At 67.9% G+C, this 55,365-nt stretch carries 52 protein-coding genes, 1 tRNA gene and 2 pseudogenes (2 of these 55 cut by a window edge); 26 read left to right on the top strand and 29 right to left on the bottom strand.

Translation table 11 applies throughout. From position 1 onward, the window contains the following. Nucleotides 1–448, top strand: partial view of a methyl-accepting chemotaxis protein gene (locus tag WG898_RS20290; RefSeq protein ID WP_444718976.1) — the 3' portion only. The gene continues 938 nt to the left of window position 1, outside the view; 448 of the gene's 1,386 nt are visible here — the last part of the coding sequence; its start codon lies beyond the left edge, outside the window; the stop codon is at nt 446–448. Between the two features lie 81 nt (nt 449–529). Then, nucleotides 530–859 carry a cupin domain-containing protein gene (locus WG898_RS20285; RefSeq protein ID WP_339604587.1) on the top strand — a complete coding sequence of 110 codons (330 nt, stop codon included), beginning with the start codon at nt 530–532 and terminating at the stop codon, nt 857–859. A 10-nt stretch (nt 860–869) separates the two neighbouring features. On the opposite strand, the gene acnA is transcribed toward WG898_RS20285, so the two are convergent. After that, complete coding sequence (gene acnA, locus WG898_RS20280; RefSeq protein WP_339604586.1) at nt 870–3,620, bottom strand: aconitate hydratase AcnA; 2,751 nt, start codon at nt 3,618–3,620, stop codon at nt 870–872. 259 nt (nt 3,621–3,879) lie between these two features. Here acnA and WG898_RS20275 point away from each other — a divergent pair. Next, nucleotides 3,880–4,017, top strand: a pseudogene (locus WG898_RS20275) (2-aminoethylphosphonate--pyruvate transaminase); the annotation flags it as partial. A gap of 17 nt (nt 4,018–4,034) precedes the next feature. Here WG898_RS20275 and WG898_RS20270 read toward each other — a convergent pair. Further along, on the bottom strand, nt 4,035–5,522 hold the full coding sequence (locus tag WG898_RS20270; RefSeq protein ID WP_339604585.1) for a carboxypeptidase M32: 1,488 nt from the start codon (nt 5,520–5,522) through the stop codon (nt 4,035–4,037). Between the two features lie 363 nt (nt 5,523–5,885). Continuing rightward, nucleotides 5,886–6,497, bottom strand: a complete 612-nt coding sequence (locus tag WG898_RS20265) for a DUF4337 domain-containing protein (RefSeq protein ID WP_339604584.1) — start codon at nt 6,495–6,497, stop codon at nt 5,886–5,888. Nucleotides 6,498–6,553: 56 nt separating this feature from the next. Between WG898_RS20265 and WG898_RS20260 the strand changes: the two genes are divergently transcribed. Both WG898_RS20260 and WG898_RS20255 read left to right on the top strand, forming a co-directional pair. Then, entirely contained in the window at nt 6,554–7,219 is a 666-nt protein-coding gene (locus WG898_RS20260) for a response regulator transcription factor (RefSeq protein WP_339604583.1), read from the top strand. Beyond that, entirely contained in the window at nt 7,216–8,679 is a 1,464-nt protein-coding gene (locus tag WG898_RS20255; RefSeq protein WP_339604582.1) for a sensor histidine kinase, read from the top strand. The genes WG898_RS20260 and WG898_RS20255 overlap by 4 nt, the downstream gene beginning before the upstream one ends. Here WG898_RS20255 and WG898_RS20250 read toward each other — a convergent pair. Further along, nucleotides 8,661–9,569 carry a VirK/YbjX family protein gene (locus tag WG898_RS20250; RefSeq protein WP_339604581.1) on the bottom strand — a complete coding sequence of 303 codons (909 nt, stop codon included), beginning with the start codon at nt 9,567–9,569 and terminating at the stop codon, nt 8,661–8,663. The two genes, WG898_RS20255 and WG898_RS20250, sit on opposite strands and share 19 nt — an antisense overlap. A gap of 261 nt (nt 9,570–9,830) precedes the next feature. On the opposite strand from WG898_RS20250, the gene WG898_RS20245 reads away from it, so the two are divergent. Continuing rightward, a complete protein-coding gene (locus tag WG898_RS20245; protein ID WP_339604580.1) occupies nt 9,831–10,451 on the top strand; it encodes a glutathione S-transferase family protein in 621 nt (206 codons plus the stop codon). 304 nt (nt 10,452–10,755) lie between these two features. Here WG898_RS20245 and WG898_RS20240 read toward each other — a convergent pair whose 3' ends face one another. The 3 genes from WG898_RS20240 to WG898_RS20230 form a co-directional block, all read right to left on the bottom strand. Then, nucleotides 10,756–10,953, bottom strand: coding sequence for a hypothetical protein (locus WG898_RS20240; RefSeq protein WP_339604579.1), 198 nt, complete (start codon nt 10,951–10,953; stop codon nt 10,756–10,758). Between the two features lie 627 nt (nt 10,954–11,580). Beyond that, nucleotides 11,581–13,572: an alkyl/aryl-sulfatase gene (locus tag WG898_RS20235; protein ID WP_339604578.1), complete on the bottom strand. Its 1,992-nt coding sequence runs from the start codon at nt 13,570–13,572 to the stop codon at nt 11,581–11,583. A gap of 19 nt (nt 13,573–13,591) precedes the next feature. After that, the gene (locus tag WG898_RS20230) at nt 13,592–15,232 is read right to left on the bottom strand and encodes a GMC family oxidoreductase (RefSeq protein WP_339604577.1); all 1,641 of its coding nucleotides are present in this window, start codon (nt 15,230–15,232) and stop codon (nt 13,592–13,594) included. Between the two features lie 97 nt (nt 15,233–15,329). Here WG898_RS20230 and WG898_RS20225 point away from each other — a divergent pair, with 97 nt between their 5' ends. Further along, nucleotides 15,330–16,238, top strand: a complete 909-nt coding sequence (locus WG898_RS20225) for a LysR family transcriptional regulator (protein ID WP_339604576.1) — start codon at nt 15,330–15,332, stop codon at nt 16,236–16,238. 78 nt (nt 16,239–16,316) lie between these two features. After that, on the top strand, nt 16,317–16,526 hold the full coding sequence (locus WG898_RS20220; protein WP_339604575.1) for a hypothetical protein: 210 nt from the start codon (nt 16,317–16,319) through the stop codon (nt 16,524–16,526). A 111-nt stretch (nt 16,527–16,637) separates the two neighbouring features. Here the strand turns inward: WG898_RS20220 and WG898_RS20215 are convergent. Further along, nucleotides 16,638–16,713: transfer RNA gene (locus WG898_RS20215), tRNA-Ala, on the bottom strand. A 98-nt stretch (nt 16,714–16,811) separates the two neighbouring features. Between WG898_RS20215 and WG898_RS20210 the strand changes: the two genes are divergently transcribed. The 4 genes from WG898_RS20210 (at nt 16,812) to WG898_RS20195 (ending at nt 20,241) form a co-directional block, all read left to right on the top strand. Further along, nucleotides 16,812–17,681, top strand: a complete 870-nt coding sequence (locus tag WG898_RS20210; RefSeq protein ID WP_339604574.1) for an alpha/beta hydrolase — start codon at nt 16,812–16,814, stop codon at nt 17,679–17,681. A gap of 137 nt (nt 17,682–17,818) precedes the next feature. Beyond that, entirely contained in the window at nt 17,819–18,241 is a 423-nt protein-coding gene (locus WG898_RS20205) for a rubrerythrin family protein (protein ID WP_285232596.1), read from the top strand. 64 nt (nt 18,242–18,305) lie between these two features. Further along, nucleotides 18,306–19,658, top strand: coding sequence for a (Fe-S)-binding protein (locus WG898_RS20200; protein WP_339604573.1), 1,353 nt, complete (start codon nt 18,306–18,308; stop codon nt 19,656–19,658). Nucleotides 19,659–19,662: 4 nt separating this feature from the next. Continuing rightward, the gene (locus WG898_RS20195; RefSeq protein ID WP_339604572.1) at nt 19,663–20,241 is read left to right on the top strand and encodes a DUF3501 family protein; all 579 of its coding nucleotides are present in this window, start codon (nt 19,663–19,665) and stop codon (nt 20,239–20,241) included. Here the strand turns inward: WG898_RS20195 and WG898_RS20190 are convergent. The 4 genes from WG898_RS20190 to WG898_RS20175 all read right to left on the bottom strand — a co-directional run bounded on the left by WG898_RS20190 (nt 20,234) and on the right by WG898_RS20175 (nt 22,723). Further along, nucleotides 20,234–20,866 carry a YitT family protein gene (locus WG898_RS20190; protein ID WP_339604571.1) on the bottom strand — a complete coding sequence of 211 codons (633 nt, stop codon included), beginning with the start codon at nt 20,864–20,866 and terminating at the stop codon, nt 20,234–20,236. The genes WG898_RS20195 and WG898_RS20190 overlap by 8 nt on opposite strands. After that, nucleotides 20,863–21,081: a DUF2788 domain-containing protein gene (locus WG898_RS20185; protein WP_339604570.1), complete on the bottom strand. Its 219-nt coding sequence runs from the start codon at nt 21,079–21,081 to the stop codon at nt 20,863–20,865. Before WG898_RS20185 ends, WG898_RS20190 begins: the two co-directional genes overlap by 4 nt. 15 nt (nt 21,082–21,096) lie before the next feature. Further along, nucleotides 21,097–21,894 carry a DUF2189 domain-containing protein gene (locus WG898_RS20180; RefSeq protein WP_444718980.1) on the bottom strand — a complete coding sequence of 266 codons (798 nt, stop codon included), beginning with the start codon at nt 21,892–21,894 and terminating at the stop codon, nt 21,097–21,099. Nucleotides 21,895–21,967: 73 nt separating this feature from the next. Further along, complete coding sequence (locus WG898_RS20175) at nt 21,968–22,723, bottom strand: C40 family peptidase (protein ID WP_339604568.1); 756 nt, start codon at nt 22,721–22,723, stop codon at nt 21,968–21,970. 243 nt (nt 22,724–22,966) lie between these two features. Between WG898_RS20175 and WG898_RS20170 the strand changes: the two genes are divergently transcribed. Together WG898_RS20170 and WG898_RS20165 are read left to right on the top strand one after the other, a co-directional pair. Further along, nucleotides 22,967–24,880 carry a propionate--CoA ligase gene (locus tag WG898_RS20170; protein WP_339604567.1) on the top strand — a complete coding sequence of 638 codons (1,914 nt, stop codon included), beginning with the start codon at nt 22,967–22,969 and terminating at the stop codon, nt 24,878–24,880. A 122-nt stretch (nt 24,881–25,002) separates the two neighbouring features. After that, a complete protein-coding gene (locus WG898_RS20165) occupies nt 25,003–26,988 on the top strand; it encodes a M3 family metallopeptidase (protein ID WP_339604566.1) in 1,986 nt (661 codons plus the stop codon). A 4-nt stretch (nt 26,989–26,992) separates the two neighbouring features. Here WG898_RS20165 and WG898_RS20160 read toward each other — a convergent pair whose 3' ends face one another. The 4 genes from WG898_RS20160 to WG898_RS20145 all read right to left on the bottom strand — a co-directional run bounded on the left by WG898_RS20160 (nt 26,993) and on the right by WG898_RS20145 (nt 30,794). Next, nucleotides 26,993–27,838: an HAD family hydrolase gene (locus WG898_RS20160; RefSeq protein ID WP_339604565.1), complete on the bottom strand. Its 846-nt coding sequence runs from the start codon at nt 27,836–27,838 to the stop codon at nt 26,993–26,995. Beyond that, nucleotides 27,835–29,544, bottom strand: a complete 1,710-nt coding sequence (locus WG898_RS20155; RefSeq protein WP_339604564.1) for a PhoH family protein — start codon at nt 29,542–29,544, stop codon at nt 27,835–27,837. The genes WG898_RS20160 and WG898_RS20155 overlap by 4 nt, the downstream gene beginning before the upstream one ends. A 282-nt stretch (nt 29,545–29,826) precedes the next feature. After that, a complete protein-coding gene (locus WG898_RS20150) occupies nt 29,827–30,306 on the bottom strand; it encodes a peroxiredoxin (protein WP_339604563.1) in 480 nt (159 codons plus the stop codon). A gap of 107 nt (nt 30,307–30,413) precedes the next feature. Next, complete coding sequence (locus tag WG898_RS20145) at nt 30,414–30,794, bottom strand: Mth938-like domain-containing protein (RefSeq protein WP_339604562.1); 381 nt, start codon at nt 30,792–30,794, stop codon at nt 30,414–30,416. Between the two features lie 145 nt (nt 30,795–30,939). Between WG898_RS20145 and WG898_RS20140 the strand changes: the two genes are divergently transcribed. From WG898_RS20140 to WG898_RS20120, 5 genes are read left to right on the top strand one after another with little or no spacing between them, the layout of a single operon-like run. Next, nucleotides 30,940–32,166, top strand: a complete 1,227-nt coding sequence (locus WG898_RS20140; RefSeq protein WP_339604561.1) for a pyridoxal phosphate-dependent aminotransferase — start codon at nt 30,940–30,942, stop codon at nt 32,164–32,166. Between the two features lie 21 nt (nt 32,167–32,187). Then, nucleotides 32,188–33,510 carry a homoserine dehydrogenase gene (locus tag WG898_RS20135; RefSeq protein ID WP_339604560.1) on the top strand — a complete coding sequence of 441 codons (1,323 nt, stop codon included), beginning with the start codon at nt 32,188–32,190 and terminating at the stop codon, nt 33,508–33,510. Continuing rightward, on the top strand, nt 33,510–34,901 hold the full coding sequence (gene thrC, locus WG898_RS20130; protein WP_339604559.1) for a threonine synthase: 1,392 nt from the start codon (nt 33,510–33,512) through the stop codon (nt 34,899–34,901). The genes WG898_RS20135 and thrC overlap by 1 nt, the downstream gene beginning before the upstream one ends. A gap of 19 nt (nt 34,902–34,920) precedes the next feature. Then, on the top strand, nt 34,921–36,138 hold the full coding sequence (locus tag WG898_RS20125; protein WP_444718979.1) for a molybdopterin molybdotransferase MoeA: 1,218 nt from the start codon (nt 34,921–34,923) through the stop codon (nt 36,136–36,138). After that, nucleotides 36,135–36,383: a MoaD/ThiS family protein gene (locus WG898_RS20120; protein WP_339604557.1), complete on the top strand. Its 249-nt coding sequence runs from the start codon at nt 36,135–36,137 to the stop codon at nt 36,381–36,383. The genes WG898_RS20125 and WG898_RS20120 overlap by 4 nt, the downstream gene beginning before the upstream one ends. A 9-nt stretch (nt 36,384–36,392) precedes the next feature. On the opposite strand, the gene WG898_RS20115 is transcribed toward WG898_RS20120, so the two are convergent. Next, a complete protein-coding gene (locus WG898_RS20115; protein WP_339604556.1) occupies nt 36,393–36,812 on the bottom strand; it encodes an MAPEG family protein in 420 nt (139 codons plus the stop codon). Between the two features lie 50 nt (nt 36,813–36,862). On the opposite strand from WG898_RS20115, the gene WG898_RS20110 reads away from it, so the two are divergent. Together WG898_RS20110 and speD are read left to right on the top strand one after the other, a co-directional pair. After that, nucleotides 36,863–37,690 carry a helix-turn-helix domain-containing protein gene (locus WG898_RS20110; RefSeq protein ID WP_339604555.1) on the top strand — a complete coding sequence of 276 codons (828 nt, stop codon included), beginning with the start codon at nt 36,863–36,865 and terminating at the stop codon, nt 37,688–37,690. Continuing rightward, nucleotides 37,660–38,061: an adenosylmethionine decarboxylase gene (gene speD / locus WG898_RS20105; RefSeq protein ID WP_339604554.1), complete on the top strand. Its 402-nt coding sequence runs from the start codon at nt 37,660–37,662 to the stop codon at nt 38,059–38,061. The genes WG898_RS20110 and speD overlap by 31 nt, the downstream gene beginning before the upstream one ends. Nucleotides 38,062–38,068: 7 nt before the next feature. Here the strand turns inward: speD and WG898_RS20100 are convergent, their stop codons facing one another. Beyond that, on the bottom strand, nt 38,069–38,992 hold the full coding sequence (locus tag WG898_RS20100; protein WP_339604553.1) for a LysR substrate-binding domain-containing protein: 924 nt from the start codon (nt 38,990–38,992) through the stop codon (nt 38,069–38,071). A gap of 107 nt (nt 38,993–39,099) precedes the next feature. On the opposite strand from WG898_RS20100, the gene WG898_RS20095 reads away from it, so the two are divergent. Further along, the gene (locus WG898_RS20095; RefSeq protein ID WP_339604552.1) at nt 39,100–40,299 is read left to right on the top strand and encodes an MFS transporter; all 1,200 of its coding nucleotides are present in this window, start codon (nt 39,100–39,102) and stop codon (nt 40,297–40,299) included. Beyond that, complete coding sequence (locus tag WG898_RS20090) at nt 40,299–40,421, top strand: hypothetical protein (RefSeq protein WP_339604551.1); 123 nt, start codon at nt 40,299–40,301, stop codon at nt 40,419–40,421. The genes WG898_RS20095 and WG898_RS20090 overlap by 1 nt, the downstream gene beginning before the upstream one ends. A gap of 16 nt (nt 40,422–40,437) precedes the next feature. On the opposite strand, the gene WG898_RS20085 is transcribed toward WG898_RS20090, so the two are convergent. From WG898_RS20085 to WG898_RS20060, 6 genes are read right to left on the bottom strand one after another with little or no spacing between them, the layout of a single operon-like run. Continuing rightward, a complete protein-coding gene (locus tag WG898_RS20085; protein ID WP_339604550.1) occupies nt 40,438–41,994 on the bottom strand; it encodes a flavin monoamine oxidase family protein in 1,557 nt (518 codons plus the stop codon). Beyond that, nucleotides 41,991–43,559 carry a polyamine aminopropyltransferase gene (locus tag WG898_RS20080; protein WP_339604549.1) on the bottom strand — a complete coding sequence of 523 codons (1,569 nt, stop codon included), beginning with the start codon at nt 43,557–43,559 and terminating at the stop codon, nt 41,991–41,993. The genes WG898_RS20085 and WG898_RS20080 overlap by 4 nt, the downstream gene beginning before the upstream one ends. Next, on the bottom strand, nt 43,552–44,121 hold the full coding sequence (locus tag WG898_RS20075) for a GrpB family protein (protein ID WP_339604548.1): 570 nt from the start codon (nt 44,119–44,121) through the stop codon (nt 43,552–43,554). The genes WG898_RS20080 and WG898_RS20075 overlap by 8 nt, the downstream gene beginning before the upstream one ends. A gap of 15 nt (nt 44,122–44,136) precedes the next feature. Beyond that, nucleotides 44,137–44,361 (bottom strand): DUF350 domain-containing protein, encoded by a 225-nt coding sequence (locus WG898_RS20070; protein WP_339604547.1) that lies wholly within the window; start codon nt 44,359–44,361, stop codon nt 44,137–44,139. A 22-nt stretch (nt 44,362–44,383) separates the two neighbouring features. After that, nucleotides 44,384–45,979: a DUF4178 domain-containing protein gene (locus WG898_RS20065; RefSeq protein ID WP_339604546.1), complete on the bottom strand. Its 1,596-nt coding sequence runs from the start codon at nt 45,977–45,979 to the stop codon at nt 44,384–44,386. Nucleotides 45,980–45,982: 3 nt separating this feature from the next. Further along, nucleotides 45,983–47,029: an SPFH domain-containing protein gene (locus tag WG898_RS20060; RefSeq protein WP_339604545.1), complete on the bottom strand. Its 1,047-nt coding sequence runs from the start codon at nt 47,027–47,029 to the stop codon at nt 45,983–45,985. 116 nt (nt 47,030–47,145) lie between these two features. On the opposite strand from WG898_RS20060, the gene WG898_RS20055 reads away from it, so the two are divergent. The 3 genes from WG898_RS20055 to clpB all read left to right on the top strand — a co-directional run bounded on the left by WG898_RS20055 (nt 47,146) and on the right by clpB (nt 50,719). After that, complete coding sequence (locus WG898_RS20055) at nt 47,146–47,649, top strand: molybdenum cofactor biosynthesis protein MoaE (RefSeq protein WP_339604544.1); 504 nt, start codon at nt 47,146–47,148, stop codon at nt 47,647–47,649. Further along, complete coding sequence (crcB, locus tag WG898_RS20050) at nt 47,646–48,041, top strand: fluoride efflux transporter CrcB (RefSeq protein ID WP_339604543.1); 396 nt, start codon at nt 47,646–47,648, stop codon at nt 48,039–48,041. Before WG898_RS20055 ends, crcB begins: the two co-directional genes overlap by 4 nt. A gap of 80 nt (nt 48,042–48,121) precedes the next feature. Beyond that, on the top strand, nt 48,122–50,719 hold the full coding sequence (gene clpB / locus WG898_RS20045; protein ID WP_339604542.1) for an ATP-dependent chaperone ClpB: 2,598 nt from the start codon (nt 48,122–48,124) through the stop codon (nt 50,717–50,719). Nucleotides 50,720–50,729: 10 nt separating this feature from the next. Here clpB and WG898_RS20040 read toward each other — a convergent pair. The 5 genes and pseudogenes from WG898_RS20040 to WG898_RS20020 all read right to left on the bottom strand — a co-directional run. Beyond that, nucleotides 50,730–51,875: pseudogene (locus WG898_RS20040) on the bottom strand (M1 family metallopeptidase). Between the two features lie 85 nt (nt 51,876–51,960). Further along, a complete protein-coding gene (locus WG898_RS20035) occupies nt 51,961–52,719 on the bottom strand; it encodes an MgtC/SapB family protein (protein WP_339604541.1) in 759 nt (252 codons plus the stop codon). A 9-nt stretch (nt 52,720–52,728) separates the two neighbouring features. Then, nucleotides 52,729–53,751, bottom strand: coding sequence for a diguanylate cyclase domain-containing protein (locus WG898_RS20030; RefSeq protein WP_339604540.1), 1,023 nt, complete (start codon nt 53,749–53,751; stop codon nt 52,729–52,731). 5 nt (nt 53,752–53,756) lie between these two features. Next, nucleotides 53,757–54,803, bottom strand: a complete 1,047-nt coding sequence (gene cheB, locus WG898_RS20025; protein WP_339604682.1) for a chemotaxis-specific protein-glutamate methyltransferase CheB — start codon at nt 54,801–54,803, stop codon at nt 53,757–53,759. A 2-nt stretch (nt 54,804–54,805) separates the two neighbouring features. Further along, a protein-coding gene (locus tag WG898_RS20020; protein ID WP_339604539.1) for a hybrid sensor histidine kinase/response regulator crosses the window boundary here: on the bottom strand, nt 54,806–55,365 show its 3' end. The gene runs 1,648 nt beyond the window's last position; 560 of the gene's 2,208 nt are visible here — the last part of the coding sequence; its start codon lies beyond the right edge, outside the window — the gene reads right to left on this strand; the stop codon is at nt 54,806–54,808.

The raw sequence follows: 55,365 nt of genomic DNA, 5'->3' as shown, positions 1-55,365 counted from the left end.
CTTTCAGACCAACATCCTCGCCTTGAATGCCGCGGTGGAAGCCGCGCGCGCCGGCGAGCAGGGCCGCGGCTTCGCGGTGGTGGCCTCCGAGGTGCGTTCGCTGGCGGGCCGCTCGGCCGACGCCGCCAAGGAGATCAAAAACCTGATCGGCGCCAGCGTCGAGCGCGTCGAGCGCGGCAGCGCCCTGGTCGACCGCGCCGGCAGCACCATGCAGGAGGTGGTGACGGCGATCAAGCGCGTTACCGACATCATGGGCGAGATCAGTGCCGCCAGCATCGAGCAGGCCAATGGTGTCTCGCAGGTGGGCGAAGCGGTCAACCACATGGATCACGCCACCCAGCAGAACGCCGCGCTGGTGGAGCAGATGGCCGCCGCCGCCAGCAGCCTGAAGGCGCAGGCCGAGGAGTTGGTGCGCGTGGTGGCGGTGTTCAAGATCCGGCGCGGCTGAGCGCGCGGGGCCCCCCTCAATCGCGGCCCGCGCGCCGGGCCCAACAGGGCCACAATGGCTTGGCAATTCAAGGAGACGCTCATGGCCCTGCAACATGCCAGTCCTGGCCAGCTGATCGACCTGAAGGCCCTGGCCGAGTACATCCCCGACAGCCCCAGCACCAGCCTGATCAAGGCCGACCAGCTGCAGCTGCTGCACCTGCTGCTGCCGGCCGGCCAGCACTTGCATGAGCACAAGCTGGCCGGCGAACTCTGCATCCACTGCCTGGCCGGCCGCGTGCGCCTGGACATGCATGGCACCCATCTGCCGCTCAGCGCCGGGCAGATGACGCTGCTGCGCCGCGCCGAGCTGCATGCGGTGGTGGCGGAGCTGGACAGCAGCTTGCTGCTGACGCTGGTATTGCCGGGCTGAGCCTGCGGACTCATTCCTTCAGCAGGGTACGCAGCACAAACGGCAGGATGCCGCCATGGCGGTAGTACTCGACCTCGATGGGGGTGTCGATGCGCAGCAGCAGGGCATGCTCTGTGCGTTTGCCGCCCCCGTGGACCACCAGGCGGGCCTGGCGCTGCGGCGCCAGCGCGCCGTCCAGCTCGATGTCGATCAGCTCGTCGCCCTTGAGGCCCAGCGTCTCCCAGCTCTCGCCCGGCATGAACTGCAGCGGCAGCACCCCCATGCCGACCAGGTTGGCGCGGTGGATGCGCTCGAAGCTCCTGGCCACCACCACCTTGATGCCCAGCAGCTGGGTGCCCTTGGCGGCCCAGTCGCGGCTGGAGCCGGTGCCATATTCCTCGCCGGCAAAGATCACCGTGGGCGTGCCAGCAGCCTGGTAGCGCATCGCGGCGTCGTAGATGGCGAGCTTTTCAACATCTCCGCTACTCGGCTGATAAAGCGTCAGGCCACCTTCCTCGCGGCTGCCGTCGGCAGCGGGTGGGAGCATCAGGTTCTTGATGCGCACATTGGCAAAGGTGCCGCGCATCATCACCTCATGGTGGCCGCGGCGTGAGCCATAACTGTTGAAGTCCATGGGCTTGATGCCCTGGGCCTGCAGGTACAGGCCCGCGGGCGAGCTGGCCTTGATGGCGCCGGCGGGCGAGATGTGGTCGGTGGTGATGGAGTCGCCGAACAGCGCCATGATGCGGGCACCGCGCACGCTGGTGCCGCTGGCCTCGGCGGCCTTGGCTGCCATCTGGAAGCCGGCGAAGAAGGGCGGCTGGGCGATATAGCTGCTGGCCGGCCAGTTGTAGACCTGACCTTCGACGCCGCTGATCCTGCGCCACAAGCGGCCGGGCCTGCTGGCCACCCGCGCGTAGTTGGCGCGAAAGGCCTTGGGGTCCATGGCATGCTTCATCAGCGCATTGATTTCATCGCTGCTGGGCCAGATGTCGCCCAGGTAAACGTCACGCCCATTTTTGCCCTTGCCCACCGGCTGGGTCATCAGATCCACCCGCACATTGCCGGCCAGCGCATAGGCCAGCACCAAAGGCGGCGAGGCCAGGAAATTGGCCTTCAGATTGGGGTGGATGCGCGCCTCGAAATTGCGGTTGCCCGAGAGCACGGCGGCGCAGATCAGTTCCCTGGAGGTGATGGCCTCGTTGATCTCGGCCGTGAGGTCGCCGGCATTGCCGATGCAGGTGGTGCAGCCATAGGCGGCCACATGGAAGCCCAGCTTTTCCAGATAGGGCAGCAGGCGGGCGCGCTCCAGGTATTCGGTGACGATGCGCGAGCCCGGCGCCAGCGAGGTCTTGATGTGCGGCGCCACGCGCAGGCCCGCCCGCACCGCCTTCTTGGCCAGCAGGCCCGCGGCCAGCAGCACGCTGGGGTTGGAGGTGTTGGTGCAGGAGGTGATGGCGGCGATCAGCACATCGCCGTTGCCGATCGTGAGGCCGCTGGGCGTGCTGACGCGCTCGCTCAGCGTCTCGGCCGGGCGGTTGAAGCCATTGGCCGCGGCACCCTGGCTGTAGAGTTCGGCGAACTTGCTGGCGAGCCTTGTTATTTCGATGCGATCCTGCGGCCGCTTGGGGCCGGCCAGCGAGGGCGTGACGCTGCCAAGGTCCAGGCTGACGATGCGCGAATAGAGAATGTCGCCGGGCGCCTGGTCTGCGCCCGGGGCGCCCGGAATTCCGAACATCTGCTGGGCGCGGAAATAGGCCTGCAGCGCGGCGATCTCGCTCTTCGTGCGGCCGGTGCCGCGGAAATAGTCGAGGGTGCGTTCGTCCACCGGGAAGAAGCCCATGGTGGCGCCGTACTCGGGCGCCATGTTCGCGATGGTGGCGCGGTCGGGCACCGAGAGGCCGGCGGCGCCGGGGCCGAAGAATTCGACAAACTTGCCCACCACCTTCTCGCGCCGCAGCAACTCGGTGACGGTGAGCACCAGGTCGGTGGCGGTGACGCCCTCGCGCAGCCGGCCCCGCAACTCGAAGCCCACCACATCCGGCGTCAGGAAATAGACCGGCTGGCCCAGCATGCCGGCCTCGGCCTCGATGCCGCCCACGCCCCAGCCCACCACGCCAATGCCGTTGATCATGGTGGTGTGGCTGTCGGTGCCCACCAGCGAGTCGGGGTAATAGCGCTTGGCGCCCTTGGCACCGCGCTTGTGCACGCCGCGCGCCAGGTATTCCAGGTTCACCTGGTGCACGATGCCGAAGCCCGGCGGCACCACGCGGAAGGTCTCGAAAGCCTGCATGCCCCACTTCATGAACTCATAGCGCTCGCGGTTGCGCTCGAACTCGAGCTTCATGTTCAGGTCCAGGGCCTGCTTGCTGCCGTAATGGTCGATCATCACCGAGTGGTCCACCACCAGGTCCACCGGCACCAGGGGTTCGATGAGCTTGGGGTTCTTGCCGGCCGCGGCCGCCACATTGCGCATCGCCGCCAGGTCGGCCAGCAGGGGCACGCCGGTGAAGTCCTGCAGCACCACGCGCGCCACCACGAAGGGGATCTCGTCCTTGCGCGGCGCGTTCGGCGCCCAGTTCGCCAACTGGGCCACATGCGCGGGCAGCACGCGCTGGCCATCGCAGTTGCGCAGCACCGACTCCAGCACGATGCGCAGCGAGATCGGCAGGCGCTTGACATTGGGGAACTGCTCGGCCAGCAGCGGCAGCGAGTAGAACTGGCCGCGCTTGCCCGCGGGCGTGCTGAAGGCGGCAAGGGTCTGGGCGTAGGGATGCGGCATGAGAGGGCTCCTGGGGCTCGGCCGATTGTGCGCGGGGTGGTGGTAGCGCGCTACCGCACCGGCGTGCGAATTGCGCTGCTTGAAGGTGACCCGATCTTGAGCGCCATCGTGCAACGTTGCCAGGGCGAGGTGGTCCAGCCGCAGGATGCAGTACTGCCGGAACCCACAAACCGCGCGTCGGCAAGGGCCTGCATGCCCTGCGCGAGTTCGAGGCGCTGAGCGAGCTGAAGACAGCTTTTGACCTTGTGCTTAGCTAGCGACGCAGATCGAAGCCTTCCGGGGCGGCAGCATCGGCCACTTCGGCGAGGCAGGCAGCCCCGGTGCGGTGGCCGCCATCGCCGACACGCTCGCGACCATGGGCATCAAAACCCCGGGCAGTGTGGCTCTGACTCCCTGAGCGCGGGCACCGCGCCCTCAGCCCAGGTAGCGGGCGCGCAGATGGGCCTGGAAGTACGCGGGGTTCAGTAGCTCGCCGCTGGCGCGTTTGACCAGCTCCGGCGTTTCCCAGCGTGACCCCTGGCTCCATACCCTGGCGTTGAGCCAGTCGAACACGGGCTGCAGCTCGCCGCGCGCGATGCCAGCATCCAGCCCGGGGATGTCGCGGCGCATGCAGGCAAACCACTGCGCCGCATACATCGCGCCCAGGGTGTAGCAAGGGAAGTAGCCGAACAGGCCCTCGGACCAGTGCACGTCCTGCATGCAGCCGTCGCGGTAGTTGCCGCGCGTGTCGACGCCCAGCAGCTCCTGCATCTTGGCGTCCCACAGCGCGGGGATGTCCTCGCACTCGATCTCGCCCTCGATCAGCGCGTGTTCGATCTCGTAGCGCAGGATCACATGGCAGGGGTAGCTAACCTCGTCGGCGTCCACGCGGATGAAGCCCGGCTTCACGCGCGTGAGCAGCTTGTGCAGGTTGTCGGGCGCCCAGGCGGCTTGTGCGCCCAGGTATTTGATCAGCAAGGGCGAGAGCTGTTCGGCGAAGCCCGGGTGGCTGCCCAGCTGCATCTCGAAGCTGAGTGACTGGCTTTCGTGCAGACCCATCGATCGGGGATTGGCAATCGGCAGGCCCAGCCATTCGCGCGGCAGCATCTGCTCGTAGCGGCCATGGCCGGTTTCGTGAATCACGCCCATCAGCGCGGGTAGGGCGTCGTCTTCGCTGTAGCGCGTGGTCATGCGCACATCCTCGGGCACGCCGCCGCAGAACGGGTGGGCCGACTCGTCGAGCCGACCGGCCTCGAAGTCGAAGCCCATCAAGTGCATGGCCGCCAGGCCCAGCTCGCGTTGCGCCGCCTTCGGGAAGGGCCCCACGGGCTGGATCACCGTCTCGCCGGCCTGCTTGGCGCGCACATCGCGGATCAGGCCGGGCAGCCACTGGCGCAGGTCGGCAAACACGCGGTCGATATCGGCGCTGCGCATGCCGGGCTCGAATTGGTCCAGCAGTGCGTCGTATTTGGACAGGCCGGTGGCCTGGCTCAAATGGCCGGCCGCTTCGCGTGAGAGCCTGACGACGTCCTTGAACATGGGCACAAAGCCGGCCCAGTCATTGGCCGTGCGCTGGCTGCGCCAGGCATGCTCGCAGCGCGAGCCTGCCAGGCTTTGCGCCTGCACCAGGGCCTGCGGCAAGGCATTGCTGGCGCGCCAGCTGCGCGTCATCTCGCGCAGCGTGGCGCGCTCGAAGTCGTCCAGCGCCTCGCCCTGGGCACGCTCCAGCAGGGCCTTGAGCTCGGGCACGGTGGCCAGTTCGTGCAGCAGGCCGCCCATTTCGGCCATGGCCGCCGCGCGTGCCTCGCTGCCCTTGGGTGGCATGAAGCTCTGTTGGTCCCAGGAAGCGATGGACTGCAAGTGGGCCAGGCGGTACATGCGCTGGTAACGCTGCGCGAGGTCGGCGTAGGCGGTGTTGGACATGGACGCTCCGTAGTTCAAGAGGAGGCAAATTGTCCACGCCAACGGCCCGGCGAACGAGCTGCCCAGCACTTTGCACCGACGCCTGGCGGCAGAAGTGCCAGCTGACCGCAGCGCTGGAGATTGCGACTTCGACAGGCCCATGAGCATGGTGTGCTCGACGCATGCGATTTCCAGCCGAAGTCCCGGCGTCAGGACGCCCTGCCGACGCCGGCCGGTCAAAGCGGTGGCGATTCGGTCAGGGAGGCTATCGCGTTAGGGAAGCACCTACTCCAGCATGGCGCTCAGCATGATCTGCAGGCGCTTGATGATCATGAACCACTCAGCCAGCGCCGGAAGCTCATGGCAAATGCCCGATGCTGCGTGTCAGGACAAGAGGGCGATCAGGCTGCTGGGGTGCAGGGCCCAGCCGGCCAGCCCGGCCAGGCCCATCAGCACACCAAAGATGGAGGGCAGCAGCGCGGCCCAGTAAAGGTGCTGACTTTGCGTCAACGCGGTTACCGCCAGCATCGCCACCGCAATCGCCAGCAGGGCGTCGCTGAGGTCGAACTGATCATCGCGGTAGTTGAGCGCGTCGTAGTTGCGCTGGTCCTGCTCGGCCTGGGCGCGCAGCTCGTCCTTCTTCCTGGCCTGGTCGGCGGCGAGGGCGCGGTACTTGGCGAGCGCGCTGGCATAGCCGGCCTGTGCCTCGGGCTTGGCGCTCAGCTGTGCCAGCTCCAGTTGCACCACGCTGGCCTCGGCCACCTCCTGGCGGATATTGCGCGCCTGGTAATAGGCCCAATGGTCCAGCTTGTCGGCCTGGGCCTGCTGCATGGCCTGCACGATGTTGTCGTCCTTGACCTTGCAGATGCCCATGAAGGTGGCCAGCAGCGCCACCGTGATGGCCACCGCGGCGTTCAGGCGCGAGGGGCGCTCGGCCGTGGTGGGCGCGGCGGCTTGCTGCGCGGTTTCAACAAGGTCTTTGGGGTCGATGTCCATGTGCGTCCTGGCTTGCTGCAAGCGGGGCAGGGCAGAAATGCGCTACCGTTCCGGCCATGCGCATTTTGCTTGTAGAAGACGACCCCACGCTGAGCTCCATCGTGCAGCGCAGCCTGAGCGAGGCGGGCCATCTGGTGGACCTGGCCGGCACGCTCGAGCAGGCGCGCTTTCTGTGGCGCATCCAGGAGCTCGACGCCGTGCTGCTGGACCTCAGCCTGCCCGACGGCAACGGCCTGCAGGCCCTGCGCGAGGCACGCGCGCGCGGCGATCGCACCCCCGTGCTGGTGCTGACCGCGCGCAACCGCACCGACGAGCGCATCGCCGGCCTGGACGCCGGGGCCGACGATTACCTCGGCAAGCCCTTCGACCTGGCCGAGGTGGAGGCGCGCCTGCGCGCCCTGGTGCGCCGCCGCCTCGACCTGGACGACCAGGTGCGCGTCGGCGCCCTGATGCTGGACCGGCGCGCGCGGCGCCTGTTCCTTGCCGATGCGCCGCTGGATCTGCCCGCGCGCGAGTTCGAGGTGCTGAGCGAGCTGATGACACCGCCCGGCCGGGTGGTCAGCAAGGCCAGGCTCAGCGACAAGCTCTCGGGCTTTGACGATGCGCTGGGTGCGAATGCGCTGGAGACCTTCATCTCGCGCCTGCGCAAGAAGCTGGCCGGCAGCGGCGCCGGCATACGCACGCTGCGCGGCCTGGGCTATGTGCTGGAGCCCGAGGCATGAGCGAACTGGCGAGCGGCAGTGGTGGCAGCAGCAGCAACAAGCCGCCGCTGCGTCGCCGCCTGCTGCGCCATGTGCTTGGGCCGCTGCTGCTGACCTGGGCGCTGGGCAGCCTGCTGGCGCTATGGGTGGCCTCGTACTTCACGCAGCGCGCCTTCGACCGTGCGATGCTGGATGATGCCCTGCTGCTGGCCCGCCATCTGGAGGCGGGCGCGCAGGGCCTGCAGCTGGCCATGTCCACTGAGGACCTCGGCACGGTGCTGTACGACCAGAGCGAGCGCGTTTTCTACGCCGTGCACGACGGCGGCGGGCGCCTCATCGTGGGCAGCCCGGGTCTGCTGCCGGAAGCCCTGCGCGCCGACGCCGCGCCGCCCGAGTTGCAGTACCTGGATCAGGATTACCGCGGCCGTGCGGTGCGCACCCTAGTGCTGCGGCGCGAGGCACCGCAGCCGGCCTGGGTGCTGGTGGCCCAGACCACGGTGATGCGCCAGCGCATGCGCAAGGAGCTGCTGCTGTTTGCGCTGCCGCCCCAGGTGCTGCTGCTGGTGGGCCTGGCCGGCTGGCTGCGCCACCGCATCGGCCGCGATGTGCGGCCGCTGGCGGCGCTGCAGCAGGCGCTGCAGGCGCGCCCGCCCTCCGATCTCTCGGCCCTGCCGGCCGAGCTCAAGACCGAGGCGCCCTCGCGCGAGCTGGAGCAGCTGGGCTATTCGATCGACGGCTTGCTGGCACGCGTGGAGGCCAGTATGCGCGCCCAGCGCGAGTTTGCCGGCAATGTCGCGCATGAGCTGCGCACCCCGTTGGCGGGCGTGCGCGCGGCGGCTGAATACGGCCTGGCGCAGAGCGAGCCGCAGCGTTGGCGCGAGCAGTTGCAGGCGGTGCTGGCCAGCGCGGTCCGCGCCAGCCATCTGGTGGACCAGCTGCTGGCCCTGGCCCTGGCCGACGAGTCGCGCGGCCGGCTGCGCCTGCAGCCCCTGGTGCTGGGCGAGCTGGTGCGCGAGCTGCTGCTGCGCTACCTGGCGCGTGCCGACCAGGCCGGCGTGGAGCTGGGTGCCAGCGGGCTGGAGGGCGGCGAGCAGGTGCTGGGCGATGCCGGGCTGATCGAGGGCATGCTCGGCAATCTGCTCGACAACGCGCTGCGTTACGGCCGCGCCGCCAGCGGGCCCAGCAGCATCAGCGTCGAGCTGCAGCCCGACCCCGCGGGGCTGCGATTGTGCGTGGTCGACAACGGCCCCGGCATACCCGCGGCCCAGCGCAGTGCCGTGCGCCAGCGCTGGGCGCAGGGCGAGGCCTTGTGCCAGGCGCCGGCGCTGGGCCAGGGTACGGGCCTGGGCCTCGCCATCGTGGAGCGCTATGCCAGCCTGCTCGGGGCCGGCCTGAGCCTGGAACCCGGGCCGGGCGGCCAGGGGCTGAGAGCCTGCCTGGTGTTTCCACCGGCGCTGCCGGATCAGGCTGCCAAGGGGTAGCTCGGCATCGCTTGGAGCCCGGTGCCGCCGGCCGCCTGCAGGCTGGCCGCCACGCCGGCGCAGGCGGCGCGAAGCAGGGCCTCGCGGCGGCGCGCCTCGGCGCGCTTCTTGGATGGCAGGCTCGCCAGGTCGATGCCGGGCTCGCGCAGGCAGTCGAGCCGATAGTCGCCATCGCGGCCGGGCAGGGCACCCAGCTCGGTCCAGAGCTGGTCGTAGTCGGAGCTGATGTGCCAGCGCCGCCACGGATTCAGCGCGATGCGGTGCCGGTTGCTGACCAACTGCACGCCCGTGCAACAAAACAGGTGGGCGATGTGGCGCACTACCGTGATGAGCAGGCTGGTGGGCCGGCAGGCGTGCAGCTGGCGCGTGGCCTCGCGCACCCGCTCGCGGGCCTCGGCACCGGCGGGGCCCTGCAGGCGCCCCACCATCAGCACTGGCCCTTGGGCGTCGTCTCGGATCAGGAATGACAGCGAATACAGGCGCTGGCCGTCCAGGTTCAGGGCCAGGCAAAGCTCGCCCTCGCGGTGGCCATCGTGGATGGCGCTCAGCATCAGCGTGGCGATGCCGCCGTCCTTCAGCGGCAGCTGGCCCAGGCAATGCGGCCGCTCGGCGGCGGCGCAGCTCCAGGCCAGCAGGCCGCGCGCGTGCATGAAGCCGTAATGCTCGCTGAGCACGCGCACGCGCGCGGCGCAGCCCAGCCCGGTGCAGAGGTAGGGGCGGTAGATCTTGTGCGCCAGCACCGGATGGCGCTGCAGCTGCGCCTGCAGGCAGGCATGGCGCGCCAGGAAGTCGTGCCAGCGGCGCGTGGCGCGCGGATGCAACCAGCCACCGAGGCGCAGCTTCAAGCGGGTCTTGAGGTCGGAGCGAGGCGCATCTTTCATCATCAACATGCGCTCCTTATCGCCGCGGTCGCCTGTCTGGAACCTGACCAGGCTGGCTGGAGGTGATGCTCGGAAGCCGCTTGGACGGGCTGTGCGAGCGGCCGGCCGACCCGCGCAGACTGCGAGCGAAGACCGCCGCTGGCGCTGGGCGTGGACACCGCGGCCGAGCAGGCGCGGCCGTTGGCGGATGGGGTGGTGGAGGGCGGGATACACCGGTGGCCTGGCGCATAGTCGATGTTGCCGTGCGTGGCAGCGTGCTAGCCTTCGGCCATGAACACCCCTGCCAAACCCAAACTCACCTATTTCGATGCCCCGGTCAGCCGCGGCGAGGAATGCCGTCTGGCCCTGCACCTGGCCGGCGTCGATTTCGAGGATGTGCGCGTCAAGGGCCCCGATTGGCCGGCCCTGAAGCCGAGCACGCCTTACGGCAGCATGCCCTTCCTGGAACTGCCTGGCCATGCGCCGCTGGCCCACACCAACCCCATCCTGGTGCTGATCGGTCGCCGTCACGGCCTGCATCCCGCCGACGATTTCGAGGCCGCACGGCACGAGGGCATGATGCAGCATGTGGAAGACCTGCGCGCGGTCGTCGGCCCCACGATCCGCATGGATGCCGACGAGAAGAAGCGCGTGCGTGAGCAACTCGCCGCCAGCTACCTGCCGGCCTGGGCCGCGGCCGCCGAGAAGAACATCGTGGGCGGCCAGCCCTTCTTCGGCGGCGACAAGCTGCAGGTGGTCGACCTGAAACTGCACATGGCCGTGCGCTGGTTCATCGGCGGCGCCGTCGATCACATCCCGGCCACCATCTTCGACGCCTATCCGAAGCTGATGGCCATCTACACGGCGGTGCGCGAGCACGCCGGCGTCAAGGCCTGGTACGCCAAGGGCTGATCGCGCCGTTCACGGCGAAGCGGCCGCAGGCCCGCCTGCGCGGCGCGGTGCGGTTGGCGCAGCCTTGCGCGCGCAGCGCTTGCGCCATGTCCATGTCGACGGTGCAGGGCTGAGGCAAAGCTCGCGGGCGAGCTGTCGAGGCTGAACCAAGCTACTCGCGTGCGACGGCCCGACAGACTGCTTCGGTCATGAGCGGCCATTCGCTGCACAGCGGCACCAAGGTCGCTACACCCCTGAGGTCGGGCACTCGATAGCCTACTGACGGCGGAATAAGGAGAGGGGTTGCCGCCGGCAACGTACCTCCTCAGATATAGAACTTGAAGGGAAGCATTGGCTCCTTGCTCTGCGGTGCGGCGACAAGGACGTCGCCTATAGCGTCTGCAAACCTGATGGTGACCGGTGAGCGGTCGTTGGCCCCGAGCCACCGCACAAAGTGGTTGTCCTCCGGCGTGGCACGCGAGATGAACAGCGCCGATCTCTTTGGTTCGGTGGCTTTGGGCATCGGTACAGGTGAGCTGTGCGTGCACAACGCTCGTATGTGAAGTTGTCTTGAGCGTAACTTACGGGCAGCCCTGCAAACATGTGGAAGCTGCCTCCGATGGCCGCTGCATTGCAGTCACTCCAAGGCATGCGTCCGGGCTCCCGTCTTGAATTGATCCATCGCGACTGGACGGGTCGTGCATACGTAGTCACGGCTGGACACGATTGCAAGCGCCAGGGCCGCAAGGCGGCGGGCGTGTGACGAGACGCTGAAGGCGCAGGTGCTTGCCGAATGCGACGGGCTGGGAACCGCCGTAGCGAAGGTTTCCATGGCCCAAGACATCAATGCAAACGTCGCTCACCGCTGGCGGCAACTGGTCCGCGAAGGCAAACCGTCAGTGCCCGCGATCTCAAGCGGAACTATTCCGGTGGCTGCGCCAGCGGGCCCTGGCGATCGACGCACCCGCAGCGCTGGCCGCCGACGACTCTCCGGCCGTGGCACTGCGCGCCGGCCATGCAGTGGCGCGGCACGACGAGGTGAGTTTGACGCCTTCGTGCTGATCGGTCGCGCGCGTGAGGGCCGGGAACTGCGTGTGAACGAGGTGGCCGAGCTGCGCCGGCAGCGCTTGGCTGATCCCCCCGGCGGCGTTCAGCGCGTCACGATCGCAAAATTCCCCGGCGCCTTGTCGATCAGCGTAAAGAAACGCACCAGGTCGATGCGGCTGCCGCTGGTCTTCAGATCGTCGCTCAGCAGGGTGTCCTTCACGCCGGCGGTGCCGGCCATCATCTTGATGAAGATGGGCTTGGTGAGGGTCAGGGTGGCGTTGGCTTCGGGGTCAGGTTTTGCCACCACGCGGTGGTGCAGCACCGCGTTCTCGGTCCAGAGCAGATAGCTTTCGCCCACATCGCTGAGCACCAGGTTCACCTTCAGGTCCACGCCCTCGGCCTTGGGGCCGTTGAGGCCGGCGGCCATGGCTTCGAGGAAGCGCTCGGTGGGCGTCTGGGCGAGCATGTCGATCAGGGCCGCGCGGCTCACCCCCTGGGCCGGCGGTCCCTGGCGCAGCTCGGCCGCGGCGCTGAGGTAGCTGTTGCGCCAGGTGGCGGCCTCGGCGGCATAGCCCAGCTGCTCGTAGGTACGCGCCAGCAACTGCTTGGCGCCGATATGCTCGGGCGCGCCGAACACGACCTGGTTCAGCAACTCGGCGGCCCAGCGGTATTCGCCCTTGTCGAAGGCCTGCTGCGCCGCGGCCACCGCCTTGTCGGCGCCGCCCATCAGGGCCAGATAGCGCTTGGCCGATTCGGCCGGCGGCAGCGGGTTGAGGTTGGCGGGGTTGCCGTCGTAGGCGCCCAGGTAATGCTGGTAGACCGCCCGGGCGTTGTGGCGCAGGTCGCCGTAGTAACCGCGCGCGCCGAGATACTGCTGCAGCGACTTGGGCAGCTGGATCTGATCGGCGATCTCGCGCGGCGTGAGGCCGGCGTTGATCAGGCGCACGGTCTGGTCATGCGTGTACTTGTAGACGTCGCGGTGCGCGGTGATGAAGCGGGCAATGCGCGCCTGGCCCCAGATCGGCCAGTTGTGCTGGCCGAAATAGACCTCGGCGCCCGAGTCCGCCACCTGCTCCAGCGCCTGCTGCATGTATTGCGACCAGCGCAGCGCATCGCGCACCTTGGCGCCGCGCACCGGCAGCAGGTTGTGCATGGTCTGGGCCAGGTTCTCGGCGCCGCCATAGGCCTTCAGCTCGGGCAGCGCAAAGGTCAGCTCGGCGGGGGCCTCGGCGCCCGGCACGTTGTGGAACACGAAACGCACGCCGTCCAGGGTCAGGTCTTGCGTGGCCGCGCTGATGAGCTGGTTGGGCGGCAGGATGCCGATGCTGCCATAGGCCACGTTCTTGCCCAGGCCGGTGTCCACCAGGCCCTTGGGCGAGCGCTCCAGGTCGCGGCCGAACTGGTAGATGGAGCGGCGTGCCATCGCCGTGCCCACCATCACGTTCTCGCTGGTGGACTCTTCCATGAAGCCGGCCGGCGCCACCACCGGGATCTTGCGCTCCGCCACTTCCTCGGGCGTGACGATGCCCAGCGCGCCGCCGAAATGGTCGGCATGGCTGTGCGTGAACACCAGCGCGCTGACCGGCTTGTTGCCGAGCTGCTGGCGCGCGAAAGCCATGGCGGCGGCGGCGCTCTCCCTGGAGGTGAGGGCGTCCACCACGATCCAGCCGCTCTTGCCCTCGATCAGGGTGATGTTGGCGATGTCGAAGCCGCGCAGCTGGTAGATGCCTTCGCGCACCTTGAAGAGGCCGATCTGCGCGTTCAGCACCGCATGGCGCCAGAGGCTGGCGTTGACGCTGTCGGGCGCCGGGCCGCTGACGAACTTGAAGGCGTCGAAGTCCACCAGCACGGTCCCGTCGGCCATCGTGATCTTGCCCTCGGGGCGGGCGATGAAGCCGCGTTTCGCGTCCTCGAAGTCCTGTGGGTCGGCCAGCGGCAGCTCCTTGGCGAGCTGGGCGTTGAGTGCCTGCATGCTGGCGGCGGCATCGCTGGCGCTGCCGAGCGCGCCGCCGGTCTTGCCGCAGGCTGCCAGGCCGGCGAGCAGCAGGGTCAGCAGGCCAAGTTTGATGGGTGAGTTCTGCTTCGTCATCATCATGGTGGTCTCGGTGGCTTGGTCAGGCGGGCATGGCTTGGGCCGCGGTGGTGCGCGGCGCGGCACGGCGGGCATCGGCAAGAATCATGTCGGCCGCCTTCTCTCCGATCATGATGGTGGGCGCATTGGTGTTGCCGCCGATCAGGGTGGGCATGATGGAGGCGTCCACCACGCGCAGGCCGGCCACGCCGTGCACGCGCAGGCGGGCGTCCACCACCGCCGTGGGGTCGCTTGCGGGGCCCATCTTGCAGCTTCCCACCGGGTGGTACTGGGTGTCGGCGCGACTGCGGATGTCGGCGATCAGGGCCTCTTCGTCGTCCGCACGTACCGGGTAGAGCATCCGCCCGCGCACGGCGTCGAAGGCGCTGGCCTGCATCAGGCGCTGCTGCCATTGCACGCCGCGCAGCAGGGTGCGCAGGTCGCGTTCGTCGCTGAGAAAGCGCGGGTCGATCAGCGGTGCCTCGCGCGCATCGCGGCTGGCCAGGCGCACCTCGCCGCGGCTGTGGGGGCGCAACAGATCGACATGACAGGACATGCCATGGCCCAGGTGGAGCTTGCGCGCATGGTCGTCGACGATGCCCAGCACGAACACCAGCTGCAGATCGGGCGCGGGCAGGCCGGCTTGCGAGCGGATGAAGGCGCCGGCTTCGGCGAAGGGGCTGGTGATCATGCCGCTGCGCTGGCGGCGCCATGCCAGCAGCGCGGCCGCGAGTTTGGCGGCGCCGCGCAGCGAAACGCCGAAGGTCTCGGTGTTGGAGGCGCAGCGCCAGGTCTGCACATGGTCGATGTGGTCCTGCAGGTTCTGGCCCACGCCGGGCAGGGCGGCGGCGAGCGGCAGCCCCAGCTCGGCCAGCTGCGCGGGTGCGCCTATGCCCGAGAGCATCAGCAGCTGTGGCGAGCCAAAGGCGCCCGCCGAGACGATCACCTCGCGGCGCGCCTTCAGCTGGCGCAGCTCGCCGCCCTGCCAGAATTCCACGCCCAGCACGCGCCGCTGCTGCAGCAGCAGACGGTTGGTGGTGGCATGGGTGATCACGCGCAGATTGGGGCGCTGCAGATGCGGCGTCAGGTAGGCCTTGGCGGCACTGCAGCGCTCGCCGTTCCTATGCGTCACCTGGTACATGAAGGCGCCTTCCTGTTCCGCGCCGTTGTAGTCGGGGTTGTGGGCCAGACCCTGGCTGGCCGCCGCGTCCAGAAACATCTGGTTGAGCGGGCTGGCGTGGCGCGGGTAGGTGACATTGAGCGGCCCGCCCTGGCCGTGGAAGGTGTTGCTGAACTGCTCGTTGTGCTCGCTGCGCCTGAAGTAGGGCAGCACCTCGTCGTAGGACCAGCCGGGGTTGCCGAGTGCGGCCCAGTGGTCGTAGTCCCAGCGGTGGCCGCGCACATAGAGCATCGCGTTGATCGAACTGGAGCCGCCCAGGGTCTTGCCGCGCGGCTGATAGCCGCGCCGGCCGTTCAGGCCCGGCTGCGGCAGGGTCTGGTAGGCGTAGTTGTTGAGCCGGGTGGGCACCATGGCCACCACACCCGCGGGCGCGTGGATGAGCGCGCTGTCGTCGCGCCCGCCGGCCTCCAGCAGGCAGACCGACACGGCCGGATCCTCGCTGAGTCTTGCCGCCAGCACACAGCCGGCCGAACCGGCGCCGATCACGATGTAGTCGAATTCCATGTGCACACCCGCTTGAGCCAAGGAGGGTGCAGCTTGGGGCCGGCCGGTGCTGATGTCCAATGCATAATGAATCGCCATTCATTGCGCCACACACATAATGGACCTGCGCCAGCTCAAGCACCTGATCGCCCTGGCCGATAGTGGCCGCTTTGTGCTGGCGGCCGAGCAGGTGCATCTGAGCCAGGCGGCCTTCAGCCGCAGCATCCAGGCGCTGGAGGCGCGCATGGGCCTGCGCCTGTTCGACCGCGGCCCCAAGGGCGCCCGGCTTACAGCGGCCGGCAAGGTGGTGGTGGAGCGCGCGCGTCAGCTGCTGTTCGAGCAGCGCTGCTTCAGCCGCGATCTGGCCTTGCTGCGCGAGGGCATGCTGGGCGAGCTGAGCTTTGGCGCCGGGCCGGTGCCGGCCGCCACCATCGTGCCGCCGTTGCTGGTGGCCTTGCAGCGCGAGCAACCGCAGCTGGTGACGCGCGTGCGCAGCGGCCATGCCGACAGCCTGCTGGCCCTGCTGCATGCCGAGCAGATCGACTTCTTCATGGCCGATCCGCGCATGCTGCCGGCCGATGCGCGCCTGCAGACCGAGGCGCTCGGCCCCATCCATGGCGGCATCTATTGCCGGCCCGGGCATGCGCTGGCGCGCAGGCGCGAACTCACGGTGGCGATGGTGCTGGAGGCAGGCATCGCCACCGTGGCGGCCTCGCCGCCGCTGCGCGAGATGCTGCGCGCAGCCTTCGGCCTGGGCGCCACGCAGGCGCTGCCGCTCAGGCTGGAATGCGACGACCTGATGACACTGGCGCGCCTGGCGCGCGACAGCGACACCCTGGTGCTGCTGCCGCACGCGCTGGCGGCCGAGTTCAAGGGCCTGAAGCGGCTGCAGCTGGGCGGGGCCACGTCGGCGCTGGCGATCAGCATGCATGCGATCTGGCTGCGCGGCCGCAGCCTCTCGCCGGCCGCCGGACTGGCGCTGCAGCTGGCGCGCGAGCTGACGCAGGCCCTGCCGCCTGCCGACTAGCTTGCGCTGCGTCAACACGAACCTGGGAATGCGGCCTAGATTGACCAGACCACCGCTTTACTCGCTGGAAGGGGCTGCATGAGCAACAAGACCGATTCGGGCCCGCGCCTACTGGCGCCCGCTGACAGCCTGCCCGATGTCGCAAGCTGGCTGCAGGACCTGCTCATGCTGCAGGCCGCGCAATGGCAGGCGATGATGACCTGGCATGATGCGATGCGAGCCCTCAACCAGGAATGGTGGGAAGGCTGGATGTGCCGCTGGACCGGCGGTGTGCCGATCGACGGCTGAGGCGACGGGTTCGGGGCCGAGACGCGGTAGAAGGGGCTGCCGAAGCCCCGCGGAAACAGTCGCCGGCGCACGCCGGCAGCGCTGACGTGCCGACGACGGTAAAGATGATGGTGGTGGAGAGGAGGAGGATCGAACTCCCGACCTCCGCATTGCGAACGCGGCGCTCTCCCAGCTGAGCTACCCCCCCAACGCCATAAAAGTATAGCCACAGTCCTAGGGCTTTTGCGGTAGCGCCGGTCCACCCGGCCTGGGGAAACTACCGAGATCTAGAAAGTGGAGGAGCCCATGTCCAGCCGGTCGCCCGAATGGTTCGATGCCCAGTACAACAACCGTGCCCGCGTGACCGACAGCGCCGTGCTGCTGGAGCGCTGGCAGCAGGCCTCACGGCTGGTGCGCGAGCAGGTGCATGGCGAGCTGGACCTGGCCTATGGCGCCGGCCCCGACGAGCGCCTGGACCTGTTTCGCACCGAGAGCGCCAAGGCGCCGGTGCTGGTGTTCCTGCATGGCGGCTACTGGCGCGCGCTGGACAAGGCCGATCATTCCTTCATCGCCCCGGCCTTCACCGATGAGGGTGCCCTGGTGGTGCTGCCCAACTACAGCCTGTGCCCGGGCGTCAGCATGGAGCGCATCCCCTTGCAGCTGACCCAGGCGCTGGCCTGGGTGTGGCGCAACATCGCCGATTTCGGCGGCGACCCCAACCAGATCGTGCTGGCCGGGCATTCGGCCGGCGGCCATCTGGCTGCGATGCTGAGCTGCTGCGACTGGAAGGCGGTGGCCAGCGACCTGCCGCGCCAGCTGGTCAAGGGCGTGCTCTCGCTCTCGGGCCTGCATGATCTGGCGCCATTGCGCCAGACACCCTTTCTGCGGCGCGATCTGCAGCTCACGGCCGATGCCGTGCGCCGCCTCAGCCCGGTGAATTTCCCGGCCCCCGATGCGCCGCTCTACGCCCTGGTGGGCGGGGCCGAGAGCGAGGAGTTCCTGCGGCAGAACAGCGCCATCCGCCGTGCCTGGGGCGAGCGCGCGGTGCCGGTCTGCGAGACGCTGCCCGGGCTCAACCATTTCACCGCGCTGCACGATCTGGCCGACCCGCAGGGGCGCAGCCACCAGCTGGCGCGCAAGCTGCTGGACCTGCGCTGGTATAGCGCGTTGCTATGAGCCGGATTGATTCTTGGTATTGGCGGGTCCTGCCGGCTTGAGTTAGCGTCGGCCTGTGCTGCTGGGTGTTGCCTTGCGGGCTTCGCGGGCAGCCGCTGACCGACCGACCAACCATCCAATCTTCACCGGAGAGCGACATGGGCTTGAAAGGATCGAAAACCGAGCAGAACCTGAAGGATGCCTTTGCGGGCGAATCGCAGGCGAACCGACGCTACCTCTACTTCGCGAACAAGGCGGATATCGAGGGCCAGAACGATGTGGCCGCGCTGTTCCGCTCCACCGCCGAGGGCGAGACCGGCCATGCGCATGGCCATCTGGAGTTTCTGGAGGCCGTGGGCGACCCGGCCACCGGCCTGCCGATCGGGCCGACGCGCGACAACCTCAAGGCCGCGGTGGCCGGCGAGACGCACGAGTACACCGATATGTACCCGGGCATGGCCAAGACCGCGCGCAGCGAGGGCTTTGACGAAATCGCCGATTGGTTCGAGACCCTGGCCAAGGCCGAGCGCTCGCATGCCAACCGCTACCAGAAGGCCCTGGACGCCCTGGTGGACATGTGAGCAGGCGGTGGCGGCGCGCTGAAGCGGTTTTCAGTGCGCCGCCCTTCATGGCAGGAGCAGCTGCATGACGAGCAAGCGCGAAGGCAATCTCGAAGCACCCACCCGGCACCCGCTGGACTGGAAGAACCCGGCCTTCTACGACGAGCAGCAATGCCTGCATGAACTGGAGCGCATCTTCGAGATCTGCCATGGCTGCCGCCGCTGCGTGAGCCTTTGCCAGAGCTTTCCGACGCTGTTCGATTTGGTGGACGAGGGCAAGACCGGCGAGCTCGACGGGGTGGCCAAGCAGGATTTCTGGAAGGTCGTGGATCAGTGCTATCTCTGCGACCTCTGCTACATGACCAAATGCCCCTATGTGCCGCCGCATGTCTGGAACCTCGACTTCCCGCACACCATGCTGCGCGCCAAGGCGATCAAGTTCCGCAAGGGCGAGGTGGGCGCGGGCGAGCACTTTCTGGCCTCCACCGATGTGCACGGCCAGTTCGCCGGTATCCCGGTGGTGGTGCAGGCGGTGAATGCCGTCAACAAGACCCGGCTGGCGCGCAAGGCCATGGATGTGGCGCTGGGCGTGCATCCCGAGGCCTGGATGCCCGAGCTGGCCGGCCAGCGCTTCCGCTGGGGTGCTGCCAAAAGTGCGCCCAGCCCGGTCACGCATGGCGAGCGCACGCCCGGCAAGGTGGCGATCTTCGCGACCTGTTTCATCAACTACAACGAGCCCGGCATCGGCCACGACCTGCTCAAGGTGCTGGCCCATAACGACATCCCTTATGTGCTTGTCGAGAAGGAGAAATGCTGCGGCATGCCCAAGCTGGAGCTGGGCGATCTGGAGACCGTGGAGCGCCACAAGAATGCCAACATCCCGGTGCTGGCGCGCTACGCACGCGAGGGTTATGCCATCCTCTCGGCCATCCCCAGCTGCACCCTGATGTTCAAGCAGGAGCTGCCGCTGATGTTCCCTGAGGAGGCCGATGTGCAGCTGGTGATGGATTCGATCTGGGACCCCTTCGAGTACCTGATCGCGCGCCACAAGGACGGCCTGCTGAAAACCGATTTCAAGACCGCGCTGGGCAAGGTCAGCTACCACATCCCCTGCCATGGCCGGGTGCAGAAGATCGGCCGCAAGACCGAGGAGATGTTCAAGCTGATTGGCCAGACGGTGAGCGTGCAGCTCAACACCGTGGAGCGCTGCTCGGGCCATGCCGGCACCTATGGCGTGAAGACGCCCACCCATCCGGTGGCAATGAAGATAGGCAAGCCGGTCTTCAAGGCCATGGCCAAGGACGCGCCAGACCATATCGCCAGCGATTGCGCGCTCGCCGGCCACCACATCGCCCAGGGCATGGCCCAGGCCGGCACGCCGGCCAAGCACCTGGCGCATCCGCTGAGCCTGCTGCGTTTCGCTTATGGATTGACCTAGCACCATGACCATCACCCGCGACAGCCTGATGACCCTGGAGGCCTATGCCCGCTACCGCAAACAGCATCACGGCGAGGTGATCGCGCACCGGCGCCTGCGCAGCGTGGCGCTGGGCGAGCATATGAGCCTGCAGTTCGAGGACGAGCAGACGATTCGTTATCAGATCCAGGAGATGCTGCGCATCGAGAAGATCTTCGAGGAGGAGGGCATACAGGGCGAGCTGGACGCCTACCTGCCCTTGGTGCCCGATGGCACGAACTGGAAGGCCACCATGCTGCTGGAGTATCCAGACCCGCATGAGCGAAAGCGCGAGCTGGCGCGGCTGATCGGCGTGGAGGATCGCATGTTCGTCGAGGTCGAGGGCCATGCACGGATCTACGCGATCGCCGACGAGGACCTGGAACGCGAAAACGCCGAGAAGACCTCGGCCGTGCATTTCCTGCGCTTCGAGTTCACACCCGCGATGCGCGAGGCGCTGCGCGCCGGCGCGGCGGCGAAGCTGGGCTGCGACCACGCCAACTATCCGATCCACGGCCAGATCCCGGCCGAGACCCTGGCCAACCTGGCTGGGGATCTCAAATAGCCAGATAGCGCCCGGGACGGTGGTTCACCGCCAGCGCGGCATTCATGGCCGCCATGCCGACCAGCGAGAGGCCGATGCGCTCGGGCGCCACCCAGGCCAGCGAGCTGAGCAAGATCGCCGCGTCGAGCGCGGCCTGTACATAGCCGGCGCGCCAGCCGCGCTTCTCCTGCAGGAACAGCACCAGGATGTTGAGACCGCCCAGGCTGGCCTTGTGGCGGAACAGGATCAGCATGCCGGCGCCGATCAGCAGGCCGCCGGCAATCGCGGCAAACCAGATGTTCAGCTGCGCAAACTGCAGCCAGCGCGGCAGCACCTCGGCCAGCAGCGACATCAGCGTCACCGCGCAGATGGTCTTGAGCGTGAAGGCACGGCCCATGCGGCGGTAGGCGAGCCAGTAAAAAGGCAGGTTCAGGCAGAAGAACAGCGCGCCGAAGGGCAGGTGGCTGGCGTAGTGCAGCAAGAACGCGATGCCCACCGTGCCGCCGGTGAGCATGCCGGCCTGCTTGAACAGCGCCACGCCCAGCGCCACGAACAGGGTGCCGGTGATGAGGGCCTGGGCATCCTCGAAGAGCGAATGGCGGAAGCTGCGCGTGCCGGCCTTGAGGGGTTTGTGGTTCGCGCTCATTCGCCCAGCCCGCTGAGGAAATACTTGATCAGACCCTTGGCGGCAAAGCCCACCAGGCCGAAACCCAGGCCCAGCAAGAGGATGAAGGTGCCGAACTTGCCGGCCCTGGACTCGCGCGCCAGCTGCAGGATGATGAACACCATGTAGAGCATGAAGGCCGTGACGCCAAACGTCAGGCCGAATTGCGCGATCTGCTCTTCCGAGTATCCAAACATCTGCAGGGTCTTTGTTCAATCGATGCGGGCCATGCCCGAGGTATCCACCAGGTCCCGGTAGGCATGCCAGCTGGCGTGGCCCAGCCAGGGCAGGATCACCACCAGGCCCAGCATCAGGGTGGCCATGCCAAGGAGGGTCAGGGCCATGATGAGGGCGGCCCACAGCGCCACCGGCGCCGGGTATTCCATCACCGCGCGCCAGCTGGTGAAGACCGCGCCCAGCACGCTGACCTGGCGATCCAGCAGCAGCGGCACGGCAATCAGGGTGGACGCGAATACCGGCGCGGCCAGCACCGCGCCGAGCGCCAGCCAGGCCTCGAACAGGTGCGAACCCTCGTTCAGCACCACATGGCGCAGGAAGTCCAGCGGCTTGGTGATGGGCACGCCGGCAAAGCCGACGATCAGCGCCGCCGAGGTCAGCACCCAGCCGCTGCCGGCCAGGGCCAGCAGCAGGCCGAAGCCCACCAGGCGGCCGTCGCGCGGCTTCCAGACCTGCAGCACGGTGGCCAGCGTCGCGCGCCGGCCGCGCTCCAGCTCACGGCTGATTGCGTAGAGGCCGGTGGCCAGGATGGGGGCGACGAGCAGGAAGCCGGTGAAGGCGCCGGCAAGCAGCCAGAAGCGGTGGCGTGCCAGCATGAAGATGGCCGCGCCGGCCAGCGCCAGCAGCAGGCCATGCAGCAGCGAGGGGCCTGGGCATCGCACCAGATCGCTCCAGCCGCGCGCCAGCCAGCCCAGCGGGCGCAAGGTGGGCACGGGCTTGACGCCAAAGCGGCGCGACTCCTGCAGGGCTTTCTCGGTGTGTTTGTTGGGCATCAAGATGTTCATGCTGCCATGCTCGCACGGCGCATGGCTTGATGGCCATCAAGGGAACCCTAGAGGGTTGCTGTTAGCGCAGCAGGTTGGCGGCGTCGAGCGCGCCGCTGCCCAGGTCGGCGCGGCGTGCGCCGGTAAAGCGCTTGGCCCAGTAGGCCTCGCGCATGTCCTCCACGCGCACGGCGCTGCCGGTGCGCGGGGCGTGGATGAATTTTCCCTCGCCCACATAGATGCCCACATGCGAGAAGGTGCGGCGCATGGTGTTGAAGAACACCAGGTCGCCGGGCTTGAGTTCGTCCTGCTTGATGGGCATCAGGCTGGAGAGCCGGGCCTGCTCGTCGGCGCGGTGCGGCAGCACCAGGCCCACGCTCCTTTCGAAGATGTGGCGGGTGAAGCCGCTGCAATCGAAGCCGCTGTCGATCGAATTGCCGCCGCGCTTGTAGGGCACACCGAGGAAGTTCATCGCCGACAGCACCAGATCCGAGGCGGTGTCGCGCACCGTGCTGAGGAATTTGCTGGACTCCAGCTGGGCTTGGCTCAGGAGGCCGCGCTCCTGCAGAAAGCGCGAGACGGCGTCGGTGGCGGTGGCCGCATTGGGGGCAGGTGTTGCCGGTGCCGGCGCTGCGGCGGTGCTCGCTTGTTGCTGCTGCAGCAGGCTCTGGCCATAGGCGCCGGTCATCGTGCCTGGCGGCGGGCTCAGGTTTTGCTGCGCTTGCTGCGCCCAGGCCCCACTGCCCAGCAGACCCGCGCACAGGCTCAGCCCGCAAGCCAGGGGCTTGAGGCGTGCAACTAGGCGGGGGGGGAAGGGAAGGCTGCGCGCGGCTGTCATGGTGTCCGGCGCGCAGCTTAAGGAGGGGCTGTCCGGGGTGTCAAGCAAGAGGATGTAAAACTCCGGGTAAGCCCGGGTCCGATTTTGGTATTGAAATCTGCGGGAATACCCGTATTGGACCACAGGCTCATGGGGTGCGGCGCCTTGCGCCAACGCAAGGCGCGGGCAGCTTTGCACGCCGGGTCAGGCTGTCGTCAGTCCCTCTGCATGAAATGCGCGACAAGCTTTGTTTGGAGTCCGCGCATGTCCGCATCGTCGTCTGTTCCGTCTTACGCAGAGTTCTACCGTCGCTCGATCGAAGATCGCGATGCCTTCTGGGCCGAGCAGGCCCGGGCCATCGAATGGCATCGCCCCTTCGGGCAGGTGTGCGACTACAGCCGGCCGCCGTTTGCGCGCTGGTTCGTCGGTGGCCAAACCAATCTCTGCCACAACGCGGTGGATCGCCACGCACGGGATCGCGGCGAGCAGAACGCGCTGATCTGGGTCTCCACCGAGGTGGACGAAGAGCGCATCTACAGCTTCAAGGCGCTGCAGCGCGAGGTCGAGCGCATGGCCGCGATCCTGCTGGCTCAGGGCGTGAGCCAGGGCGACCGGGTGCTGATCTATATGCCCATGATTCCCGAGGCGGCGTTCGCGATGCTTGCCTGCGCGCGCATCGGCGCGATCCACTCGGTGGTGTTCGGCGGCTTTGCCAGCCACAGCCTGGCCAGCCGCATCGACGATGCCGAGCCGGCGCTGATCGTCAGCGCCGATGCCGGCAGCCGCTCGGGCAAGGTCGTGCCCTACAAGCATCTGCTGGACGAGGCCATCCAGCTGGCCAGCCACAAGCCCGGCGCGGTGCTGATGGTGGACCGCGGCCTCGCGCCCTTCGAGCGCGTGGCAGGCCGCGATCTCGACTACGCTGCACTGCGCGAGCAGCACCTCGATGCCCAGGTGCCCTGCACCTGGCTGGAGGCCAACGCGCCCAGCTATACGCTCTACACCAGCGGCACCACCGGCAAGCCCAAGGGCGTGCAGCGCGACACCGGCGGCTACGCGGTGGCGCTGGCCGCCAGCATGCAGCACATCTACTGCGGCAAGCCCGGCGAGACCTATTTCTCCACCAGCGACATCGGCTGGGTGGTGGGCCACAGCTACATCATCTACGGCCCGCTGCTGGCGGGCATGGCCACCATCATGTACGAGGGCCTGCCGACGCGGCCGGACGCCGGCATCTGGTGGAGCCTGGTGGAGAAGTACCGGGTCACGGTGATGTTCAGCGCGCCCACCGCGGTGCGGGTGCTGAAGAAGCAGGATCCGGCCTATCTGGGCAAGTACGACCTGAGCTCGCTGCGCGCGCTCTTCCTGGCCGGCGAGCCGCTGGATGAGCCCACCGCCCAATGGATCGCCGAGGCGCTGGGCCGCCCCATCATCGACAACTACTGGCAGACCGAGACCGGCTGGCCCATCCTCTCGATCGCCAATGGCGTGGAGCAAAAGCCCAGCAAGTTCGGCTCGCCCGGCGTGGCCATGTATGGCTTCAACGTCAAGCTGCTGGACGAGAACAGCGGTGCTGAGCTGACGGCCCCGAACCAGAAGGGCGTGGTGGCGATCGCCGGCCCCTTGCCGCCCGGCTGCCTGCAGACGGTATGGCGCGACGATGCGCGCTTCGTCAACACCTACTGGTCCAGCATCCCGGGCCAGCAGCTGTATTCGACCTTCGACTGGGGCATCCGCGATGACGAGGGCTATTTCTACATCCTCGGCCGCACCGACGATGTGATCAATGTGGCCGGCCACCGCCTCGGCACGCGTGAGATCGAGGAGAGCATCTCCAGCCACCCCAATGTGGCCGAGGTGGCGGTGGTGGGCGTGGCCGACCAGCTCAAGGGTCAGGTGGCGATGGCCTTCGTGGTGCTCAAGGACGCCGGCCGCGCCGCCACGCCCGAGGCCGCCATGGCCCAGGAGGGCGAGATCATGAAGCGGGTGGACGAGCAGCTTGGCGCGGTGGCGCGCCCGGCGCGCGTGCGCTTCGTCAACACGCTGCCCAAGACGCGCTCGGGCAAGCTGCTGCGGCGCGCCATCCAGGCGGTCTGCGAGGGGCGCGATCCGGGCGATCTCAGCACCATGGACGATCCGGCCGCGCTGCGCCAGATCAGCGAGGTCTTGAGCGCCTGAGCAGCTGGCTCGGGCTAGGGTTGTCACGCTGTGCCTTTTGGCGCGGTTTTGGCGCGGCAGGCACAATCCGGGCCCTTGCCGCCCAGAACCATCCCCAGGGCGGCCCCGATATTGGAGTCCGCATGATGACCAAGCCCCTGCGCGCTGCCGCCTTTGCGGCCAGCGCCTTCTTGCTCGGCGCCAACGCACTGGCGCAAGCCAGCCTGCCCGGCCCGGCCTTTCCCCAGCTCAAGAGCGCCGCGCAGATCAAGTCTGCCTGCGACGCCGGCCTGGCCGCCGCCAAGAAGCGCGTGGGCCAGCTCGAGCGCCGCAAGGTTGACGCCGGCTGGATCGCCGCCTACGACGACTACTACGCCTTTGTCGAGGACACGCTGAGCCCGATCGACTTCGTGCTGAACGTGCATCCGGATGCCGCCGGGCGCGATGCCGCCCAGGCCTGCTCGCTGCGCTGGTCGGATTTCAATTCCAGCTTCAACCAGAACGAGAAGATCTTCCGCGCGCTCAAGAGCGCCCCCACGCCCACGGCGATCGAGCGCGAGCTGCAACGCATTGCGCTGGGCGGCTTCGAGGACAGCGGCGTGAGCCTGACCGCGCCCAAGCGCCAGCGCGCCAAGCAGATCCTCGACAAGCTGACCGAGCTGGACCAGCAGTTCAACAAGAACATCCGCGATGCCAATGTGCAGGTGGCCTTCAGCGAGGACGAGCTCAAGGGCGTGCCCGAGGGCGTGTGGGCCAAGGCCAAGCGCGACGCCCAGGGCCGCGTGCTGCTGGGGGTGGACTACCCGACGCTGCGCCCGCTGCTGCAAAGCGGCGAGAACGCCGCCGCGCGCGAGCGCCTCTGGCGCGCCAAGGAGAACGAGGGCGGCGATGCCAATCTGGCCCTGCTGGGCGAGATCGCCAAGCTGCGCAACGAGTACGCGCAGCTGTTCGGCTTCAGCAACTTCGTCGACTTCAATCTGCGCCGCCGCATGGCCAAGGACGCGGTCACCGCCTGGAAGTTCCTCGACGAGGTGAAGGACACCGTCAACGCGCGCGAACGCAGCGATGTCGAGGAGCTGCGCGCCGCCAAGGCCAAGCACCTGGGCCAGCCGCTGGAAGCCACCAAGATCGAGCGCTGGGACAGCAGCTTCTACGCCGAGCGCCTGCGCAAGGAACGTTTCAGCGTCGACCAGGAGGCCTTCCGCGAGTACTTCCCGGCCCAGGAAAGCCTGAAGTTCGCGATGCATGTGATCGAGAAGCTGATGGGCGTGCGCTATACCGAGGTGCCGGCCGAACTCTGGCACCCCGAGGCCAAGGCCTTCGCCGTCAGCGATGCGGCCAGCGGCAAGCCTATCGCCACCCTCTATGTGGACATGTACCCGCGCGAGGGCAAGTACAACCATGCGGCGGTGTGGCCGCTGCGCTCCAGCGCCTCGCGCATCGGTCGCACCTCCACCGCCGCGCTGGTGGTGAACTTCGACCGTAAGGGCCTGACCATCGACGAGATGGAGACCCTGCTGCATGAGCTGGGCCATGCGGTGCACAACAACCTCAGCAACACCCGCTATGCGCTGCAGGGCGGTACCAGCGTGATGCTGGACTTCGTCGAAGCCCCCTCGCAGATGCTGGAGGACTGGGTGGTGGACAAGCAGGTGCTGAAGCTGATGGCCGACGTGTGCCCGAGCTGCAAGCCGGTGCCCGACGAGCTGGTGGAACGCGCCAAGGCCGCCAAGGAATTCGGCAAGGGCTCGGCCTATGGCCGCCAGCACCTGTTCGCCAGCTATGACCTGGCCCTGCATGGCAAGGAAGTGCCCGATCCCCTGGCCCTGTGGGCCAAGATGCAGGGTGCCACGCCGCTGGGCTATGTGCCGGGCAGCAAGTTCCCGGCCGGCTTTGCGCATATCGCCGGCGGCTATGGCGCCGGCTACTACGGCTATCTCTGGAGCCTGGTGGTGGCGATGGACCTGCGCACTGCTTTCGCGGCCGACAAGCTGAGCCCCGAGGTGGGCCTGCGCTACCGCAATGCGGTGCTGGGTCAGGGCGGCCAGAAACCGGCGCAGGAACTGGTGCACGACTTCCTCGGTCGTGATTCCAATTCCAAGGCCTTCTTCGACTACCTGCGCAAGTAGGCGGCTAGCTGGTTCGAGGTCGCCAGTCGGCCTCGATGAAGCGCAGCACCGCATCCTCATGGTGCGGGCCGATCACGGTATGCGCTTCCTGCTTGACGGCGTCGATCGCGTTTGCCACCGCAATGCCGCGGTGCGCGGCGCGCAGCATCTTGACGTCGTTGACATGGTCGCCGAACACCACGGTCTCGCGCTCGGCCAGGCCGTAGCGCTCGGCCAGCGTCCGGATCGCCTGGTCCTTGGTGGCGCGGCGGTCGTGCACGGTGAGCCAGGGCCAACCGGGCTTGTAGAGATCCTCGGCCAGATGGGTCTCGACAGCGTCTCCACAGAGCGTGTCGATGTCGCCCTGCAGGGCCTGCAGCGGCGCCTCGCGCTCCACCACCACGAACACCACGGCCGGGTCGCGCAGCGCCTCCTGCAGGCGCGGCGCATGGCGCAGGCGCGGGTCGGCCTTGGCGACGCGCTCGTCCACAAAGGCCTGCTGCGCCTCGTTGTGCACCGACTGGTAGAACAGCTGGTCGCCCTTGGGGCCATGGGTGGAGATGAAGGGCATCAGGCCATGCCGGCGTATCAGCGCAAAGATCGCCTCGCCGAGTGCCGGAGCAATGGTGTTGACCAGCTCATGCCGGCAGCTCGCCATCTCGCTGATATAGGCACCGTTGGACGAGATCACCGGCAGACGCAGCGGCAAGTCGCCCAGAATCTCGCGGATCGAGCTGACGTGACGCGCACTGGCAACGGTGAAGGTCAGGCCCTCTTCGAGCAAGCGCGTCAGGCCGGCCCGCGTGGAATCCGCGAGCCGGCCTTGCGGGTCGAGCAGGGTGCCGTCTAGGTCACTGACATAAAGCGTCACAGCACTTCCGACGCAAAGTCAGCCAGGCGCGAACGCTCGCCGCGCGCCAGCGTGACATGGCCGCTGTGGGCCCAGCCCTTGAAGCGGTCCACCGCATAGGTCAGGCCCGAGCTGCCCTCGGTGAGGTAGGGCGTGTCGATCTGCGCCAGATTGCCCAGGCAGACGATCTTGGTGCCGGGGCCGGCGCGCGTGATCAGGGTCTTCATCTGCTTGGGGGTCAGGTTTTGCGCCTCGTCGATGATGACGTACTTGTTCAGGAAGGTGCGCCCGCGCATGAAGTTCAGGCTCTTGATCTTGATCTTGCTGCGCACCAGGTCGTTGGTGGCGGCGCGGCCCCATTCGCCGGCCGAGCTGTCGCCGCGCGCCAGCACCTCGAGGTTGTCGTCCAGGGCGCCCATCCAGGGGCCCATCTTCTCTTCCTCGGTGCCGGGCAGGAAGCCGATGTCCTCGCCCACCGGCACGGTCACGCGGGTGACGATGATCTCGCTGTAGCGGCGCTCATCCAGCACCTGCGAGAGGCCGGCCGCCAGCGTCATCAGGGTCTTGCCGGTGCCGGCCGTGCCGGTGAGGGTGACGAAGTCGCACTCCGGGTCCATCAGCAGATTCAGCGCGAAGTTCTGCTCGCGGTTACGTGCGGTCACGCCCCAGACGGCGTTCTTCTGGTGGCCGTAGTCCTTCAGCGTGCGCAGCACCGCGGTCTTGCCGGTGATCTCGGTGACCTTGGCATAGAGCGGCGCGGCGCCGGGTGCTTCCAGATAGATCAGCTCGTTGACCAGCAGCGAGGGCACCAGTGGGCCGCTGATGCGGTAGAAGGTGATGCCGCCCTGCTGCCAGCTCTCCATGGTCTTGCCATGGCGCTCCCAGAAGTCGGCCGGCAGCGCCTGCACGCCGGTGTAGAGCAGGTCGGAGTCTTCCAGCGTCTTGTCATTGCGGTAGTCCTCGGCGGGCAGGCCCAGGGCACGCGCCTTGATGCGCATATTGATGTCCTTGGACACCAGCACCACCTCGCGCTGCGGCTGTTGCACCTTCAGCGCCTGCACCACGCCCAGGATCTGGTTGTCGGCCTTGCCCTGGGGCAGGCCCTGCGGCAGCGGCGTGTCGATCAGCTGGGTCTGGAAGAACAGCTTGCCGCCGGCCTCGCGGTGCCCGGTACTGTCCAGCGGCAGGCCCTTGGCCATTTCCTCCAGCGTGCTGCTCTTCAGGCTGGCGGCCAGCGTGTCGAGGTCGCGGCTGACCTGGCGCACATTGCGCGCCACCTCGGTCATGCCCTTCTTGTGCCCGTCCAGCTCTTCGAGCGTGATCATGGGCAGGTAGATGTCGTGCTCCTCGAAACGGAACAGCGACATCGGGTCGTGCATCAGCACATTGGTGTCGAGCACGAAGAGCTTGGGCGGCTCGTTGCTCTTGGGCTTGGCGGCCTTGGGCCGCGGCGGGGCCACCGGGCGCAGCGGTGCCGCGCTGGTGGGCGGCGCCACCAGGGCCAGGCTGGCGGGAGCGCGCAACTCGGGCGTTGCGGTGACGGGCTTGCGGCGATTGCCGCCGGCCTGGGCCGGCGCCACCACCGGGGCGGCCGGCACGAGGGGTGATTTCTCTGGGGCATGGGCAGCCACCGGTACTGCCTGGTTCTTGCTGACCGCCAGGCTGGCGGCGAATGCGGTGGGCTCTAGGCGACTGGCGCGCTTGGTCGGAGGCTTGGGCAGTGGCATGAGTGCAGCTTGCCAGAGAGCAAGCTTGGGTTGGAAAGCAAAAGATAGAGGTCCGGGCCGAAAAAGCAAAAAGCCGCACGGCGAGCGATGCGGCTTTGGCTTGGAATGCGGATCGGGGAACTCAGGGGCATGAGTCCATTATGCACAAAGCGTCGTGACAGCCAGCCCTGGGCCGGCGGCGCTGCGTGCGTGCAACGCAGCATGCAAAAAGCCGGCCCATGGGCCGGCTTCGCTTGGATACTGCAATGCTGCCAGGGTGGCAGCCGAGTCCAGCGACTCGGGTCAGGCGGCGTCCTTCTTCAGGGCCTTGACGGCCTTCAGCACCTCGTCCACATGGCCGGCCACCTTGATGCCACGCCATTCCTCGCGCAGCACGCCGCTCGCGTCGATCAGGAAGGTGGAGCGCTCGATGCCCTTGACCTTCTTGCCGTACATGATCTTGTTCTTCACCACGCCGAACATGTGGCAGAGCTTCTCTTCGGTGTCTGCGATCAGCTCGAAGGGCAGTTCCAGGTTCTGCTTGAACTTGTCGTGCGACACCATGTTGTCGCGCGACACACCCAGCACCACCGCGCCAGCCTTCACGAAATCCTTGTGGCGATCGCGGAACTGCATGGCCTCGGTGGTACAACCGGGGGTGTTGTCCTTCGGGTAGAAGTACAGCACCACCACTTGACCTTTGAAGGCCTGGGGTGTGAACTTCACGCCTCCGGTAGCAAGAGCTTCAATTTCCGGAAGGGGTTTGTTGAGCGCTGGCGTCATGTGGGCGTTCTTTAGAGAGGTGTGCCCGGGTGGGCATAGCCGCGAATTATACGTCGAACCGCAACAAAGCCGCCGCTCGCCACTTCGGGGGATTGCCCTGCGCGGGTTCAGGCCGTGGCTTCGATCAACAAGGCCGCCAGCACGGCGCGCCCCTCGCTGGCCAGCACGTTGTAGGTGCGGCAGGCCGCCCCCAGGTCCATGGTCTCCACGCCAATGCGCGCCTCGATCAGGCCGCGGTAAAGCCGGGGATGGGGAAAGCGCAGGCTGGCGCCGCTGCCGAAGATCACCAGCTCGGGCTTGAGGGCCAGGATCTGCTCGAAATGCGCCTCGCTGAGCGCATCGAAGCTGGGCAGGGCCCAGGCCCGTACCTCGCCACGCCAGGGCACCAGCAGGCTCTGGTCGTGGCGCTGGCCGTTTACCCAGACATGGCTGCCATCGTGGCGCGAGATGCTGTTGCCGCCTTGCTGTTCATCGAGTTGGAATTTCATGAGTGCCGTTGTCTGCGCGAAGCCTGCTTGCGTGGTTTGCGAACCCAGCGTCGCCGGACCTGGGGGAATGCCCTGATCCCTGTGTTTAAATTCCACGCCTGCAGTGCAGCATTTTTGCACCAGTCAATCACCGGAGCCCTTTACCTTGAAGCCGATTTCCAAGTCCGCCAAGCTCGCCAATGTCTGTTATGACATCCGTGGTCCCGTGCTGGACAAGGCGCGCGCGATGGAGGAGGAGGGGCAGAAGATCATCAAGCTGAACATCGGCAATATCGCCGCCTTCGGCATCGAGCCGCCCGACGAAATCGTGCAGGACATGATACGCAACCTGCCCGCGGCGGCCGGCTACACCGATTCCAAGGGCCTGTTCGCGCCGCGCAAGGCGGTGGTGCATTACTGCCAGGAAAAGAACATCCGCGGCGTCGGCATCGACGATGTGTATCTGGGCAATGGCGCCTCCGAGCTGATCGTGATGGCGCTCAACGCCCTGCTGGACAACGGTGACGAGGTGCTGCTGCCCGCGCCCGACTATCCGCTCTATACCGCCGCGGTGGCGCTCTCGGGCGGCAACCCGGTGCACTACATCTGCGACGAAAGCAGCGACTGGTTCCCGGACATCGCCGACATTCGCCGCAAGATCACGCCCAACACCAAGGCCATCGTCGTCATCAACCCCAACAACCCCACCGGCGCGCTCTACCCCGAGAGCCTGCTGCTGGAGATCATCGAGTTGGCCCGTCAGCATCAGCTGATCATCATGGCCGACGAGATCTACGACAAGACGCTGTACGACGGCAACGTCCACACCAGCATCGCCTCGCTGGCCGACGACGTGCTGTGCCTGACCTTCAACGGCCTGTCCAAGAACTACCGCTCTTGCGGCTATCGCGCCGGCTGGATGGTCGTCTCGGGCGAGAAGCGCCATGCCAAGGACTACATCACCGGCCTGAACATGCTGGCCTCGATGCGGCTGTGCGCCAACACGCCGGGCCAGCTGGCCATCCAGACCGCCCTGGGCGGCTACCAAAGCATCAAGGACCTGGTGGCTCCCACGGGCCGCCTGTGCCGCCAGCGCGACCTGGCCTACGAGCTGCTGACCCAGATCCCGGGCGTCAGCGTCGTCAAGCCGAAGGCTGCACTCTATATGTTCCCCCGCCTGGACCCCAAGATCTACCCGATCGAGGACGACCAGCAGTTCGCCTACGAGCTGCTGGCCGAGGAAAAGGTGCTGATCGTGCAGGGGACGGGCTTCAACTGGACAGCCCCCGATCACTTCCGCCTTGTGTTCCTGCCCAACTCCGACGACCTGAAGGAGGCGGTGGGCCGCATCGAGCGTTTTCTGGCGCACTACCGCAAGCGCCATAGCACCTGACAACCTGAGCAAAGAGACACCATGCAAGCGATCAAAGTCGGCCTTCTGGGCATTGGCACCGTGGGCAGTGGCACCTTCAATGTGCTGCGCCGCAATCAGGCAGAGATTCGTGGCCGTGCCGGCCGCGGCATCGAGATTGCGATGGTGGCCGACCTCGATACCGAGCGCGCCCGTGAAGTCGTCGGCGACGCCGCGCGGGTGGTGAGCGATGCCCGCGAGGTCATTGCCAACCCCGAGATCGACATCGTCGTCGAACTGATCGGCGGCTACGGTATCGCCAAGGCGCTGGTGCTGGAGGCGATCGCTGCCGGCAAGCATGTGGTCACCGCCAACAAGGCCTTGCTGGCCGTGCATGGCACCGAGATCTTTGCCGCGGCCCATGCCAAGGGCGTGATCGTGGCCTTCGAGGCCGCGGTGGCCGGCGGCATCCCCATCATCAAGGCGCTGCGCGAGGGCCTCACCGCCAACCGCATCGAATGGATTGCCGGCATCATCAACGGCACCACCAACTTCATCCTCTCGGAGATGCGCTCCAAGGGTCTGGACTTCGGCGTGGTGCTCAAGGAAGCCCAGCGCCTGGGCTATGCCGAGGCCGACCCCAGCTTCGACATCGAAGGCGTGGACGCCGCGCACAAGGCCACCATCATGTCGGCCATCGCCTTCGGCATCCCGGTGCAGTTCGAGCGTGCTCATGTCGAGGGCATCACCCAGCTTCAGGCGGCCGACATCAAATACGCCGAACAACTCGGCTACCGCATCAAGCTCCTGGGCCTAACGCGGCGCCGCCACGACCTGCCCGGTGGTGGCATCGAGCTGCGCGTGCACCCGACACTGGTGCCGGCGAATCGTCTGATCGCCAATGTGGAGGGTGCGATGAATGCGGTGATGGTGCAGGGCGACGCCGTCGGCACCACGCTGTATTACGGCAAGGGCGCGGGCGCCGAGCCCACCGCCTCGGCGGTGATCGCCGATCTGGTCGACATCACCCGCCTGCACACCGCCGACCCGGACCACCGCGTGCCGCACCTGGCCTTCCAGCCCGACGCGATGAGCGACACCCCCATCCTGCCGATGGAACAGGTGCTGACCAGCTTCTATCTGCGCCTGGTTGTGGCCGACGAGGCCGGCGTGCTGTCGCGCATCACCACCATCTTGGCCGAGCATGACATCTCGATCGACGCGGTGCTGCAGCGCGAATCAGCGGAGGGCGAAAAGCAGACCGACCTCATCATCCTCACCCACGAGACCGTGGAAGGCCGCATGAACAAGGCCCTGGCCCAGATGCAGGCCCTGCCCACCGTGCTGGCGCCGATCGTGCGGCTGCGCAAGGAGGAGCTGGCCTGATGCGCTATGTCAGCACCCGCGGCGACCGCAGCGAACGTTCCTTCAGCGAGATCCTGCTGGAGGGCCTGGCGCCCGATGGTGGCCTGTATCTGCCGGTGGCCTATCCGCAGGTCGACGATGCGACGTTGACGAAGTGGCGCGGCCTGTCCTATGCCGATCTGGCCTTCGAGATCCTCTCGCTCTATATCGACGACATCCCGGCCGAGGACCTGTTGGCGATCACGCGCCGCACCTACACCGCCGAGGTGTTTGGCACGCCCGAGATCACGCCGCTCAAGACCCTGGAGCAGGGGCTGGCGCTGCAGGCCCTGTCCAATGGACCGACGCTGGCCTTCAAGGACATGGCCATGCAGTTGCTGGGCCAGCTCTTCGAGTACGAGCTGGGGCGCCGCGGCGAGACCCTCAACATCCTGGGCGCAACCTCGGGCGACACCGGCAGCGCGGCCGAGTACGCGATGCGCGGCAAGGCCGGTGTGAACGTCTTCATGCTCAGTCCGCATGGCCGTATGAGCCCCTTCCAGCAGGCGCAGATGTTCAGCCTGCAGGATGCCAACATTCACAACTTGGCGGTGCAAGGCGTGTTCGACGACTGCCAGGACATCGTCAAGGCGGTCTCCAACGACCTGGACTTCAAGCGCCAGTACAAGATCGGCACGGTCAATTCGATCAACTGGGCGCGCCTGCTGGCCCAGGTGGTGTACTACTTCGCCGGCTACTTCCAGGCCACCAAGAGCAATACCGAGCGGGTCAGCTTTACCGTGCCCTCGGGTAATTTCGGCAATGTCTGCGCCGGTCATGTGGCGCGCATGATGGGCCTGCCGATTGAAAACCTGGTGGTGGCCACCAACGAGAACGATGTGCTCGACGAGTTCTTCCGCAGCGGCGTCTACCGCCCGCGCGGCAGCGCCGAGACGCACGAGACCTCCAGCCCCTCGATGGACATCTCCAAGGCCAGCAATTTCGAACGCTTTGTGTTCGACCTGCTGGGCCGCGATGGTGCCCGGGTGAAGGCCTTGTTCAGCGCCGGCGGCTTCAGCCTGACGGCCGACGAGCGCGCGGCCATGGCCCGTTTCGGCTTTGCCTCGGGCAGCAGCAACCATGCCGACCGCCTGGCGACGATACGCGACTGCTACCAGCGCCATGGCCAGATCATCGACACCCACACGGCCGACGGCCTCAAGGTGGCCTTGGCGCACCGTCAGGCCGGCACGCCCATGCTGGTGCTGGAAACCGCCTTGCCGGCCAAGTTCGCGGCCACCATCCGCGAAGCGCTGGGCATCGAACCGCCACGCCCGGCCGGGCTCGAGCACATCGAGGCGCTGCCCAAGCGCGTGACCGTGCTGCCGGTGGATGTAGAGGCGGTGAAGGACTTCATCCGCAGCCATGTCTGAGCCCGTCCAACGCCCCGCCATGCAGTCGCTCGACGAGGCGCTGGCGCGTCTGCTTGGCCGCGTGCAGCCCTTGGCGGCGACCGAGCAACTGCCCACCGCCGCGGCCCTGGGCCGCGTGCTGGCCGGGCCGGTGCTGTCGCAACTGGATGTGCCGCCGGCCGACAACACCGCGATGGACGGCTATGCGCTGCGCGCCGCCGACGTGGCAAGCCCTGGCACCGTGCTGCCGGTTTCGCAGCGCGTGCCAGCCGGCGTGGTGGGCGCGGTGCACCAGCCCGGCACCGCCGCGCGCATCTTCACCGGCGCGCAGATCCCGCTGGGCGCCGATGCCGTGGTGATGCAGGAGCAATGCGAGGCCGTGGCCGATGCATCGGGTACAGGCTTGGGCAGCGTGCGCATCAACGCCGAGCCGCAGCAGGGCCAATGGATACGCCGCCGCGGCGAGGACGTGCAGGCCGGCGCGCTGGTGTTGCCCGCCGGGGCGCGGCTGAACGCAGCCGCGCTGGGCCTGGCCGCCTCGGTGGGGGCGGCCGCTCTGACGGTGGCCAGGCGCCCGCGCGTGGCGCTGTTCTCCACCGGCGACGAGTTGCAGATGCCTGGCGAGCCGCTCAAGCCTGGCGCCATCTACAACTCCAACCGTTTCACGCTCACGGCCTTGTTGCAGGGGCTGGGTTGTGAGGTCGTGGATCTGGGCATCGTGCCGGATCGGCTGGATGCCACGCGTGCCGCGCTGCGCCAGGCGGCAGCACAGGCGGACTTGATCATTACCTCTGGCGGCGTCTCGGTCGGCGAGGAAGACCATCTGAAACCGGCCGTGCAGGCAGAGGGCGAGCTCGATCTCTGGCAGATCGCGATCAAGCCCGGCAAGCCGCTGGCCTTCGGCCGTGTTCAAGAGACCTGGTTCATCGGCCTGCCCGGCAACCCGGTCGCCAGCTTCGTGACCTTCTTGCTGCTGGTGCGCCCGGTGATCCTGCGCCTGCAAGGCGCCAGCGCGCTGGCGCCGCGGCGCTACCCGCTGCGTGCCGATTTCGCCTGGCCCAGGCCCGACAAACGGCGCGAATTCCTGCGCGTGCGCCTGAACGCTCAGGGTGGGCTGGACCTGTTCCCTAACCAGAGCTCGGGTGTGCTGACTTCGGCCGTGTGGGGCGAGGGCCTGGTCGACAACCCGGCCGGCACGCCCATCGCCGCCGGCGCTACAGTGCAGTTCATACCCTTCTCCGAACTCCTGCATCCATGATCACGATCCGCTATTTCGCCTCGCTGCGCGAGGCCCTGGGCCCCAGCGAGACGCTGGACTGGCAGGCGGGCCTGAGCTTGGGCGGCCTGCGCGATCAGTTGCTGGCGCGCGGCGAGCCCCATGCCGCCGTGCTGGCGCGCACGCGCGCAGTGCGCTGTGCGCTGAACCAGCAGCTCAGCAAGGAAGACGCCTTGATTCCGGATGGCGCCGAGGTGGCGTTCTTTCCCCCTGTCACCGGGGGCTGAGCCGCGCCCTTAGCCGGCGCCCAGCAGCGTGGCTGCGAGAAAGAGCTGGGCCGCGACGCCGGCCAGAAAGCACAGCGTGCGCGGCACGATGGGCAGCCCGGCCCAGCAGACCGCGTAGTGGGCCACACGGGCGCAGAAATAGAGGCGGCAGGCCCATGCCGTGCCCGGGCTGCCCAGGCCGGCGATCACCACGCCCAGCGCCAGGGGCGCAAACACCACCAGGTTTTCCACCGCGTTGAGGTGCGCCCGCATCGTCCGTCGCGCCCAGGCAGCGCGCGGCAGCGGGTCCGGTGCCGGGAACCATTGCCAGCCGGGCGGCCCGAGCTCCTGAAACCGGTTGACCACATACGGCAGCCAGAGCAGGGCGCTGAGCAGGCAGGTGGCGGCCAGCCAGTACAGCTCCGGCGCGCTAGACTGAATCACGGACATGAAGACTCCTGTTATCGAAAGGAGTCCCGAGCTTAGGAAGGGAGCCGACGATGCGCAGGGATGAGATGGAAGCCGGACGGGTCTGTGCTGGAGGCGCCGCGCTGTTGGAGGCGCCCGCCTTGCCCGCGCTGCTTGCCGCCGGCCATGGCGTCGCGGCACTGCGAGGGCGCGACCTGCGGCTCAGCCTCCCGGGCACGCGACGCATCGCCAGCAAGGTCCTGCTGGTCGACGCAGGGGAACTGCGCTACAGCCAGGCTGGGCGCCGCGGCCGCCTTGCCGCCGGCCAGTTCACTCTGCTGGCTGCCCACTTGCCGGTGGAGATCGAGGCCGAAGGCGCGTATGCGCACAGCCTGGCGCTGCTGCCCGGCCTCGGCCGCAGCATGGCGCATGGCCGTGTCTGTGGCGAGCCTCCCAGCCACCGGCCGATTGCCAGCTTTGTGCACAGCTGGGCGGCCCAGCCCGCGCTGGGCGGACGCAGTCAATGGCATCTGGCGGCGGCACTGATGCAGATGCTTGGCGTGCTGCACAACGACGGCGGCGCACCGGATGCGCAGGCGCAGCTGCGCTCGCATGCCTTGGCGCTGATCGAGAGCCAGCTGGCGGAGATCACCGTGTCAGGCCTGGCCGAGCAGATGAGCGTCAGCCGCCGCCATCTGGATGCGGTGTTCTCAGCTCGTGGCGAGACGGTGTCGGCCTGCATCTGGCGTTGCCGCATAACGCGCGCCGCGCAGCTGCTGCGGCTGCCTGGCGCCATCAGCATCACCGCGCTGGCGCATGAGCTGGGCTTCAAGGACAGCTCGCACTTCAGTCGCCTGTTTCGCCGCCACCACGGCGTCACGCCCACGCAATGGCGCAGCCAGGCTGGCACGGCACACTGATGCAAGGCCTGCACCTGACCGCAGACCTGAGCGGCTGCCGACCGCTGGATCCACTCATGATCCAGGCAGAGGCCTTGCGGGCGCTGTGTGTGAGCGCGGTTGCCGAGGCCGGTCTGGGCGCCGTGGCCGAGCTGTTCCACCGCTTCACACCGGCGCCCGGCAGCGAGCAATCGGGCATCACCGGCGTGGTGCTGCTGGCCGAGTCGCATCTGGCCGTGCACACCTGGCCCGAGCTGGGCGCGGTGACGCTGGACGTCTATGTGTGCAATCTGGGGCAGGACAACAGCGCCAAGGCCGAGGCCTTGATGGCTCAACTGGTGGCGGCGTTCGCGCCCGCCAGCGTGGCGCGCCAGGCGCTGCAACGAGGCTGAGGAGACCTCAGGCCGGGCCGTCCAGTTGGGTGCTGGCGGCCTCTTGCAGCAGCCAGTCGACCACCGCCTGCACCGCGGGCGTGCTGCTGCCAGGGCGCCGCAGCAGCCAATAGGCATGCTCGCAAGGCTGGGCCACGGCCTGGGGCTCGATGGCGCGCAGCCGGCCATCGGCCAGCATGGGCGCCACCAGCGCAAGCCGCCCCAGCGCCAGGCCCTGGCCGGCCAGGCAGGCCTGGATCACCTGGTCGTACTGGTTGAAGCGCAACATCGCGCGCGGTTGCTGGCTGCTTAGTCCGCGCGCGGCCAGGGTGTCGGCCCATTGCAGCCAGGGGCGGCGGGCGTCGTCGAATTCCAGCAGAACCTGCTGCGGCAACAGCTCGGCCAGCGCATGCCCCTGCGCCAGCAGGGCAGGGTGGGCCACCGGCAGCACCGCCTCGCCGAACAGGCGCACGCTGCCGGCAGGCGGCTGGCCGATTGCGCAGTAGCGCAGCGCCAGGTCGATGCCATCGGCGCGCAGGTCCATCACGCGGTCGCTGGCGGCCACGCGCAGGTCGATGTCCGGATGCTGTTGCTGCAGGCCGCGCAGGCGTGGCAGCAGCCACAGCGAGGCCACGCCGATGCTGGCGGTGAGCGTGACGCTGCGCCGCGGCGCGGGCGCGAGCAGCTCGGCCAGGCCGTCCTGCAATTGCTGGAAGGCCGGATCGACGCGCCGGAACAGGCGCTCGCCCTCGGGGCTGAGCTTGATGCTGCGGTAGCAGCGCAGGAACAGCGTGCAGCCCAGGTTCGCTTCCAGCGCCGCGATCTGCCGGCTCACCGCCGATTGCGTCAGGCACAGGTCCTGGGCCGCCAGCGTGATGCTCATGCGCCGGGCCACCGCGACAAAGCCGCGCAAGAGGTCCAGCTGGGTCAGTCGGGTGAGCGAGAGTGACATTCCGTGCGTGAATGTGAAGGTGCCGCAGAGATTGCTTGATGGCCGAGCTTCCGTCAAGACAGACTGGGCGCCAGTTCGGATCATCGCATTCGCATCGGGAAACTCGTATGAAGCAAATGAGAAGCTGGACGCTGCCGATTCTGTGCGGCGGCCTGATGATGGGCCTGGCGCTGGGCGTGCGCCATGTGCAGGGCCTGTTCCTGCTGCCGATCGGCCTGGAGCGCGGCTGGGGCCGCGAGAGCGTGGCCCTGGCGCTGGCGCTGCAGAATCTGGTCTGGGGCCTGGCCCAGCCTTTCACCGGCATGCTGGCGGACCGTTGGGGCTCGCGCCCGGTGGTGATGGCCGGCAGCCTGCTCTATGGCCTGGGCCTGTGGGCCATGGCCACGGCGCAAAGTCTGTGGCTGCTTTATCTGGGCGCCGGCCTGCTGGTGGGCCTGGGGCTGGCCTGCACCGCCTTCGGTGTGGTCTATGGCGCCCTGAGCCGCATCGTCGCGCCGGCGCAGCGCGCCGCGGTGCTGGGGCTGACCGGCGCCGTGGGCGGGCTGGGCCAGTTCCTCGCCGTGCCGTTGACCCAGGGCTTGATGCAGGGATTGGGCTGGTCGGCCACCCTGCTGTGCCTGGCGCTGCTGATCGCACTGGCGCTGCCGCTGGCCTGGCCGCTGGACGACCGCCAGCCGCCGGCTCAGGGTGCGGCCGGCATGGGCCTGGGCCCGGCCTTGCGCGACGCCTTCGCCCAGCCCGGTTTCTGGCTGCTCAATCTGGGCTTTCTGGCCTGCGGTTTCCAGCTCGCCTTCATCGCCACCCACCTGCCGGCCTATCTGCTGGAGCGCGGCCTGCCGGCCGGCCAGGCGGCCAGCGGCCTGGCCCTGATCGCGCTGAGCAATATCGGCGGCACCTATCTATGCGGCTGGCTGGGCGGGCGCTGGCGCAAGAAGCAGCTGCTGAGCCTGCTCTACCTGCTGCGCACCGCGGTGATCGCGCTGTTCCTGTTGCTGCCGCTCAGCAACTGGAGCGCGCAGCTGTTCTGCATCGCGATGGGCCTGCTGTGGCTGGGCACGCTGCCGCTCACCAACGGCCTGGTGGCCCAGGTGTTTGGCCTGCGCTATCTGTCCACCCTGTTCGGCTTCACCTTTGTGGGCCATCAGCTGGGCTCCTTCCTGGGCGTCTGGCTGGGCGGCCGGATCTTCGACGCCACCCACAGCTATGCGCCGATGTGGTGGATCGCGATGGCGCTGGGCCTGCTGGCGGCGCTGCTGCACTGGCCGATCGACGACCGGCCGCGGCCGGCGCTGGCGGTGGCGGCGTGATGCGCTGGCGGCATCCGGCGCTGCTGCTCATGCTGATGGCGCTGGCCCTGCTGGCGCTGCCGGCCTATCTGGAACGCGCCGATCTGCAGCTGTGGCTGTTGGGCCCGGCCTGGTGTGCATAGCCAGCGCGGCGCGCAGCTAGCGCTTCAGCTGCGCGGCCGCCTGGCAACCAGCGGTATAGGCTTCCTCGAACACCGAATAGCCTGCCAGGTCGCTGTGTGCGAACAGCAGCCGGCCCTGCGGCTGGCTTCGCAGCGCCGCCAGCGCCGCCGAGCCGCGCAGGCCGGGCACGGGAATGCTCATTGCATGGCCCCAGCGCATCAGGTCCACGCGCAGCAGCTGGCGGTCCAGCTCTGGGTGCAGGGGTCGCAGCTCGGCCAGCACGCGCTCGGTCCAATACGCCCAATCGCCCTGCAGCAGGTCGGCACGCTGCTGGGCGGGCAGGGCCCAGTAGGCGCTCAGCACCGTGGGCCCCGGGTAGGGGCGCAGGCTCTGGTGCATCGCATCCACATAGCCCAGCGCGCTGCTGCCGTAGCGCACATTGTCCCAGGCGGGTGCGGCGCCCAGGCGCTGCAGCGGCGCCTCGGCCAGCTGCAGATTGGCCACCAGCCAGGGCGCGTAGCGCAGCTGCGCCTGCACGGCTTGCAGAGCGGCCGGCGGCTGCTCGATCAGGCGCGCAGCGATGAACAGCGGCGTGGCCAGCACCGCCTGTGGGGCCAGCCAGCGCTCCAGCGTCTGCGCGGCTTCGTTGAACGTCAGCACCTCGACCTCGTGGCGCCCCTCGCGCAGGCGCAGCACCGTGCGGCCCGTCTGGAGCGCATCGGCCAGGGGTTCGGCCAGGCGCCGGGTGAGCCAGGCATTGCCCTCTGGCCAGGTCAGCACCGCCTCGCGTTCGGCGCTCTCGTCCTCGGGGGCGTGAAAGCCATGCCGGCTGGCGAAATAGTGCAGGCCGGCCCAGGCCGAGACCTGGGCCGCGTCGGCGCCGAAATCGTCGCGGCAGCAATAGTCCAGATACCAGCGCAGTTGCGCGTCGTCCAGGCCCTGGGCCTGCAGCCAGGCGGCGAAGGTCTGGGCATCGAGGGCGGCATGGGCGGGCGTCCAGGGCGCGCGCTGGGTCGGCATGGCAAAACCCAGCTTCATCATCGCTCGCTGCACGGCGGCGGCGAACTGGCGGTACTGCCGGCGCGTGGCCTCGCTGCGTGCCGGCGGCAGCAGGCCCTCATGCCATTGGCCCTCGAAGAACAGGCGCTCCTGCGGGCTGTGGCAGAGCATGCGTTCGTCATAGACGGTGCGGCCGAGCTGCTGGCGCGCCACGCCCAGCGCATGCAGCAGCTCGCTCACCTCATGCGCATGCGGGCCCGGCAGCGGCAGGTAATGTGCGCCCAGCGGGCAGGCCATGCCGCCCATGCGATGCCCGCGGCTATTGCCGCCGGTCTCGTCCTCCAGCTCCAGCAGCGCAAAGTCGATGCCGGCCGCGGCCAGGCCGCGCGCGCAGGCAAGGCCTGACACCCCGCCGCCGATGATCAGCACCTGGCTGCGCCTTGTGATGTCGGGCTGCCGCGTCGGCAGGGTTTCGCGCAGCCGATGGCCGCGCGCCGCGTTGGCGCCGACCCAGCCGCCTTGCAGGGCCGGCTGCCCGCTGCGGCAGCCGGCAAGCAGGGCCGAGCCCGCGGCCAGCAGCTCACGCCGCCTCAATGGACCTTGCCCCATTCGGCTTCGAACTCGTGCACCAGCACTTGATTTGAGAGCCGATTGACCTCGGTGGGCACGCGCGCCATGTCCGGCGGGAAGTTAAGCAGCGCCGTCATGCCCTCGGGCGTCAGAAAGCGCAGCCCCGGCGGCAGGGCCGTGGGCGCGCGCCAGGGCCGCCGGCTGGCGATCACAAAACCCCATTCGCCGAAGCTGGGCACATGGGCGTGGTAGGGCGTGGTGGTCAGGCCCACGGCTTCCAGCGTCGTCACCACGGTCCAGAAGCTGCGGCGCGCCAGCAGCGGCGAGGTGGTCTGCACCACCGCGAAGCCGCCGGCGGCCAGGCGCTGATCCAGCAGCTGGTAGAAGCTGGTGGTGTAGAGCTTGCCAAGCGCGAAATTGCTGGGATCGGGGAAGTCCACCACGATCACGTCGAACTGAGCGTCGGGCTGCTGCTCCAGCCAGCCGAAGGCATCGGCATTGACAATCTTGAGCTTGGGGCTGGCCAGCGCATCCCGGTTGAGCTGGCGCAGCAAGGGCAGGGTGGAGAACAGCCGCGTCATATGCGGGTCCAGCTCCACCAGCGTCACCTGCTCGACGCTCGCCCAACGCAAGACCTCGCGCACCGCCAGCCCGTCGCCGCCGCCCAGCACCAGCACGCGCTTGGGCGCGCCCTGGGCCGCCATCGCCGGATGCACCAGGGCCTCGTGGTAGCGGTACTCGTCGCGCGAATGGAATTGCAGATTGCCGTTCAGGAACAGGCGCAGGCCGGCGCCACCCTGGGTCAGCACCACGCGCTGGTAGTCGCTGCTCTCGCGCAGGATGATGTGCTCGCCGTAGAAGCGGTCCTCGGCCCAGGTGGTGAGCCGGTCGGCGCCCAGCATGGCGGCCAGCAGGGCGGCGACGGTCAGCGCGCAGGCCCAAGCATGCTCCGACCAGGCGCGCAGCTCGGCGCGGAACAGCCACAGCGCCCAGACCGCGACGAAGGCGTTCAAAAGCCCGAAAAAGATGCCGGTGCGCACCAGGCCCAGCTGCGGCACCAAGAGCAGCGGGAAGGCCAGCGCCACCACCAGGGCACCGAGGTAGTCGAAGGTCAGCACCTGCGAGACCAGCTCGCGCAAGGCATAGCGCTGGCTGAAATGCTTTTTGAGAATACGCATCACCAGCGGGATCTCGAGCCCCACCAGCGCGCCCACCAGCAGCACCAGGCCGTAGAGCAGCACGCGGAAGGCGCCCAGCTGGCCTGGTGGCAGCAGGCTGTGGGCGCTGAACAGCGCGGCCGGCATCAGCCCGCCGATCAGGCCCACCAGCAGCTCGATCTTGAGGAACTGCGCCACCAGCTGGCGCTCCAGATAGCGCGACAGCCAGGAGCCCAGGCCCATCGCGAACAGATAAGTGCCGATGATGGTGGAGAACTGCAGCACCGAGTCGCCCAGCAGATAGCTCGCGAGCGCGCCTGCGGCCAGCTCGTAGACCAGGCCGCAGGCGGCCACCACGAACACGCTGGCGAGCAGCAGCAGCTCGTGCAGGGAAATGCGGGAGGGCTTGTCGGCGGCTGGGGTATCAAGCATCTGAGGGTGGCAATGTCCAGCCCATGGCCTGGGCCCATGCCTGGGCGGCGAAGTAGATCAAGTCCACCGCCGGGTCCTTGACGTCGGGATAGTCCTTGCCGTTCGCGAGCCCGGCAGCCAGCCGCTGCTTGAGCTGGCCATAGGCTGCGGCCGTGGGGGGATGGGCACGCAGATAGTCGCGAAACAGCAGTGCATAGCGCTGGTTGGTGCGACCCGCCTCGCGCACATGCAGGTTGATGCGGCGCTTGCCTGCTGGCTGCAGAAAGAACAGCTTGCACCAATCCGCTTCACTACCCGGGTGGCATGGCGGGCAATGGTCGGCGCGAACGCCCGGGTAGCGCTCGAAGCCCAGGGCGCTGATTTGCGGGGGCAGGGACGTATCGCCAAGCGAGGCGACACTCAGCTGGACGTCGATCACGTCCTTGGCACACAAGCCCGGCACCGCCGTGGAGCCGATGTGGTCGATGCGCAGGGCCAAGCCGCCCAGGCCGGTGCGCAGACCATGGGCGATGGCGCTGAACTCCAGCGGCCAGCGTGGGTCGTAGCTGCAGATCGTCGGCATCGTCGCGTCAAGACCTCAGCCGTGAATCGCCGCCGAGACGATCATGCCGATCGAGATGCACATGGCCGCCACCACGATGGCCAGCGCCATGTTCTTGTGCTCGACGATCTCCTCCCACAGCTTGTAGGGGGTGAGCTTGTCGATGACGACGAAGCTGACCCAGAACACCAGCACGCCCACCACCGCGTAGAGGATGGAACCCAGCACGATGCCGGGCTTGAGCCATTCGAATCCGTCCATAGTCTTCTCCTTGTCCTATCGCCTACTTGTGTCCACCACCGCCGCTGCTGAAGCCGCCGAAGGAGCCGCCGCCGGGATTGATGCGGATGCCGCTGCCGCCGCTGCGCTGCCGGCATTGCTGGTATTCGCTGCTGGCTGCGCCGTAGGCATCCTTGTAGCTCTGGCAATCGTCGCCGCTGCAGGCGCGCACCAACAGCAGCAACACGAGGACGACGAGCACCGCGACGATGATCTTGAAGCCCAGGCCATGCGCGCTGCCGGGGCTGGCGTCGCGCGCCAAGCTGGTCTGTGTCTCGTGCGCCAGCTTGGGAAAGGCGCGCGCCACCTCCGCCGCGTCCAGCTTGCGGCCATGGCTCCAGGTGATCTCCTGGCCGGCCTGCTCCTCGCGCGAGAGCAGCTCGGTGCGGCTGCCGCTCTTGCATTCATAGTCGCTGACCTTGATGCGCTCCTCGCGCCGCAGCCGCCAGTAGAACTCGCCCAGCACATAGCTGCTCTTGGCCTGATAGCTGTAGCGCAGCTTGAAACTCTTGCCCTGCCACTCCACGCTGGTGCCGCTGCCCTTGGGCACACCGGTGAGCGGCCGCACGACGGACCAGCCTTCCTCGGTGTCGACCAGGAAGGCAAAGCCCTCGGTGCGGTTGTAGAGCAGGTACTCGCGCCAGAAGGTCTGCTCTTCCTCTTCGTCGCCGGGCTCGGGCAGGTCGCAGCGCTCCTGGTAACCCACCACCTGCCAGGGCAGCGGCGCGCCACCCGACACCGCCAGGCTGCCGGTGCTGCCCAGCGGGATCTGCGGCTCCAGGCCATTTTGCTGCGCATAGTGCGCGAGGTCGGCGCCCAGGCCCTGCGAGATGTCCACCACCGCATGGCATTGCGCACAGACGATGCTCTTCGTGTCCTGCAGCTTGGGTGCCAGGTCCGCGCCGCAGCTGGGGCAGGCGTAGCTCTTGGAGGCCATGGCCTTGGCGCCGTCCTCGCGCAGGCCGCTCATGGCCAGCTCGGCCAGGCGCACCGGCCGTCCCACCGACCACAGCGGCGCTGCCTCGGCCTGGCTGCTGTATTCCAGCGTGCCCACCTCGTTGTGTGGATTGCGCAGGTCGGCCACCAGGAATTGCCGGCCCAGCGCCGGCGGGTGCGGCAGTTCGCCCTGCGCGGCCGCGAGTGTCACCTGGGTCAGCGAGGCGACGCGCCAGGCCTGGCCGGCCAGCGGCATTTGGGCACCCAGGATCAGCTCATGGGCCTGCGGCGCGCGTTCGGCCAGCGGCGCCTCGAAGCCCAGCACAAAGCTGCCGTTGTCCTCGGCCAGCCAGGCGCTGCGGCCCGAGTCGAACAGGGCATGCCATTCGTTCCAGCTGCCGCCCTGGTAGGCCAGCTGCAGCCGGCCCACCAGGCGAAAGGCTTCGCCGGCATAGCGGCCGGCGGCGCCCAGCTGCAGCGGCGAATAGTCGTCGAACAGCTCGGCGCTCTCGCCGATCTTGCGCAGCGCCTCGCCCTCGCGCAGCAGGCTGCTGCGGCAAAAGCTGCAGACGGCGCTGGCCGAGGCCGCCGAGGCGAACTCGACCGGCGCGCCGCAGTTGGGGCAGTTGGCGCGCCAGCGGCGCTGGGTTTCGGGCCCGGTCAAGATTTAGGCGAGCTTTTTCAGCAGCTCGGCCTTCTTGGCGGCGAATTCCTCGTCGGTCAGGATGCCCTTGGCCTTGAGATCGCCCAGCTTCTCGATCAGCGCAATGATGCTTTCCGATGTCGGCGTGGGTTCACCGGTGACCGCGCCCGGCTGCGCCTGGGCTGCCGCCAGCCCCTGGGCGAGTTGGCTTGCCATGGTCTGGCCCAGGGCAAGACCTGCCCCCAGGCCCATGGCGTCGCCGGCAATGCCGCCGCCACCGCCCTGGCCCACACCCTCGGCCAGCTTGGGGATGGCCTGTGCGGTCTGGTACTGCATGAACTGGCCCATGTTCTGTCCGCCAATCATGCCCATGCCTATCTTCTGGTCCAGGATCTTTTGCAGCTCCTCGGGCAGCGAGACGCTTTGCAGCGTCACCAGCTCCAGCTTGAGCCCCAGCTTCTCGAATTCGGGCGCGCTGGCCGCCTGCAGCTGCTTGGCGAATTCGATCTGGTTGGCGGCCAGGTCCAGGAAGGGGATGCCGCTGGCCGCCACCGCATCGCTGATGTGCTGCAGCATCAGGCCGCGCAACTGGCCGTCCAGGTCCTGCACCGTGTAGCGCTCGCGCGTGCCCGAGATCTCGGTGTGGAAGAGCTTGGGGTCGGAGATGCGGTAGGCGTAGTTGCCGAAGGCGCGCAGGCGCACCGCGCCGAAATCCTTGTCGCGTATCGTCACCGGCTGGCTGGTGCCCCAGCGCTGGTCGATCTGCTGGCGCGTGCTGAAGAAGTAGACGTCGCTCTTGAACGGCGATTCGAAGAGCTTGTCCCAGTTCTTCAGATAGGTCAGCACCGGCAGGGTCTGGGTGGTCAGCTTGTAGGTGCCGGGGCCGAACACATCGGCCACCTTGCCCTCGTTGACGAAGATGGCCATCTGCGATTCGCGCACCGTGAGCGAGCCGCCGTACTGGATTTCGAAGTCCTGCATAGGGAAGCGCCAGGCCAGCGTGCCGTCGCCGTCCTCGGTCCATTGCAGGATGTCTATGAACTGTTTCTTGATGAAGTCCATCAAACCCATGGTCTCGCTCCCAATCAATGATGGCGGCCACAAGCTGCCGCGAGCGAAGTATCCACCAGCGCCGGCCCCATGTCCTTCCTCACGAAGGGTGGGTACTCGATGCCACAATTCGGGCCATGAGCAAGCCCGCACCACGCGTCACGCCACGCGTCAGCATCCAGACCCAAGACTTCGACCTCGGCGCCGAGACCCTGGCGCTGCGCGCCCAGGACGGTGGCGTGGGTGCGGTGGTGAGCTTTGTGGGCACGGTGCGCGAGGCCAGCGATGGCGAGGCCGTCAGCCTGATGGAGCTGGAGCATTACCCGGGCATGACCGAGGCCGCCATCGAAGCCATGATTGACGCGGCCTTCCAGCGCTTTGACATCCGCGGCGCGCGCGTCATCCATCGCGTCGGGCCGCTGGCGGCGCGCGAGCAGATCGTGTTGGTGCTGGTGAGCTCGGCGCACCGCGGCGAGGCTTTTCAGGCCTGCGAGTTCCTGATGGACTATCTGAAGACGCAGGCGCCGTTCTGGAAGAAGGAGCACACCCCCGCCGGTGCCCATTGGGTCGATGCGCGCGTGACCGACGACGCCGCGCTGGCGCGCTGGGGCATTGAGAACGCCGGGAACGCCGGCGCATGAGCATGGGCCTGCTGAGCCAGATCGCGGCGGTATCGCTCGGTGCCAGCCTGGGCGCGCTGGCGCGTTGGCGCGCCGGCATCCTGTTCAACCAGGTCTGGGCCGGCTTTCCTCTCGGCACCCTGCTGGTGAATGTGCTGGGCGGGCTGATGATAGGCATGGCACTGGAATGGCTGGCGCGCTTCCCCGACGAGGGGCTGCGCCTGCTGCTGGTGACGGGCTTTCTGGGCGGGCTGACCACCTTCTCGACCTTTTCCGGCGAATCGCTGGCGCTGCTGCAGCGCGGCCTCTATGGCCTGGCGCTGGCGCACACCGGCGCCCATGTGCTGGGCGGCCTGGGCGGTGCGGTGCTGGGTCTGAAACTGATGCGCGACTTGATCCTGCTCAGGGTCTGAAACCCCAAGTCTTGAAATCCTTGGCCTGGGGCCCACTTGCCTCACAGGCGAGCAAGCAAGAACCCTCGGAGGATTTCAAGATGCGTGTCGATAAGTTCACCACCCTGTTCCAGGAAGCCCTGGCCGAGGCCCAGAGCCTGGCCGTCACCAAGGACAACCCCTATATCGAGCCGGCCCATGTGCTGGCCGCGATGCTGGGCCAGGCCGAGGGGCCGCGCGCCCTGCTGGAGCGCGCCGGCGTCAAGCTGGCGGCGCTGAAGACCGCGCTGGACGCCATCATCGCCGGCCTGCCTCAGGTGCAGGGCGAGGGCCAGCAGGTGCAGCCCAGCCGCGATCTGGTGAGCCTGATGCAGAACGCCGAGAAGGAAGCGTCCAAGCGCGGCGACCATTTCATCGCCAGCGAAATGTTCCTGCTCGCCCTGGCCGATGCCAAGAGCGATCTGGCCGGCATCGCGCGCGGCCATGGCCTGACGCGCAAGGCGCTCGAGACCGCCATCGAGGCGGTGCGCGGCGGCCAGAAGGTCGACAGCCAGGAGGCCGAGGGCCAGCGCGAGGCACTCAAGAAATACACGTTGGACCTCACCGAGCGCGCCCGCCAGGGCAAGCTCGACCCGGTGATCGGTCGCGACGACGAGATCCGCCGCGCCATCCAGGTGCTGCAGCGCCGCAGCAAGAACAACCCGGTGCTGATCGGCGAGCCCGGCGTGGGCAAGACCGCCATCGTCGAGGGCCTGGCCCAGCGCATCGTCAACGGCGAGGTGCCCGAGACGCTGAAGAACAAGCGCGTGCTGGTGCTGGACATGGCGGGCCTCTTGGCCGGCGCCAAGTACCGCGGCGAGTTCGAGGAGCGGCTCAAGGCCGTGCTCAAGGAAGTGGCGCTGGACGAGGGCCGCATCATCCTCTTCATCGACGAGCTGCACACCATGGTGGGCGCCGGCAAGGCCGAGGGCGCGATCGACGCCGGCAATATGCTCAAGCCCGCGCTGGCGCGCGGCGAGCTGCACTGCATAGGCGCCACCACCCTGGACGAATACCGCAAATACGTGGAGAAGGACGCCGCGCTGGAGCGCCGTTTCCAGAAGGTGCTGGTGGACGAGCCCACGGTCGAGGCCACCATCGCCATTTTGCGAGGCCTGCAGGAGAAGTACGAGGTGCACCATGGCGTGCAGATCACCGACCCGGCCATCGTGGCCGCGGCCGAGTTGAGCCACCGCTACATCACCGACCGCTTCCTGCCCGACAAGGCCATCGACCTGATCGACGAGGCCGCGGCCAAGATCAAGATCGAGCTCGACTCCAAGCCCGAGGTGATGGACAAGCTCGATCGCCGCATGATCCAGCTGAAGATCGAGGCCGAGGCGGTCAAGCGCGAGAAGGACGAGGCCTCGCAAAAGCGCCTGGCGCTGATCGAGGAGGAGTTGCTCAAGCTGCAACGCGAGGCCAATGACCTGGAGGAGATCTGGAAGTCCGAGAAGGCCCAGGCCCAGGGCAGCGCGCATGTGAAGGAAGAGATCGACCGCATCAAGCAGCAGATCGAGGAACTCAAGCGCAAGGGCGATTTCAACAAGGTGGCCGAGCTGCAGTACGGCAAACTGCCCGAGCTGGAAAAGCGCCTCAGCGACGCGCAGGCCAAGGAGGCTGGCAAGGGTGCGGCGGCTGGCACGCCCAACAAGCTGCTGCGCACGCTCGTCGGCGCCGAGGAGATCGCCGAGGTGGTGGCGCGTGCCACCGGCATCCCGGTCTCCAAGCTGCTGCAGGGCGAGCGCGACAAGCTCCTGCAGATGGAAGCCAAGCTGCACCAGCGCGTGGTGGGTCAGGACGAGGCCATCACCGCGGTGGCCGATGCGATCCGGCGCTCGCGCGCCGGACTCTCGGATCCGCACCGCCCGCTTGGTTCCTTCCTGTTCCTGGGCCCCACCGGGGTGGGCAAGACCGAGCTGTGCAAGGCGCTGGCGGGCTTTCTGTTCGACAGCGAGGACCACATGATCCGCATGGACATGAGCGAGTTCATGGAGAAGCATTCGGTCAGCCGCCTGATCGGCGCGCCGCCCGGCTATGTGGGTTACGACGAGGGCGGCTACCTGACCGAGGCGGTGCGCCGCAAGCCCTATAGCGTGCTGCTGCTGGACGAGGTGGAGAAGGCCCATCCGGACGTCTTCAACGTGCTCTTGCAGGTGCTGGACGATGGCCGCCTGACCGACGGCCAGGGCCGCACCGTGGACTTCAAGAACTGCGTCATCGTGATGACCAGCAATCTGGGTTCACAACACATCATGGCGCTGGCGGGCGAGTCCAGCGAGGTGATACGCGAGGCGGTGTGGGCCGAGGTGAAGGCGCATTTCCGCCCCGAGTTCCTGAATCGCATCGACGAGACCGTGGTCTTCCACGCGCTCGACAACAAGCACATCGCCTCCATCGCCAAGATCCAGCTGCAGGCCCTGGAAGCCAGGCTGGAGAAGCTGGAGATGAAGCTTGACGTCAGCGACGAGGCCCTGGCCGAACTCGCCAAGGTCGGCTTCGACCCGGCCTTTGGCGCAAGGCCGCTCAAGCGCGCGATCCAGCAGCGCATCGAGAACCCGCTCTCCAAGCTCATTCTGCAAGGGCGCTTCGGGCCCAAGGATGTGATTCCGGTGCGGGTGGAGGGGGGCGAGTTCGTGTTCGAGAGGGTGGTGCACTGAGCGCCGGGGCTCAGTACGCCCAGCGCTCGAACAGGCGCTGCAGGCTCACGCCTGCAGCGCCTTCCATCGCCTGCTGCAAGTCCGCCGCCTTCACGCTGTGCCCCGTGTTCGCCTGGGTGTAGCGCTTGAAACCGGCCCAGAACGCCGCCTCACCCAGCTCCTGGCGCAGCGCATGCATGAAGAGCATGCCCTTGCTGTAGTGAATGGCGCGCTTGAGCCCCAGGCTGGGGTAGTCGCCCGGCCAGCTCAGCGGCTTGTCGAAGCCCGCGGCCTTGGCGCGCTCCCAGCGCTTGCGCGCCAGATCGAGCTCGCGCTGGTAGGCGGCCTCACCCCAGCGCTGCTACTTCCAGGCCGCGGTCATGAAGCTGGTGATGCCCTCGTTGAGCCAGAACTCGTTCCAGTCGGCGCAGGTGATCAGATTGCCCCACCACTGGTGCGCCAGCTCGTGCGCGATCACCCAGTCTTCCTCGGGCGTGGCCAGGATGGGGTCCAGCATGGCCTTGCCGATCACTGCATGCCGGCTCACCTCCTGCGCCACGCCGCCCGGCACCAGCAACTGGGTGTATTCGGCATGCGGCAGCGCCACGCCGGCCTTGGCCTCGAAAAAGGCCAGCATCGCCGGCGTGCTGGCAAAGCGCGCGCGCAGGCCGGCGGCGTCGTCCACGGCGCCCAGATAGCGCAGGGTCTTGCCTCCGGCGGGCTCGCTGGCTTGCTGGAAGCGTCCGGCGGCAAAGCCCAGCACATAGAGCGGGTAGGGGCGCTCGGCATCGCTGGCCACGCTGAGCCAGCCGGCCGGCAGCTCGAAGTCGATCTGCAGGCTTGCCCGGTCCAGCAAGCGGCCCACGCAGGGCAGCCAGCTGCAGCTCTGGTAGGCGGTGTAGACGTAGTCGGCGCCGAACACCAGGCCCTCGGCCGCCGGCGCCTGGTAGCGCAGTGCCAGCGTCAGCACTGGCCCGGCGCCGGCGGGCAGTTGCAGATGCCAGCCCGCCTCGCTGTGGCGCAGGGTCAGGCCTTGCCCGTCCAGTTCGGCATGGCTGAGCTGCAGGCCGGGCGCGGCCAGCAGCAGCTCGCGGCTGCCGGGCGCCACGCCGCTGATCTGCAGCCGGGCCTGGACCTGCAGGCGTTGCGCCTCGACGTCGGGCCGCACATGCAGCATGTAATGCTCGGCGCGCTGCGCCAGTGCCGGCGCGGCCAGCGCCAGCGGCGCCAGCAGGCGCCAGAGGGATGTCAAGGCCATGGGCTCAGTTGCGCGCGTGCGTGACGCGGTACTCGGCCAAGCCATCGAGCTCGTGCAGATGGCTGGAGAAGCGCGTCAGCGTGCTGCCCTTGTAATTGCGCTTGGCGGTGCAGACAAAACGCCATTCCTCGCGCCCGCCGCTTTGTTCGATGCTCAGCGAGCCGGGCGCGAAGCGAAAGCCCAGGCGCTCGGCAAACTCGGCCAGCTCATCCTGTTTGAAATGCCGGCCCGGCTTGCCGCGTATCAGCACCGAGATGGCGGGATGCGAGGGCAGCTTGGCCTCCAGCTTGGCGCCCCACATCATCAGCCCGGCGCAAAGCAGCGTAAGCATGATGGCGGCGAAATAAAAGCCCATGCCCAGCAGGATGCCGATCGCCGAGGCCGCCCACAGCGAGGCCGCGGTGGTGAGGCCGCTGATGTTCATGCCCTCGCGCATGATGACGCCGGCGCAGAGGAAACCGATGCCGGTGACCACGCCCTGGATGACCCGCGTCGGGTCGGTGAATTGCGGCATGTCGCCGCCCGCGGCGTGGCCGCCGAACCATTGGCCCGGATAGCCCACCAGAATGGTCACCGCGCAGGCCGCCATGCAGACCAGGGCATAGGTGCGCATGCCGGCGGCACGGCCGTGGAAGGCGCGCTCGTAGCCGAGGATCAGACCCAAGAGCATGGCGCCCATCAGGTGCAGCAGCATCAGCACATTGGCTTGCCACTGCGCGGCGCTCCAGTAGCGCAGCAGGTGGTCGAAATCGAGCAGGTTCATGGCTCGATGCTACCTTTGCTCGGACGCCGATGGCTGCTTCAGGACAACACGGTTCTTGCCCGCGTGTTTGGCCTCGTACAGGGCCTGGTCGGCGGCGGCAATCAACTCCCTCGGGGCGATATCGGCCGTGGGCATTAGCACCGCAGCACCGACGCTGACGCTGACGCGACCATAGCCGAGTGATCCACGGTGCGGCATTTGCAGCGCCGCCACGCCGTCGATCACGTGCTGCCCACGCTGTTGAACCCCCTCCAAGCTGGTATGTGGCAGGATGATGGCAAACTCTTCACCCCCATAGCGGGCCGGCAGGTCCGCGGCGCGCTGGGCGGCCTTTTCCAGGGCGCCGGCCACGGCCTTGAGGGCCTCGTCTCCTGCCTGGTGGCCATAGCCATCGTTGTAGGCCTTGAAGTCGTCGATATCTATCATCAGCAGCCCCAGCGGGCATTGCTCTCGCTGCGCGCGCCGCCACTCGAGGTCGAGCTGGGTGTCGAAGGTACGTCGGTTGGCCAGTCCGGTCAGGCCGTCTACACGGCTCAGTCGTTCCAGGGCCAAATTGGCATCGACCAACTGCTGCTGGCTTTCGCGCAGGGCGCGATAGGCCTCGTCGCGTTGCAACTGGTGCTGGTAGCTGCGCGAGTGCAGTCGTATTCGGGCCACCAACTCGATTGGGTCGGGCAGCTTGACCAGGTAGTCATTGGCTCCGGCGTTGAAGCTGTCGCGTTTGGTGCCAGCCTCTTCGCGACTGGACAGGACGATGACCGGCACATCGCGTGTGCGCGGCTGGCTTCGATAGCCGCGCACCAGGCTCAGCCCGTCCACGCCGGGCAGCACCAGATCTTGCAGGATCACGCTTGGGCGCAGCAACTCGGCCTGGGCCTGGGCCTGCGCCGCATCCTGGCAGTAATGAAAGCCAATGTCCGGCTGCTCAAGCAGCATGCGCCGGATCGCCTCACCGATGATGGGTTGATCGTCCACCAGCAGCACCAGGACGTCGCCGGAGCCCCTGTCCATCTGCACTTGACTCTGTTGCATACCGTTCAACGTCCTTGTTTTGCAGCTGCGCCCGCCATGCCGACCTGCCGGCACAGCGCTGGGGCGATCTCGTTCAATGGCAGCACGGCACGCGCAGCGCCGAGCTCGATGGCGGCGGCCGGCATGCCGAACACCGCGCAACTGGCCTGATCCTGTGCAATCGTCTCGTGGCCGACCTCGCGCAGCGCCAGCAGGCCGCGTGCACCATCGCGCCCCATGCCGGTCAGCAAGACCGCGCTGAGGGCGCCGCGCCAGTGGCGCGCGGCGCTGAGAAAGAACTCATCTACCGAGGGGCGGTAGGGCAGCGCCTCGGGTGCGGCGTCGAGCTCCAGCCGGCCATCGGCGCACAGGCGCAAATGCTGCGGCCCGCCCGCCAACAGCACCACGCCGGGCTGCGGCGGCTCACCGGCGCGTGCCAGGCGCACCGGCATGGCCGACTGGCGACCCAGCCAATGCGCCAATTCGGGCGCAAAGGCAGCGTCTAGATGCTGCACCAGCACGATGCTGGCGGGAAACTGCGCGGGCAGTGCGGCCAGGATGGTGGCGAGAGCGGCCGGCCCGCCGGCCGAAGCGCCCAGGGCCACCAGGCGCGCCGCTCCTACCGGGGTGGCCAGGGCCGGCGCCAAGCGCGGGGGCGCGCGCAAGGCGGCCGGCGCGAGCAGCCGCCGGCGCAAGTCCTCCAGCTTGCGCAGCAGCGCGGGTGCCAGTGCAGAGGCGCTGCCGGAGCCCTGCCAGGTGGGCGTGTCGACTGCGTCGAGCGCGCCGGCCCCCATGGCCTCGAACACCTTGGACGCTTGGACCCCGACATCACTGGTCACGATCAGGATGGTGCAGGGCGTGTTGGCCATGATGGCACGCGTGGCGGCCACCCCGTCCATGCGGGGCATCAGCAGGTCCATCAACAGCACGTCTGGGCGGTCCCGCAGGCAATGCTGCACCGCAGCTTGGCCATCCTCTGCCACCCAGGCCAATTGCCAGTCGGGCAGGCCAGCGAGCGCGCGCCGGATCGCCTCCACCGCCAGCGGCATATCGTTGGCGATGGCAATGCGCAGGCTCATGCGGGCACTCCTATCAGGTCGGCCACTGCACGCAGCAGGCTTTGGTCATGGAAACTGCCCTTGGTGAGGTAGTAATCGGCACCGGCTTCCAAACCACGCTGCCGGTCCTCTTCGCGATCCTTGTAGGACACGATCAGCACCGGCAGCTGCTTGAGCTGGGCATCGCGGCGCACCAGGCGTGTCAGCTCGATACCGTCCAGGCGCGGCATGTCCACGTCGGTGAGCAGCAAGTCGAACTGGCCCGCACGCAGCATGTTCCAACCGTCCATGCCGTCCACCGCGGTGTTGACCTGGTAGCCGGCGGCCTCCAGCAACTGGCGCTGCAATTCCCGCACCGTGAGTGAATCGTCCACCACCAGCAGCCTCTGTCGTGCGCGCTGAGCTGCGGGGCCAGCGTCAGCCAACTGGCGCAATTCGCCCATGCGCAGACGCTTCTCGATCGAGCGCAGCAGATCGTCCACGTCCAGCACCAGCAGCACGGCGCCATCATCCGCCACCGCGGCCGCAGCCAGATCCTGCAGTTTTCCCAGCCGAGCATCCAGTGGCTGCAGCACCA

Origin of the sequence: Paucibacter soli (assembly GCF_037482845.1) — a bacterium.
Taxonomy (GTDB): domain Bacteria; phylum Pseudomonadota; class Gammaproteobacteria; order Burkholderiales; family Burkholderiaceae_C; genus Paucibacter_B; species Paucibacter_B soli.
The sequence above is the reverse complement of the archived record's forward strand: the minus strand, read 5'-3'. Positions and strand labels throughout refer to the sequence as shown.

Bases quoted from the DNA above. Each gene is read 5' to 3' on its own strand.
- acnA (WP_339604586.1), bottom strand. From the start codon at position 3,620: ATGCCGCATCCCTACGCCCAGACCCTTGCCGCCTTCAGCACGCCCGCG.
- WG898_RS20255 (WP_339604582.1), top strand. From the start codon at position 7,216: ATGAGCGAACTGGCGAGCGGCAGTGGTGGCAGCAGCAGCAACAAGCCG.
- WG898_RS20060 (WP_339604545.1), bottom strand. From the start codon at position 47,029: ATGGGTTTGATGGACTTCATCAAGAAACAGTTCATAGACATCCTGCAA.
- WG898_RS20150 (WP_339604563.1), bottom strand. From the start codon at position 30,306: ATGACGCCAGCGCTCAACAAACCCCTTCCGGAAATTGAAGCTCTTGCT.
- WG898_RS20270 (WP_339604585.1), bottom strand. From the start codon at position 5,522: ATGTCCAACACCGCCTACGCCGACCTCGCGCAGCGTTACCAGCGCATG.
- WG898_RS20200 (WP_339604573.1), top strand. From the start codon at position 18,306: ATGACGAGCAAGCGCGAAGGCAATCTCGAAGCACCCACCCGGCACCCG.
- WG898_RS20265 (WP_339604584.1), bottom strand. From the start codon at position 6,497: ATGGACATCGACCCCAAAGACCTTGTTGAAACCGCGCAGCAAGCCGCC.
- WG898_RS20125 (WP_444718979.1), top strand. From the start codon at position 34,921: ATGCAGTCGCTCGACGAGGCGCTGGCGCGTCTGCTTGGCCGCGTGCAG.
- WG898_RS20030 (WP_339604540.1), bottom strand. From the start codon at position 53,751: ATGCAACAGAGTCAAGTGCAGATGGACAGGGGCTCCGGCGACGTCCTG.
- WG898_RS20210 (WP_339604574.1), top strand. From the start codon at position 16,812: ATGTCCAGCCGGTCGCCCGAATGGTTCGATGCCCAGTACAACAACCGT.
- WG898_RS20175 (WP_339604568.1), bottom strand. From the start codon at position 22,723: ATGACAGCCGCGCGCAGCCTTCCCTTCCCCCCCCGCCTAGTTGCACGC.
- WG898_RS20095 (WP_339604552.1), top strand. From the start codon at position 39,100: ATGAAGCAAATGAGAAGCTGGACGCTGCCGATTCTGTGCGGCGGCCTG.
- WG898_RS20260 (WP_339604583.1), top strand. From the start codon at position 6,554: ATGCGCATTTTGCTTGTAGAAGACGACCCCACGCTGAGCTCCATCGTG.
- WG898_RS20240 (WP_339604579.1), bottom strand. From the start codon at position 10,953: ATGCCCAAAGCCACCGAACCAAAGAGATCGGCGCTGTTCATCTCGCGT.
- WG898_RS20250 (WP_339604581.1), bottom strand. From the start codon at position 9,569: ATGTTGATGATGAAAGATGCGCCTCGCTCCGACCTCAAGACCCGCTTG.
- WG898_RS20035 (WP_339604541.1), bottom strand. From the start codon at position 52,719: ATGAACCTGCTCGATTTCGACCACCTGCTGCGCTACTGGAGCGCCGCG.
- WG898_RS20220 (WP_339604575.1), top strand. From the start codon at position 16,317: ATGAGCAACAAGACCGATTCGGGCCCGCGCCTACTGGCGCCCGCTGAC.
- WG898_RS20090 (WP_339604551.1), top strand. From the start codon at position 40,299: ATGCGCTGGCGGCATCCGGCGCTGCTGCTCATGCTGATGGCGCTGGCC.
- WG898_RS20225 (WP_339604576.1), top strand. From the start codon at position 15,330: ATGGACCTGCGCCAGCTCAAGCACCTGATCGCCCTGGCCGATAGTGGC.
- WG898_RS20245 (WP_339604580.1), top strand. From the start codon at position 9,831: ATGAACACCCCTGCCAAACCCAAACTCACCTATTTCGATGCCCCGGTC.
- clpB (WP_339604542.1), top strand. From the start codon at position 48,122: ATGCGTGTCGATAAGTTCACCACCCTGTTCCAGGAAGCCCTGGCCGAG.
- WG898_RS20110 (WP_339604555.1), top strand. From the start codon at position 36,863: ATGCGCAGGGATGAGATGGAAGCCGGACGGGTCTGTGCTGGAGGCGCC.
- WG898_RS20285 (WP_339604587.1), top strand. From the start codon at position 530: ATGGCCCTGCAACATGCCAGTCCTGGCCAGCTGATCGACCTGAAGGCC.
- WG898_RS20235 (WP_339604578.1), bottom strand. From the start codon at position 13,572: ATGATGATGACGAAGCAGAACTCACCCATCAAACTTGGCCTGCTGACC.
- WG898_RS20055 (WP_339604544.1), top strand. From the start codon at position 47,146: ATGAGCAAGCCCGCACCACGCGTCACGCCACGCGTCAGCATCCAGACC.
- WG898_RS20080 (WP_339604549.1), bottom strand. From the start codon at position 43,559: ATGCTTGATACCCCAGCCGCCGACAAGCCCTCCCGCATTTCCCTGCAC.
- WG898_RS20190 (WP_339604571.1), bottom strand. From the start codon at position 20,866: ATGAGCGCGAACCACAAACCCCTCAAGGCCGGCACGCGCAGCTTCCGC.
- WG898_RS20230 (WP_339604577.1), bottom strand. From the start codon at position 15,232: ATGGAATTCGACTACATCGTGATCGGCGCCGGTTCGGCCGGCTGTGTG.
- WG898_RS20205 (WP_285232596.1), top strand. From the start codon at position 17,819: ATGGGCTTGAAAGGATCGAAAACCGAGCAGAACCTGAAGGATGCCTTT.
- WG898_RS20155 (WP_339604564.1), bottom strand. From the start codon at position 29,544: ATGCCACTGCCCAAGCCTCCGACCAAGCGCGCCAGTCGCCTAGAGCCC.
- WG898_RS20195 (WP_339604572.1), top strand. From the start codon at position 19,663: ATGACCATCACCCGCGACAGCCTGATGACCCTGGAGGCCTATGCCCGC.
- WG898_RS20135 (WP_339604560.1), top strand. From the start codon at position 32,188: ATGCAAGCGATCAAAGTCGGCCTTCTGGGCATTGGCACCGTGGGCAGT.
- WG898_RS20115 (WP_339604556.1), bottom strand. From the start codon at position 36,812: ATGTCCGTGATTCAGTCTAGCGCGCCGGAGCTGTACTGGCTGGCCGCC.
- WG898_RS20070 (WP_339604547.1), bottom strand. From the start codon at position 44,361: ATGGACGGATTCGAATGGCTCAAGCCCGGCATCGTGCTGGGTTCCATC.
- WG898_RS20075 (WP_339604548.1), bottom strand. From the start codon at position 44,121: ATGCCGACGATCTGCAGCTACGACCCACGCTGGCCGCTGGAGTTCAGC.
- WG898_RS20180 (WP_444718980.1), bottom strand. From the start codon at position 21,894: ATGCCCAACAAACACACCGAGAAAGCCCTGCAGGAGTCGCGCCGCTTT.
- speD (WP_339604554.1), top strand. From the start codon at position 37,660: ATGGCGCAGCCAGGCTGGCACGGCACACTGATGCAAGGCCTGCACCTG.
- WG898_RS20145 (WP_339604562.1), bottom strand. From the start codon at position 30,794: ATGAAATTCCAACTCGATGAACAGCAAGGCGGCAACAGCATCTCGCGC.
- crcB (WP_339604543.1), top strand. From the start codon at position 47,646: ATGAGCATGGGCCTGCTGAGCCAGATCGCGGCGGTATCGCTCGGTGCC.
- WG898_RS20165 (WP_339604566.1), top strand. From the start codon at position 25,003: ATGATGACCAAGCCCCTGCGCGCTGCCGCCTTTGCGGCCAGCGCCTTC.
- WG898_RS20185 (WP_339604570.1), bottom strand. From the start codon at position 21,081: ATGTTTGGATACTCGGAAGAGCAGATCGCGCAATTCGGCCTGACGTTT.
- WG898_RS20170 (WP_339604567.1), top strand. From the start codon at position 22,967: ATGTCCGCATCGTCGTCTGTTCCGTCTTACGCAGAGTTCTACCGTCGC.
- WG898_RS20120 (WP_339604557.1), top strand. From the start codon at position 36,135: ATGATCACGATCCGCTATTTCGCCTCGCTGCGCGAGGCCCTGGGCCCC.
- WG898_RS20100 (WP_339604553.1), bottom strand. From the start codon at position 38,992: ATGTCACTCTCGCTCACCCGACTGACCCAGCTGGACCTCTTGCGCGGC.
- thrC (WP_339604559.1), top strand. From the start codon at position 33,510: ATGCGCTATGTCAGCACCCGCGGCGACCGCAGCGAACGTTCCTTCAGC.